The following is a 56,542-nucleotide window of genomic DNA, read 5'->3' on the forward strand; positions in this document are numbered from 1 at the left end:
ATCTGCGCCCGCTCCGCGGACGACAACCTCTGCCCCGGCATGACCCCTCATCCTGACGAGAATCCACCCCGTTGCAACAACCACTTGAGCCCAAGTGCCCGGAACACCGCGACTTCGTGAAACCGGAGTGGATCACGCCGCTCGGGTCAGAGGTCGGTGACGCGGATGCCCGCGTGCGCCTTGTAGCGCTTGTTGATGGCGATCAGGTTGGCGGTGAACGCCTCGATCTGGTGGGCGTTGCGCAACCGGCCGGCGTAGATGCCCCGCATCCCGGGGATCCGGGCGGCGAGCGCGCCGACGATGTCGACCAGCTCGCGGTCCTCGGTGCAGATCAGCACGTCCAGGTCAATCCGGTCGACCTCCGGGTCGGCCAGCAGCGGAGCGCTGACGTGGTTGAACGCCGCGCAGACCCGGGAGTCGGGCAGCAACGCGGCAGCCTGCTGCACGGCGCTGCCCTCGGCGACGGTCAGCGCGTACGGGCCCTGCTTGTCGAAGCCGAGCGGGTTGACGCAGTCGACGACGATCCGGCCGGCGAGCGGCTCGGCGAGGGCGGCGACGGTGGCGGCGTGCCCGTCCCACGGCACCGCGATGATCACCACGTCGCTGCGTCGGGCCACCTCGTCGTTGGCCGCACCGGTGACGCTGCCGCCGGCCGGCACCCCGGGCAGGGCGGCGATCTCGGCCGCGGACTCGGCGGCCCGCTCGGCCGACCGGGACCCGATCAGCACCGTCTGGCCGGCCCGCGCGAAGCGGTAGGCGAGGCCCCGCCCCTGGTCGCCGGTGCCGCCGATGATGCCGACCGTCAGCCCGGACACGTCGGGCAGCGTGCTCGCGTCGTATGCCATGGCCTCATCCTCGCAAACCGCTCGGTCCGTCAGCAGCGCCGAGCGTTGTGAGAATCCCCGCTGCCACCGGCGGGCGGGAACAGGGCCAGGGCCGGCGGCCCGTCAGGCCAGCTCGAACAGGACGGTGCGGGCCGCCGGGTCGGCCGTGACCAGGCGGACCCGGACCCGTTCGCCGAGCGGCAGTTGGCCGTGGCAGCGGGCGCGTACCGGCGGGGCGTCCAACGCGACCGTCCCACCGGGTGGTCGGGGCCGGGACTTGCCGTTGGGCGGGGCGTCGACGTCGAGGACGGCCGCGTCGAAGGTCTCGCCCACCCGGTGCTCCAGCACCGCCGCCTCGGCCAACTCGACGGCGCCACGAGCGGCCGCCGAGGCGACCCGGTCGGTGCTCGCCATCACCTCGGGCAGCCGGGGCAGCGCGGCGCGGGCCCAGTCGGGCACCGGCTGGCCCGCGTGCAGGGCCAGGCAGACCTCGGTCGCGTACCGGTCGGCCAGCCGCCGCAACGGAGCCGTCACGTGTGCGTACGCGGCCGCCACGCCACCATGTTCCGGCTGCTCCGGCAGCTCCCCGTCGAAGGCGGTGTACGCGGCACCGCGCATCAACTCGGCCGCCTGGTCGATGAACGCGGCGGCGCGCGGCTGGGCGGCGTCCAGACCGGCGATGACCTGACCCGGGCCCACGTCGTCCGGCCAGTGCACGCCCAGCGGCGCGGCGGCGGCCCGCAGCCGCTGCACCGCCTCCGGCTTGGGCGCCGGCATCGTCCGCAGCAGGCCGACCCGACCGGCCAGCATGATGTCGGCGGCGGCCATCCCGGTCAGCAGGGAGATCTGCGCGTTGTGCTCCTCCATCAGCGCCGGCGCGCGCAGCACCAGCCGCCAGCCCTCACCGTCGGGCTCCAGATCCTGCTCGGGCAGCGGCAGGTTGATGGCCCCACGCCGCAACCCACGGGCGGTCAGCCGGTCGCCGATCTCCGGCAGCAGCGCGATCGGGTCGGGTAGCCGCCCGGCCTCGGCCGCCGCCTGCACGCCGGTGTAGTCGAGTTTGGCCCGGCTGCGCACGAGGGCGCGTTCCAGCTCGACGGCCACGGTGCCGCCGTCGGCGTCCAGGTCGATGGTCCAGACCACCGCGGCCCGGTCGTCGTCGGGCAGCAGGCTCGCGGCACCCTCGCTGAGGGTGCGCGGGTGCAGCGGCACGTTCCCGTCGGGCAGGTAGATGGTCTGCCCCCGCCGCCAGGTCTCCGCCTCCAACGCCCCACCGGGGGTGACGTGCGCGGCGACGTCGGCGATCGCGTACCGCACCCGGTAGCCCCCACCCGGGCGGCGGGCGAGGTGCATCGCCTGGTCCAGGTCCCGCGAGGTGGCGGGGTCGACAGTGACGAACGGTATGTCGGTGCGGTCGACGGACGGCCGCGGCGGTGCCGCAGCCGCCTCGTCGGCCTCACGTTGGGCGTCGGCCGGGAACTCCTCGGACAGGCCGAGTTCGCGGCGCAACGCGCCGAAGTCGATGCGGGGCGCGAGTACGCGTCGGATGACCACGGGTCAATCCTGACAGCGCCACGGGTGATCCGCTTCCGGTGACCGGCCGAGAATTCCGCCCGGCGAGGGGTGGCCCGCGCTCAGCCGGTCGCCTTCCGAGCGGCGCTGCGCGTACCCCTCGGGGCGGTGGCTCGGGCGGCGACCGGGCGAGCCGGTGACTTGCGGGCGGTCACCTTGCGGGCCGGCGCCTTGGCCGCGACGGTCTTCTTCGCCGGGGCCTTCTTCGCGGCCGCCTTGCGGGCGGTGGTCGACGAGGTGCCCGTCACCTTCGCGGCCGGGGCCTTCTTGGCCGGAGCCTTACGCGCGCCGCCGCTGGGGCGGGTGGACGCGGCCTTCTTGGCCGGGGCCTTCTTGGCGGCGGCCTTCTTCGTCGCTGTCTTCTTGGCGGTGGACGCCTTGGTCGCGGTCTTCCGCGCCGGTGCCGTGGTCGCGGCCTTGCGCGCCGGGGCCTTCGCCGCGGCGGTGGTCTTCTTCGCGGCCGAGGCGGTGGTCTTCTTCGCCGCGCTCACGGTCTTCTTCGCCGTACCGGTGGTCTTCTTCGCGGCGGCGGTGGTCTTACGCGCCGTGGACGCCGGGGCCCGCTTGGCGGTGGCGGTCGTCTTGCGGGTGGCCGTCGAGGTCTTCGCCGGCGCCTTCTTGGCCGCGGCGGTGGTCGTGGTCGTGGCCTTCTTCGCGGGGGCCTTCTTGGCCGCCGTCGTGGTCTTCTTGGCCGGGGCGCGGCCCGCCCCGCCGGCGGCCTTGCGGGCCGGTGCCTTCGCGGCACCCGTGGTGGATTTGCGAACGGGGGTGGTCCGGCTCGCCGCCGTGTTCCGCTCCGCCGCGGCGGTCTTCTTCGCGGTGGTGCGTCGGGCGGCCGGGCGCTTGGTGGCCTGCTGTGCTTCGGCCATCGTGGTTCCCTCCTCGGGGGACGTGCTCTCGCGTGCGTCCTCGCGGAGCACGAAATACCTCGACGCGAGCCGTCCCGCGCCGCCTATCTGTCCTCCCCGGCCCAACGAGCGTCCTCGGCATCCCACGCCTCGTTCCGCTCCTGCACCCGTTGCAGGGCGTTCTCCGCGTCGGCTGCCGAGTCGTACGGGCCGAGAACGTGCTTCGCCGGACACACGTTGGCGTCCGTCTCGACCCGGTGATGCCGGGTGCACCAGTAGAACTGCCCACCACGTCCGCTGTCGCTCATGGGAATCACTGTGCACCGCGAACCGGCCGGCCGCCACCGGATCGCACAAGTCGCCGACGATCTCCACAGTAGATATGCATTGCGTTTGCCGGGGCGGAACGCGGAAATAGGGTCGGACGAACAGTCAGTTCCGGTGCAATCCAGGGCTGAGGCATGATCTGCGCTCGTGATCAATACGGTGACCGGCACGGGGGCGTGCCCGGGGTGTGCGGCGACGACGGCATCGGTACGGGACGCGGTGCCCTGGTGTCCCGGCTGCGAGTGGAATCTGGACGCCTATGACCCGGTACGACGCCAACGCGAGTTCGGGTGGAGTTGGGTAGACCGGTGGACCTACCGAACGGCGTTCCGGGCGACCAGGCGGCAGTTCACCCAACTTGTTGGGCGACCGTTGGGCACCAATGGATCCGGAGCCGCCCGGACGCTCACCGCGGCAGCCTCGTTGCTACTGATCGCCGCGGTGCTCGCGCTCGCGGTCGTCGGTGGCTGGCTGATCGTGGCGTTCCCGTTTCCCAACCTGGCGATCGTGCCGGGTGTGGCGATGGTCGGTCTGGCGATCGCGTTGCGGCCCCGGTTCGGTCGCCTCGACCCGGAACTGGAGGTGCTCACCCGCGACCAGGCGCCGGAGCTGTTCGGCCTGATCGACGAGGTGGCCACTGCTGTCGGGGCGCCGGCGCCGGACGTGGTGGGCGTGGACAACACCATCAACGCGTACGCAGGCACGGTCGGGTTGCGGCGGCGGAAGGTGCTCGGTCTCGGGCTTCCGCTGTGGGGTTCGCTTCCCGCCGGTGGCCGGGTGGCGCTGCTTGGTCACGAGCTCGGTCACTTCGTCAACGGTGACCCGCGCCGGGGCCTGTTCACCCAGCCCGCGTTCACCATGCTCGGCTCGGCCGCCGACCTGTTCCGGCCGGTGCGGACCAGCGTCGGGGCCGGGCTGGTGGAGATGCTGGGTGACGCGCTGGGCCGCGCGTTCCAGTGGGTGGTGTCGCGGGTGCTGTTCGTCGCGTACCTGCTTCTGGTGGCGGTGGCATTGCGGGACAGCCAGCGCGCCGAGTACCTCGCCGACGAACTGGCCGCCCGGGTGGCCGGCACGACCGCCGCGACCGACTTTCTCGACACCCTGCTCGCCACCGAGTCGCTGGCGCTGGCGGTGCGTCGGGAGAGCCGGGCGGGACACGGCCCGGACCGGTGGCGCTCCGCGCTGGCCGAGTCCCGTGCGGCAAAGACCGACCAGTTGCCGCTGCTGCGGCAACTGTCGGTCCGCGACGAGGCGTCGCTGTTCGCCGCTCACCCACCGACCGGACTGCGCCGCCAGATGCTCGCTGGGCGCGCATGGCAGGATCCCTCGGTGGTCCTCACCGAAGCCCGGATGGAGCGGATCGACGCCGAACTCGGCAAGGAGTACGACCGCTTCCGCCGTACCGTCAGCTGGTCGGGCTGACGCCGGACGCGGGCCCGCGGGCGGCGTTGGGCAGAGCGGTCGCGGCCTATGATCGCCGGATGGCGATTCCGGACTACATCGTGGGGATGCGCAAGCACGTCGGTCACGACCTGCTCTGGCTGCCGAGCGTCAGCGCGGTGGTCCGCAACGACGCCGGTGAACTGTTGCTCGGCCAGCGCGCCGATGACGGGCGCTGGTCGGTGGTCAGCGGTTTCGTCGAGCCGGGCGAGCAGCCGGCCACCGCGCTGGTCCGCGAGGTGCGCGAGGAGACGGGCCTGGACGTCGCGCCGGTGCGGATGTCCAGCGCCGTGTCGCACCCGCACACGTACCCGAATGGGGATCGCTGCGAATACCTGAACCTGGGGTTCCTGTGCCGGTTGGTGGCCGGCACTGCCCGGGTCAACGACGACGAGTCGCTGGCCGTGGGGTGGTTCCCGTTGGACCGGCTGCCCGAGCTGGACAAGCACGCCCTGCTGGTCATCGCGTACGCGCTGCGCGAGAACCCGTTGGCCGGTTACCTGGAGTCGGGTACGACGTGGGACGACGTACCCGACTGAGGTTCACACCGGGGTCGGCGCGAGGGCGACCGGCTCGGGGGGCGCCGATCGGGCCGCCCGGATGGCGTAAGCGAGCGCGTAGGGCGTGCAGGCCAGGTAGAACATCGGTTCCACCAACAGCTGGTCGGTGATCAGGAAGACCTCCCACGACGTGGGGCGGGGCAGGCCGAAGTTCCAGTCCGTCCAGCAGACGAAGAGCCACAACGGCGCGGAGATCCGGTCGACGCTGTCCGATGTCATCGCGTCGGCCGGTACGGTGCCGGGCCCCGGAATGGTCTGGACCACGGAGAGGATCACGGCCAGGTCGGCAGCGACGACCGCGCCGACGACGCCAACCGACCAGGCGACGCCAACCCGACCCCGGGCGGCGAGGCCCGCCGCAGCCCAGAGGGCCAGCGTCAGACCAGCCAACCAGAGCAGCAGACCGGGTACGAAGCTGCCGAAGATGCTGCCGTTGAGGACGGACATGAGCCCGAGTGCGGCCACACCGACGGGGAGCACAACGCCAAGCGCGATACGCAGCGGGCCCCGCAGCGCGGTGTGCCGGGCCGACCGTGCTGTGTACTTCGCCAACAGCACCGCGAGGCCGACGGTCAGCGTCGACCAGAGCGGCAACTGCACCGGGGTCGACCAGCTCACCCGCATCGACAGCAAGATGTAGACCTGACTCATTGCCAGGGCGCTGACGACCACGATGCCGGCGCAGGCGAGCGGGGCCAGTAGCAGGGCGGCGGCGGTACGCCGCGCCCGCCGATGCATCATGCTGCGGTCGACGAGCGGGGCACCGGCCCGGCTGACGGCCAGGCTCACCGCGAAGCCAACCATCGCCGTCCAGCGGCCGCCCTCAGCCAGCACGTGCAGTTCGGCGGCCCACTCACGGCGCAGGTCGTCGCGGACGTCGGTTGGCCAACGGCGCGCGGCCAACTCCAGCAACAGCTCGGCGATCCGGCGGGTCACCATGCCGGTGGGCGGGCCGGTCATCCGCATCAGGTCCAGCCCGTGGCGCTGCGCGTCTGCACCAGAGCGACCGGCGCGGTGGGCGCGGACCGGGCCGCCCGGATGGTGTACGAGAGCGCGTACGGCGTGCAGGCCAGGTAGAACATCGGTTCCACCAACAGCCGTTCGCTGATCAGGATGATCTCCCACTGGACCGGTCGGGGAAGGCCGAAGTCCCACTCCGTCCAAGAGACGAAGAGCCACAGCGGCGCGGAGATCCCGTCGACGGTGTCCGGTGACAACGGGGGGCCGCTGAAACCACCTGGCACCGTGCCGGCGATGGCGAGGATCACCGCGAGGTCGGCCGCGACAAGGGCGCCGACGACGCCCACCCACCAGGCCGCGCGGAGTCGACCCCGGGCGGCGAGGCTCGCCGCTGCCCAGACCGCCAGCGTCAGGCCCAGCAGCCACAGCAGGAGACCGGGTACGGCAGCCAACGGCCGGTCCGGATAGATGACGTAGACGAACGGAACCGCTGCCACCCCGACGGGGAGCACCACGCCGAGCGCGATGCGCAGCGGACCATCGAGTGCGGTGTGTCGGGCCCAACGCGCGGCGAACATCGCCAGCAGCAGCGCCATCCCGAGGGTGAGCGCCGTCCAGAGAGGCTTCTGCGTACGGTCGGACAAGGTCTCGGACATCAACCAACGCTGAATCGGGTACAGCGTGTACGCGCTGACGAGCACGATTCCGACGCAGGCGATCGGGGACAGCAGTAGTGCGGCGACGGTGCGGCCGGCCCGACCACGCATCAGGGTGCGGTCGACGATCGGGGCGCCGGCGCGGCTGACGGCCAGGCTCACCGCGAAGCCCACCATCTTCGTCCGGCGGCCGCTCTCGGCCAGGACGTGCAGCTCGGCGGCCCACTCACGGCGCAGGTCGTCGCGGACGTCGGCCGGCCAGCGGCGCGCGGCCAACTCCAACAGCAGTTCGGCGGCCCGGCGGGTCACCACGCCGGCGCTCCGGTGGGCTCGGTGCCGCCCCACGAGCGGCGACCGTCGGGGATCGCGGCCCGCAGGTCGGCGAGTGCCTGTCGGGCCTGCGTCACCCCTTCGGCGGTGAGCCGGTAGTAGCGGCGGGCCGGCCGGCCGGCCGCGACCGGGTCGATCGTCTCCCAGTCGGCGGCCAGCCAGCCGGCCCCCTGCAGCCGGTGCAGCACCGGGTAGAGGGTGCCGCTGGGCAGGCCGGTCAATCGCATCAGGTCGAGCCCGTAGCGCTGCTCGTCGGGCTCGGCGAGCAGCGCCGCGAGCACCTTCGCGACCGGAATCGTCATCCGCATCCCACCACTGTATCGGAACTCTACATAGGGGTGGGTACCCGTTCGACGGGAATCCACAGCTCGGCGTCCGCCTGGGTGCCGTCCGCGGACACCCGGACCCGGGAGATCTCCGGTCCGGGTCGGCTGCGGTACGGGTTGGACGGAAACCACTGGGTGAACACGTCACGCCACAGGTACTGCACCGCCTGCGGAAACGCACCGGAGGTGGTGAACACCGCCCACGACCCGGCCTGCACCGGCAGCGCGTCCAGGTCCTCCGGCGGCGCGGCGCTGGTCACCACACCGTGCCAGTAGTCCAGCTCGGTGCCCTCCTGCCGGCTGTCGGCGAGGTTGTCGCTGACGTTGACAATCCCCTTCGGCTCCTGATCGGAGAGCGCCTCGATCCGCCCGGTCATCTCCGTATCGATGCTCCGGATGAACGCGACGATCGCCGGGTTCATCCCCTCGTGCACCAGCGGGACCCGGGCCTTTCGCCCCACCAGCGCGAACGCGTCCTTGTCGACGATCCGGTACTCCATGCTGCCGCTCCCTTCGACGGTGAGTCGGAAGGACATCCGGGGCTGGGCCTGCAACGCTGCCCCCGTACGCCGGGCTTCTCCGGGCCCCACGCCGTGCACGGCGTGGAACGCACGGGCAAACGCCTCCGTGGAGCCGTAGCCGTAGCGCACCGCCACGTCGAGCAACGTCCGCTCCCCAGCCAGTACGTCCGCACCGGCGACGGTGAGCCGACGCCGACGGATGTACTCCGACAGCGGCATGCCGGCCAGGGCGGAGAACAGCCGCCGGAAGTGGTACTCCGACGTCAGCGCGATCCGCGCCAGCTCGGCCACCTCGATCTTCTGGTCGAGGTGCCGCTCGATGTACGCCAGGGCCTCGTTGAGCCGATCCAACACCCGGGCCTCCTTCCCTTTCGAGCACCGACGCTAGGCGGCGGGAGTGGTGGCCCACCCGACATCCGGTGCCCGCATCGGTCGGGTGGGCCGCACCTGTCGCCGCGACCAAGCGCCGCCTCGCGCGGGACACCGCGCACCGGCCCCGCGACTACAGCCTGGCGAAGAACGACGTCATCGACGAGATCTACACGCGCATCTTCGCCGCCTCGCCGAGGTTCACGTAAATCTTGGACAGTTTCCGTTAGCAGCTAACGGAAACTGTCCAAGATCTGCGGTAGCCGTGGATGCGAGCCAGCAGAACTGGGCCACGCGTCACCACCGACCGTGACTTCTCAGCGGGCCGGCTGCTGCATGATCCAGGTGGGCACGGGCTCGGACAGGGAGCCCACCACCTCCCAGCCGGCGCGACGGTACAGATCCACGTTGCCCGGGTTGCTGGTCTCCAGGATCGCCGGCAGGCCGTCGGCGGCGGCGCGACGCAGCCCGGCCCGCATGACGGCACGACCCCAACCGCGTCCGGCGCTGTCGGGGTGGGTGCCCAGGACACCGAGGTACCAGAACGGGTACGTCGGCAGGGCGGCGTGCACGACGTCGTCGTAGTTCTGAACCCGGGCCAGCACGTCGGCGGGGTATCGCGCTTCCTCCGGCGACCCGGGGTCGACGTGCCGCGCAACGGCCGGGGCGTCAACCGGCGCAACGGCCGGGGCGTCAACCGGCGGCTCCCAGATGGCGACGGACGCGCCGCCACCGATCGTCCAGATCGACGACCGGTGCACCCGCTTGTCGAAGAGGTGACCGAAGAAGGCGGCGGCGTACCGGGGATAGGTTTCCTCGTCGGGGAAAAGGCACCGCAGGACGGGGTCCTTGACGAACGCGGCGACCAACGTAGTGACCACCGCAGAGCGATCTGCCGGGGTGGCGATGGTGATCTCGGGCGTTGTCACAGCAGTCGACACTATCCGGGGCCGCGCGCCGGGTTGGGCGCGCGTCAGCCAAAGGTGAAGGCATACGCCTCGGCGCCGGGCTCGCCGAACGTGATCTCCAGGGTCCGCTCACCGACCGCGCCGTCCTGGCGGACGAGCTGGTAGAGCCGGCCGTCCTGGAGTACGCCGTTGCCGTCGGCGTCGACGTCGACGCCGTGGGACGGGCCGGGAGCCGCGCCGTCGAGCAGCACCCGGAACGGGATCGACCGGCCGGCCCCGGGGGCCAGCACGAGATGCGCGTCGCGGGCGTGGAACCGGAAGGCGATGCCGCCGCCGGCCTCGTCGAGCACGACGTTCTCCGACCCGATCGTCCACTCCCCCGCCAGGGCCCACTGGTTGAGGTCGAGGCTCGCCGGCACCTGGTAGGCGCGGCGTTCGTCGAGCGCGGGGCCGTTCGGCGACGCGAAGTGTTCGCCGCGGCTGAAACCGAGGTACGTCTCGGGCGTGCGCAGGTTGGTCCAGTCGGCCTCCGCCTCCGGGCCGAACCCCTTGACGGGTACGGGTGCGCGTTCGATGCCGAGCAGTTGCTGGAGCACCTGCTCGGACTGTTCGTAGCGTCCCTCGCCGAAGTGCTCGTCGCGGATCACGCCGCCGGTGTCGACGAAGTAGAGCGCCGGCCAGTAGTTGTTGGCGAAGGCGCGCCAGATCGCGTAGTCGTTGTCGACCGCCACCGGGTAGTCGATCGAGCGGGCCGCGACCGCCCGCCGCACCCAGTCGACCTCGTGCTCGAACGGGAACTCCGGGGTGTGCACCCCGACGACGACCAGCCCGTCATCGCGGTAGGCCTGCGACCAGGCACGCACGTACGGCTCCTGGCGCAGCCAGTTGATGCAGGTCAGCGTCCAGAAGTTGACCAGGACGACGCGCCCACCCAGGTCGGCGGGGTCGAGTGGCTCGGAGTTGAGCCACTCGACCGCCCCGCTGAGCGGGGGCAGGTGCACGGCCATCTAGCGAAGCGACCGGAAGGCGGTGCGAAGCTCTTCGGAAAAGATCTTCGGCTGCTCCCAGGCCGCGAAGTGTCCGCCCACGTCGAGCTTGTTGTAGTAGATGAGGTTGGAGTACGCCTGCTCGGCCCAGCTCTGCGGCGCCTCGTACAACTCGTCGGGGAAGACGCTCACGGCGACCGGGATTTTCACTCCCTTGGCGGCGAAGAACGACAGCTTGTTCTCCGCGTACAGACGGGCCGCGGAGATCGCGGTGTTCGTCAACCAGTAGAGCGAGATGTTGTCCAGGATGTCGTCGCGGGTGAGGCCCGCTGTGGCGCCGTCGAAGACCTGCGCGATCAGGGCCAGACTCTTCGCGTCGTGGTCGAGTAGGAAGGACGCCAGGCCGACCGGAGAATCCGCCAGCCCGGTCAGCGTCTGCGGACGTGTCGCCATCATGAGGGCGTACGCGACGTGCTTCCAGACGTAGTTGGCTTCCTCGGCGGCACGCATTTCGTCGTCGGAGAGGCCGGATGGCAGCGAGCCCATGGCGTTGTTCGCGCCGGTGGTGTCGCCCTGGAAAAGCAGGTCGATCTCGGGTGGGATCGCACCGGGCATGTTGGTGTGGATGCCGAGCAGTTCCGGGGGCGCCTGGATGCCCATCTGGTCCACGATGACCGCGCCCCAGTCGCCGCCCTGCGCGACGAACCGGTTGTAGCCGAGCCGCTTCATCAGCTCGGTCCAGGCGGTTGCGATCTTCTGGGGGTTCCACCCCGGCTCGGTCGGCTTGCCGGAGAAACCGTGGCCGGGCAGCGACGGGATCACCAGGTGGAAGGCGTCCGACGCGCTCCCGCCGTGCGCCGTGGGATCGGTGAGCGGCTCGATGATCTTCATCTGCTCGATGATCGACCCGGGCCACCCGTGGGTGACGATGAGCGGCATCGCGTCCTCGTGCTTCGAGCGCACGTGGATGAAGTGGATGTCCACCCCGTCGATGGTGGTCATGAACTGCGGTACGGCGTTCAGCCGCGCCTCGACCTTGCGCCAGTCGTACTCATTTTCCCAATAGCGGGCGACGGCCTGGATCGTCGCGAGTGGCACGCCCTGTGACTGGTCGTCCACCGTTTCCTTGTCCGGCCAGCGGGTGGCCTTGATGCGCCTCTTCAGGTCATCGAGGTCGGCCTGGGGAATGTCGACTGAGAACGGCCGAATCTCCGTGGTGCCCGGACGAGTCTTGGTTTTGACAGCCATGCGTGTTTCCTCTCCGTCTAGGTTTGCGCCTCGCGAGGAGAAATCATGGGTGAAAGGCTTCGCCCGGACTTATGTGCCAACGATGGGCACGCCGCCGCCATACTTCGGAGCCTAGAACGCCGCACCGGTTGCCCGTGGCGATACGAGCAGCCCTCTCATCCGTCAGCCCCGGGGGCCGCGACGGCGTGCTCGGCGGCGCGGCTGACCTGCTCCCAGCCGGCCCAGGTGTCCATCCGCCGCCGGGCGATGTCGAACGCCAGGTCGTACACCATGCTGCCGAGCAGGAGCCGCAGCGGCGGGTCGTCGCTGTCGACCAGGTGCAGCAGCGCCTCGGCGGCCAGCCGGGGTTCGCTGTCGATCGACCCTTCCGCCCACTGCCGTTCCAGCTCGCCGCGCAGTGGCGCGTAGGCGTCCATCGGGGTGGTGGCGCGGACGCTCGTGTAGAGGTCGGTCCAGTATCCGCCCGGCTGCACGATGCTGACCTTGATGTCGAAGGCCGCCGCCTCCATCGCCAGGGCCTCACTCATGCCCTCCAGGGCGAACTTGCTCGCGCTGTACAGGCCGGTGCTCGGGAAACCGCCGAGCGCGGCGATGCTGGAGACCTGCACGATGTGGCCGGACCGTTGGGCGCGCAGGTGCGGCAGCACGGCCTGACTGACCCAGAGCGCGCCGAAGAGATTGACCTCGAACTGGCCGCGCGCCTCGGCCTCGGTGAACTCTTCGATCATGCCCATGGACAGGGTGCCGGCGTTGTTGACGACGATGTCGAGCCGCCCGAAGTGCTCGACGGCGGTGTTCACGGCGGCGATGACCGCCGCCCGGTCGGTCACGTCGAGGGTCAGGGTCAGCAGCCGGTCGGCGTACCTCTCGTCGAAGTCGGCCTGGGCGATGGTCCGGGCTGCGGCGACCACCCGGTCGCCGCGATCGAGCGCGGCGTCGGCGAAGGCGCGGCCCAGGCCGCGGCTGGCGCCGGTGATGAACCAGGTACGCATGTGCGTCTCCCACCACTTCAAGACGAGACGGTCCGTCTCGTAATGCCAGAAGACTAGGCCCGTCGACCACCGCCGTCAAGACGAGACGGTTCGTCTCGTTCGCTGGTATGCTTCCGCCCATGACCCCGAACACGGCCCGCCGGAGAGAGACCTCCCGGCGCGCCATCCTCACCGCGGCCTTCGACCTGCTTCAGGAGATGGGGTACGCGAAGCTCAGCATCGAGGGCATCGCTGCGCGGGCCGGCGTGGGCAAACAGACCATCTACCGCTGGTGGCCCTCGAAGGGTGCGGTCATCTTCGACGCCTTCCTCATGCTCAGCGAGGCCACCGAGGGCGGCCCGCTGACGCTGCCGGACACCGGCGACCTGGCGGCGGACCTGACAGTGGTGCTGCACGCGACGGTCGAGGAGATGAACGATCCCCGGTACGAGCAGCCGATGCGCGCGCTGGCCACCGAGATCGCGCTCGACCCCGAGCTGGCGGCGGCGTACGCCGAACGGTTGGACGGGCCGTTGAAGGAGGCCAAGCGGCAACGCCTGCGCAGCGCCCAGGAGGCGGGCCAGATCGCCGACGACGTCGACCTCGGTGTGGCGGTGGACATGATCTGGGGGCCGGTGCTCAACCGCTGGCTGCAACGCAGCGGGCCGCTCACCGCCGAGTACGTCGACCTCGTCGTCAGCACCGCCCTCAACGGATTGCGCCCCCGCCGATCCGGCGAGTGACGATCGGTGGGACGGCTTTGCGCTGCCACAGCACGGTGCGGCAACATCAGGCGCCGTGACGGCACCAGGCACGGCCCCCGACGACGACACCCCCGCCAGCAACAACGGCACACCTCGGTTGAGTCGACGGGTCAGACACTGGTTGGCCGGCGCCGGAGTCACCGCCCTGGCCGCCGTCCTCGGCATCACCCTCGCCGTACGCGGCGGCGCCACCCCGGCCTGCGCCGCGCCGCCCACGGGCAACGCCGTCCACAAGGGAAAGGCCAGCTTCTACGACGCGGGCCGCTCGGGCGGCAACTGTTCCTTCCCGGGCCCGCCGGCGGACCGGCTCTACGTGGCCCTCGGCGCGTCCCAGTACGCCGGATCGGCAGCCTGCGGCAGCTACCTGGAGGTGAGCGGCCCGAAGGGCAAGGTCCGGGTCATGGTGATGGACCAGTGCGGCGGCTGCGGACCCACCAAGATCGACCTCTCCACCGAGGCGTTCACCAAGATCGCCGACCGGTCGCAGGGCATCGCATCCGTGACGTACCGGGCGGTGGTGAACCCGCCGCTCGACGGAGGCCTCACCTTCCGGATGAAGGGCGGCGCCTCGAAATACTGGTTCGCGGTGCAGGTCGGCAACCACGGCAACCCGCTCCGCTCGGTCGAGGCAAAGGGCCCAAGCGGCGGCTTCCGCAAGGCCGCCCGGCAGAGCGACAACCATTGGACCATCGACGGCGGGATCGGCCCCGGGCCGTACAGCATCAGGGTCACCGACGTGTACGGACGCCAGGCGACTGCCACCGGCATTCGCCTGGTCACCAAGCAGGTGCAACGCAGCACGGCCATCCTCGCCAGCGCCTCCCCCACGCCCAGCAGCTCACCCGCGGCCCCGCCGAGCCCCACCACCGCGCCCACACCGACACCGGCGGAGTCGGCCGCACCTACGGCGACAGTCGAAGCGCTCGCGGGTGCCGCCGCTCCACTCGACCGCCCCCGCTGCTGACCGAGCCGCGGCGGCGGTGGGCGGTAGCCACCGCCGCGCCTCGGTCCTCCGTACCCGCCGTACCTTCCGACGGTGATCCCGGGAACCTTCAAGGCGTCTGGCCACCCGACGTGTCGGCTGACCCAAGGTCAACATTCCCGGATGGAGTACTAGGCTCGGGGGGTGTCCGAGCACCGCAGCCTTCCGCTGTGGGCGGGACGCACTGCCGCGCTGCTGGGCATCGTGCTCGTCGCATTCACCCTGCGTCAGGCGGTGGCGACGATATCGCCGATCCTCGGCGACATCCGGGTGGACATCCCGATATCGAACATCGGCGTCGGGCTGCTCGGCACGTTGCCACCGATCCTGTTGGCGGCATCCGGGTTCATCGCGCCGCGCGTCGCCCGTGGCTTCGGCCTCGACGGCGGCATCGTGTTCGCGCTGCTGCTCATGACCCTCGGCCATCTCGTGCGCGCGTTTGCCCCGGGCTTCGCGGTGCTGCTCGTCGGCAGTGTCGTCGCGCTCGCCGGTACGGGCATCGGCAATGTGCTGCTGCCGCCGATCGTGCGGCGCTACTTCCCCGACCGGGTAGCGCTGCTGACCGCCGTCTACGTCTGCGTCGTGGGCGTGGGCACGGCCGTGCCCGCCGCGGTCGCCGCTCCGGTCGCCGAGCAGATCGGCTGGCGGTTCTTGCTCGGCATCTGGTCGGTGACCTCGGTGGTCGCGCTCGTTCCGTGGCTCGTCATCATCGCGCGGGAGCGCCGCCAGCGACGCTCGGATGCCGTCGCCGTCGAGTCCGCGCCTTCCGCCCTTGTCACGCGACTGTGGCGGTCACGCGTGGCCCTGTCGATCACCGTCGTGTTCTCGACCAGCACGATCTGCACCTACGCGGCTTTCGCCTGGCTGCCCGAGATCCTCGGCGACATCGCCGGTTCGACGCCGACCGAGGCCGGTGTGCTGCTCGCCGTCACCGGCATCATCAGCGTGCCCGGCGCATTCATCGCGCCCCTACTCGTCGCACGGCTGCGCAATGTCGGCTGGCTGATCGCCGCCGGTGTCGCGAGCTTCGTGTTCGGCTACCTCGGCCTGCTGCTCGCGCCCGCCACACTCACCCTGCTCTGGGTGCTGCTCATCGGCTCGGGGTCGATCCTGTTCCCGGTCTGCCTCGTGCTCATCAACGTTCGCACCCGAACCCACGGCGGCACCGTCGCGCTGAGCGGCTTCGCCCAGGGGGTCGCGTACGCGCTCGGCGCGCTCGGTCCGCTGCTCGTCGGGCTGCTGCACGACGTGAGCGGCGGGTGGACCCTGCCCCTGCTGTTCCTGCTCGCTGTCGCCCTCGTGGCGACCATCCCGGCGATCACGCTCGCAAGGCCCGCGTTCGTCGAGGACGAACTCGCCCGCTGACGCACCGCTGGATCACCCTGGCGATCCGCGCTCACGCCCTCCTCGCCGCTGACGAAAGAGAGAAGGGACACCCTCCAAGATCCGTTGACATGCGTTTCTACCGAGTGACAGCGTTGTCATCGACTCATTTCCTCCATATGAGACGAGGAGCGCATCTTGCTCTATCGGAACTCACCCCGTCGCAGCGCGACAGCAGCCGCCGCCGTCGGCATCCTCATCACGGGGCTGGCGCTCGCGCCGTCCGCGCCGGCCCAGGCCAACCACCGCCGGGCACAGGACGAAGCCGTACGGTCGGGCAACGCACGTTTCGAGGTGCTGTCCCCGACCCTGATCCGCACCGAGTACCAGAAGGACGGCAGGTTCACCGACGCCGCCACCTTCAACGTCATCGGGCGGGACGACTTCCCCCGTACGCGTTTCACCAAGCACGTCGACCACGGCTGGCTCACCATCGACACCGGCGCGATGACGTTGCGTTACCAAGTCGGCTCGGGCGCGTTCACCGCCGACAACCTCACCGTGCAGCTCAAGGCCGGCAAGCAGACCGTGCAGGGCCAGCCCTGGGCCGGCCACACCGCCCCGGCCTGCGCGTTCGGCGCGCTCTGCGAGGCCGAATCGTTGCAGTTGAACGGCCCCGGCGTGGCCACCGACCACCAGGGATTCACCGGACGCGGCTTCGCGGCCGGGTTCGCCTCGTCCGGCGACTCGGTCACGTTCGCGCTCGACGCTCCGGAAGGCGGCACGAAGCAGCTCGCCGTCCGCTACGCCAACAGCACCGGCGGCGACGGCCAGAACGTGGCCCGCACCCTCACGGTCCAGGTCGACGGCGACGCCGGCCACACGCTGACGCTGCCGCCCACCGCGAACTGGGACACCTGGGGCCTGGCCAACGTGCCGGTCGACCTCACCGCGGGCCGGCACGAGATCAGCGTCGTGCGGGGTCCCAACGACTCCGGCAACGTGAACGTCGACAGCCTCGCGGTGGTCAACCCGGGTGACGCGTTCCCGGCACCGACCCCGCCCCAGCCGCAGCCCCTACGGTTCGGCACGCTGGGCGAGGCCGAGACCGGCGCGCTGACCGGCGGCGCGAAGCCCGCGAACGACCACAACGGCGCTTCCGGTACGGGATTCCTGGCCGGCCTGGAGAGCACCTCGTCGGCCGACGCGCTCACCGTGACGGATGTTCCGTCCGCCGGTGACTACCAGGTGCAGATCCGGTACGCCAACGGCCAGGCCGGCGCCCAGCCGAGCCAGGCGCGCACCATGTCGGTCACGGCGGGAACGGCGGCGCCGGTCACGGCGACCCTTCCGCCGACCAGCGGGTGGGACTACTGGAACACCGTTTCCGTCCCGGTCCACCTCGACCGCGGCACCAACACCGTGACGCTGGGCTGCCCCACGGACGCCAGTTGCAACGTCAACGTGGACACGGTCGCCGTCACCAGCAAGGATTCCCCGATGCTCGCCCCGCACGCGCCGCTCGGCGGCTACCGCCGGGGCCTGGACGGCGTGACCGGTTCCGCCCTTACCGCTCCGGGCCTGCTCTACCAGGACGGCTGGTACCTGCTCGACGACTCGGCCTCGGCCCTGAGCAACACCAAGCCCCGGCCCGCCGCCGAACAGGATGGCTACGTCTTCGCGTACGGGCAGGACTTCACCCGTGGACTGAAGGACCTGTCGACCCTGACCGGGCCCACGAAGCTGCTGCCCAGGTGGGCGTACGGAGTGTGGTACTCCGAGTACTACGACCGCACCGCCACCGAGTTCCAGAACCTGGTGACCCGCGCCAAGGCCGAGGGCGTGCCGCTGGATGTGCTCGTCCTCGACACCGACGTCAAGGCACCGGACAAGTGGAACGGCTGGAGCATCGACCCCACCCGGATCCCCGACCCGAAGGCGTTCTTCGACTGGGCCAGGAAGCAGGGCCTGCACACCGGCATCAACATCCACCCGAGCATCCTCGGCTCCGACCCGAAGTTCGCCCAGGCGCAGGCCACCGCGAAGGGCAAGCTCCAGCGCGTCGGCTGCAACGGCGGTCCCGACTGCTACGCGTTCGACTTCGGCGACCCGGACCAGCTCAAGGCGTACATGCAGCTCCACGACGGGATGCTCCCGAAGGGCACCAAGGGCCCGGATCTCTGGTGGCTGGACTGGTGCTGCGACAACACGAAGTCCTCCCTCGCAGGGGTGACCGCGGACGCATGGATCAACCAGCAGTACGCCGACAAGACCGGCTTCGCCTTCTCCCGGGCGTACGGCTCGTTGCAGGCCGGCGGCTACAGCAGCCCGACCCCGGTGTCCACCGGACCGTGGGCCGACAAGCGCACCACGCTGCACTTCACCGGCGACACCACCTCCGACTGGTCAACGCTGCAGATGGAGGTCGGCTACACGCCGGGCGAGTCGGCCGCGACCGGGCTGGCCGCGGTCAGCCACGACATCGGCGGGCACACCGGCGGCCTCCAGGAGCCGGGCACCGAACCGGGCAGCACCAAACTGCCCGACGACCTCTACGCCCGGTGGGTGCAGTTCGGCACGTTCCAGCCGATCGACCGGCTGCACTCCAACCACAGCGACCGCCTGCCCTGGCAGTACGGCCCAGCGGCGAACGCGTCGGCCAAGAAGTTCCTGAACCTGCGGGAAAAGCTGCTGCCGTACACCTACGCCGCCGCCAAGGAGGCCACCCGCACGGGTACGCCCATCGTCCGCTCGATGTACCTGGCGTACCCGAATGAGCAGGCCGCCTACGCCACCGCCGGTTCCGAATACCTCTACGGCCCGGACTACCTGGTGGCACCCGTGACGACGCCCGGCACCACCGCCACGACGTCGGTGTGGTTCCCGCCGGGCAACAGCTGGACCGACATCTTCACCGGGAAGACGTACCGGGGCGGCACCACGCAGAACATCACCACCACGCTGGACACCATGCCGGTGTTCAAGAAGCACTGACGTTTCAGGGATCCGGTTGCCGGCCGGGTGGGGGCGACCCACCCGGCCGGTTCTTTTCCCGGCTACCGGTGTGGCCGGCGGGCCAGCGACAGCCAGCCGAGGAACCTGGCGTGCATCGCGGCCGGGTTCGGGCGCAGCCCCAGGCCGTACACGTCGTCGATCGCCTCCTGCATCGACGCGGCCAGGTAGAACGCCAGCGCGATCGAGTGGCCGTAGAACTCGGTCACGAGTGCGAGCTGAGCCGGGCCGCACGGCCAGGGCGCGGCGCAGTTGCGGCACAGCCACGCCGGGCGCATCGGCTGGTGCGGGCGAGGGCGGGCGGTCATCCGACCCGCACCGGACGCCGCCGGCGTTTGACTGGCCTGGTCGGTGTGACGGGCAGGGCTTGCAACCGCACGCCCGCACGCATCACGTACAACTCGCGCCGCGCCACGGCGTCGCCCGCCGCGTTCAGCTGGTAACCCTCAATCCAGACCCACCCGTGGTACGTGTGCCGCTCGGGCAGCTCGCGGATAACGCGCACGAAGATCGGGCGCAGGAACTGCACGCTCGCCGCAGTGGTCAGGTAGACCACGTCGCCGGCCGTCATCTTCCCGATCTTCTCGGGTTTGTCGTCGGGCACGATCTCCCCTTGGTGCCGTTGGGAAGGGGCCGCTCCCGTGAGTGCTCGCCCGACGGGAGCGGCCCCGCTACGAACGCGACCGCCGGATCTCGTGGGCCTGCCAGCCGCGCCGCTTGGTGACACTCTGCTGTGGAGACCACTACGCTCGGAAGGTGGTTCCAGCGTCCGGGGTGACCTGGCCTAACAGGGCCCCGACGTGTGGCACCTCGGGTAGTCGATCTTTGAGTTGAGGGGCGTTGAATGGCTGACGTACCAGGGCCGTTATCGGCGTTCATCGTTGGCGAGATCCGCCGCGCCCGAGGGGCCTCAGGCATGACGCAAGAGTCATTTGGCCGTGCTGCGGGCTTCAGTGCCTCACACGTCAGCGCCGTGGAGAGCGGCACGCGAGCGCTGACGATCGACTTCATCAAGGGTGCCGATCGAGGGCTGAACAACGGCGGGCTTTTTGAGCGCCTGGCGACGAAGTTCGGCGCACCGTCGTGGTTCCTGCCCTGGCTGGACGCGGAGCGCGAAGCGACACAGCTCCGCTACTTCGAGCCCAACCTGATCCCCGGCCTGCTCCAGGTGGAGCACTACGCCCGCACCGTCCTGCGAACAGTCGAAAGCCTCACCGATGACGAGGTTGAGCAACGCGTGCAAGGGCGCATGAGCCGGCAGGCGATCCTGACCGGCGAGCGCCGGCCACAGTTCGTCGCCGTGCTGGACGAAGCCGCCATACGGCGCACGGGTGATGGTCTGGGCGGGATCATGGCCCAGCAGGTGGCTCACCTGGTCGCGATGGCCGAACTTCCGCACGTTCACGTCCACGTCATTCCGATCGGCAGCGGCCTGCACATCGGGCTGTCCGGACCGTTCGCGCTGGCTCGGTCCAGCGAGGGCGTGTGGGTTGGCCACCTCGAAAACCAGCTTGGCGGGGACGTCATCGACAAGGACGATGATGTAGCTACGCTTCAGGCAAGGTGGGAGAGCGTCCGGAACGAGGCTCTACCGCGCCGGCAGTCCATCGACCTGCTGAAGGAAGTTGAGAGCCATCATGGACCTCAGTAACGCCCGGTGGCGCAAGTCCACCCGCAGCGGCGCGAGCGGCGGGAACTGCGTAGAGGTGGCTGACAATCTGTCCGGTGTTGTGGCCGTCCGTGACTCGAAGGACGCCGCCGGACCAGCATTGGCTTTCCCCCAGGCCGCCTGGGCCGCGTTCGTCGCCCAGGTCACCGAGCGGCCGTAGACAACGCCAGACGCAAGAGCGTCCGTCCCCGAGGCGGGCGGGCGGGCGTGGTGCATTGGGCTGGCATGCCCACTTTGGCGCACGGTCGAGATCCCCTATGCAGTTGCCGGACGCCTCGCGCGCATCAGCCGACCCGCCAACTGCGGTTTCCGTAGCGGCGGCAGCCGCCGCCTCGTCTTGGGCCCACACGACCGTCGAGACTCGGCGGTGGCTGCTGCAACGTCTACCGACAAACGACACCGACGCCGCAGTTCAGACCAGATCTCTTGCTGGCGTATCAGGCCGCCTCACATTGCCTGGCCGGCTGCCCAGGAGGTGGTGGTATCAGCCGAAGAGGGCCGCAGAGATGTCGGCGTAGAAGAGGGCCGGATCGCGGGACAGCGAGGCCTTGACCTTGGCGGTGGGACTGTCGGCAATCACTTCGAGCTTGCCCGCTTCCAGGCCGTTCAGGGCCACGGCGACCACCTCGTGGGGTGGGAATTTAGGGATGTCGTAGGCGGCCATCATGTCGGTGTCGGCAATAGCCAGGGCCAGGGCGGTGACCTGGGAAGAGCGACTACGATACGCAAGACTTCCTGGACGAAGAGATGGACTTGAAGAACGCGATAAGGCAAGATCTCGGCATTGACGCGCTGGGTAGTTGGAAGGCATCACAACGCCGAAAGAGGCGTTAGCACCCTCGGCCTGTCGTGCCGCTAGGCGCCTAAAGGATCAGGAAGTGGTTCCCTCAGATGAAGCTCCGCGTCGCTGGCCGCCCTACGAACAAGCTCGTCCACGCTTGTCCGGCCTTGAGTGCAAGGACAGCGCTCGCTATTCGTCGTCGAGATCCCGAGGGGGATTTCCGCTTGCGTATCTGATTGCCAAATCGAGGACATCCTCTCCGTCGGCGAGGTGCTCTTCGGCCAGTTTGCCAATCACCTCTCGCAAAATCTCCTCGCCGCCGTAGACGGTGACGAGGGCATCCCAGGACAGTCGCGCGGAGCGGCGCACATACCGGTTTCCTACCGATTGACCTCGTACCTCGTTTGTAGCTTGTCGGAGGAGAGCGAGCGCAACCTCAGGCGTCGTTGGTACCACGAGGGCATCTTCGTTCGGTAGAGAATGCGTTCGAACGATATAGAGCATCCGCAGGAGTTCGGGTTCCTGCGCTAACTCCTCTGCCGACGCCGATCGAACCTCCGTACGCCATGACCGCTCAAAGTCTTTTGCCGCCTGCTCGCTCACCAGTTTGTGCCCCGCGCCCTCGCGATACCCGACATCTGTGACTAGTTCGAGCTTGGCAGACAGATTATCGACCTTTGGGAGAATTTCCCGCACTAGAACTTCTACTGTTTCAGGATCGCCCGACGATTTAAGAAGGCGGGAGATCACTCGCCCTACAATCAGTCGGCCGCTTATCCCCAGCATCCCGGTCTCTTTCTCGGGGACTAACGGCATTAGATTTGACAGGACAACGATCGCAGAGCGTGCATGCGCCAGCGTGAATTCATTATCGTATGACGTGAGGTTTGCTATCACGTCTCGGAGTCGTTGAGGCGGCAGTTGGCGAAGGTATCCTTCGAATGCGCTCGCATCCGTCATCAAGGGCCAAGCACGCTCCGCGTCGAGGAACGCTTCAAAGCCCTCGCCAGCGACTCGCTCAAGGTATAGCCGGAGAATTTCCTCGTGAGCCACGCGCCGATTCTTGAGCCAGTCACCCTTCCAACTTGCCGTGAAGGAACCTCCGCCAATGTGCCGTTGGGCTGCGGGGAAGAGCCTGGAAATCATGTCCCTCACAACATCTTCACGCGCCCCATCGGCCGTGAGGAGCGCCTCGATCTGTTTGGGGGTGCTGCCACTTGAGCCCATGGAGATGGCTGAGTCTCTTGTCTCAGTCAGGGCATCAGCAGCCGGATGCAGCAACGAGAAGACATCGGGCATGAATACCCGAACAGCTTCAAGGCCAAGCACGTCAGCGAGCGCGACTTGTCCATCCAAGGCGCTCACAGTTCCGTGCACCGCAGCCGCATACCGCCGAACATCTCGCATGTTTCGGACTAGCGGGCGGACTATCTCCATGAAGATGTCAGCCCATGCCGATTCATCAAGCGGTCCAGTAAGCTCGATCTTATCGAGGGTTGCTTGGAGCGTGGCCAGCGTCTGGGAGAGCAATACTGATGTTGGAATTGCAGGCAGGTCGACCCCTACTTGTAGGATCTTCTCAAGGTAGTCGCGCCCCGGAATGCCTTCCTCGCTAAGCGCCGCTTCGACGCGTGCCCTGTCAAAGGCTACGAGGTATATGATGTTCGGAAAGTGCGCCGTCAGGCGTACAAGTTTGAAGATGTCGCGGATCTCGGTGCTGGATAGTCTGTCCACGTCATCAATGACCACAAGTAGCGGCTTATCAAGTATCTGCAAAGAGCGAACAAGCCGCTTCCTCCGACCATCACTGCCCTCATCACGATACTGAAGTGCCTTGCCAAGGATCTTTGTCGCTCCACGGCCACGCTCAATCCATGGTCCGGCGAACGGTAACCAGGCCAATCCTGAAAACGCTTCGCCGTACTCCTCAAGCCCTTTGCCGATGTCGGCAAGTCCGGGGCGTTGCTTTAACTGAGCCGAAAGCTCCACAAAAAAGGATTCAACTAGCTGCTGGGTTCCGCTGAACATCCATGGGTTGAAGTCAATAATCGCAGAGCAGGACTCTCGCAGGTGCTCGCGCGCCAAGTTGACAAAGGACGTCTTGCCGGACCCCCACGGCCCAAGCACACCTACCACTAGACCGCGACTTGAGTCAACTGCGAGGATTTGAGCCGCAAACGATTTTGCTGTTCTTGACCTCGCCAGGGTGTCCTCTTCAGACTTGGTGATCGGGTCGTCGCCCGCCACCATACTGGCCGGCGGAGAAGCTGGAGCAGGCTGAGGGCGTTCGGACTTGCGGCGGAAAATCATGCCACTCTCCAATGTTACGGAGCTCCGTCGAGTGCGACCGGCTGGAAGCCTTTAAGGTTACCGCCCCTATTGGCCTTTTGCTGTCCCGAGATCGGGCACATGGATGGTGACCGCGGATCAGGTTTGCCTGGCCTGGATAGGTGGGCAGAAGCTGTGCCCTCAGGCGGGTGTGAGAAGTTTCTGTACGAGATCAAGGCGGCCCGCTTCGCAGGCCGCTCGCGTCGCCGAACCGAGGCCGGGCCGTTGGCCCGCCGCCGCGCCTCTGGCCTTCGGCCGCCAGCGCGACGGTTGCAACCCGCCGGGCGACGCGGCACACGAAGAAGCCCCGGGCCGCTGTCGAAGCGGTTGACCGGGGCATTGGGGGACCCGGGACATCCAGGGCGGTCCCGAGGTAAGCGGACTGGTGTGCTGATTCTTAGAGATGCGGTGGTTCTAAGGGACGTCTCGTATCTCGACGATCGTGAGATGTCTGTCGCTGGTGCGGTGGTCCGACCGACGGTGGTCTTCGAGGTGAGCTTCCGCCGGTGACCGCCGTATCAGTACGGCCGCTGGATCCCTCGCTCCGAGAGCGTCGCTTCGTAGAAGCCGAGGAAGCGCTCTAACTCTCCGACTGCGTCGTCCAGCTCGTCGAGAACTGCGCGGTCAGCGGGGTCGCGGCGCAGTAGGCGCGCCGCGTCCGCCAGCTGCACCAGCAGGGCAGCGAACGTATCGCCCTGCAGATGGATGCCAGGAAAGGCCCTACCCGAAAGCTGCACGACGGCAAAGTTGGTACCACGGGACAGTACCTGCGCTTGGTCCTGGCTCATCTGAGCAGGATTCCAGCACCACAAGAAGATCGTCCACGGGAGGTCTCCTCACCCCGGTGACTGTCTGGTTAAGACGGTCGGTCAGGCTGCCTGGGTGCAGGTGATCACCGCAGCCCGCCCGGCTTGGATTCTCCCGTTCACCGGGCTGCAGCCCGCCCAGTTCCGCAAGCTAGTCCGACTGGTCGCCGAAGGCGGCGGGGACGCCATCGCTGACGGCCGGCCGGGCCGACAGTGGGCCCTCGACTTGCCCGACCGGGTGCTGCTGGTGGCCACCTACTGGCGCACGAACCTGACGATGCGCCAGATCGGCCCGCTGTTCGGGGTGTCGCACTCCGCAGCGCACCGGGTCATCGACACACTCGCGCCGTTGCTGGCCCTGGCGCCGGTGCGCAAACGGCCAGTCGAGCAGATCGCGATCGTTGACGGGACGCTGGTCCCGACCCGCGATCACCGGTTGGCCGCCCGGAGCAAGAACTACCGGTACTCAACGAACCTGCAGGTCGCCATCGACGCCTCCACCCGCTTGGTCATCGCTGTCGGCGACCCGCAGCCCGGCAACCGCAACGACACGATCGTCTACCGCACCTCGGGCATCGCCGAGAAGTTGGACGGGCGGCCGGTGATGGCCGACGGCGGCTATCGCGGCAACCCCGAGGTGATCATGCCGTACCGCAAGCCCTCTGACGGCAGCTTGCTGCCGGACTGGAAGGAAGCCCTCAACGTCGAGCACCGCACGGTCCGGGCAGGGGTCGAACACGCCCTGGCCAGGATGAAGAACTGGAAGATCCTGCGCGACTACCGCCGCGCCGCCCACACATTGGCCGACGCCGCTTCCGGTATCGCCAACCTCCACAACATCATCCTCGCCAGCTGACCACCGGCCCCGCCCCCGGCAACGCCTCCAACCAGTTACGAGACATCCCTTAGGAAGGTGGATGCCGGTTGCTGTCACGAGCGGACCAGGAGACGCCATCAAGTACGTCTAGCGCATCGGTCTTCAGGTGGATGAACTGCACCAGAGTCGATAACCCCTGCAAGAGGCTGGTCATAGTCCATATGGTCAGCAAGGCGGCATTGGATAATTACGCGATCCTCGACGGGTTCCACTGAGAGGGTCCGTCCACTCGGACGCGGCGACTAGGTCGCCAAACAACTCAGCGGACGGACGCCAACCATCAATTGCAGGAAGGGCTGCGCGCCTTTTCGCTGTCGAGGCAGGGGCGCCCCTTGTTGAACAACAGACCATCATCCGAAAAAACGGAGCAATCGGAGCGGTCATCAGGATCTACCGGCTACCGCAAGCCGAGCAGTAGACGTCGTCTGCCAACTTGACACGCCCACGAGCCAGCCCTGAATGACCACTGTCTCGCCATCCTCGGTTCGAGCAGTCCGAGGGGCCGAGCCGTGGCATCCACCAGATCGGCCATCACACCATGACGAAGTTGACGGCCAAGCACGTAGACGCCCGCTCCATGGATGATCAAGCCCACGATGACGGCATGGAATTCGGTCCATACCCGGTGTTCTAGCCATCGAAGGCTGGTGGTGCATGTGACAGGTGTGCTAATAGTCGAGGTCCGATGGGAGGGACCAGTGAGCGGTGGTGTGGAGTGAATGTTGACGCAGCAGGTCTGGCGGCGGCGGCAGTGCCTCATGTGTTGGCAGCGATCGGGGTGTACGGTGCAGCGGTAGCATCGAAGGCGGAGGAAGCATCCGCCACAGCGACGGTACAGCTCGGAAGTCGACTGATGCGGCGGCTACTGAGACGAGAGGAATCGGCGGCAGCGATTCAGCAGGCCGTGTCCGAAGTAGCGGAAGAAGGCGCTGACTTTGATCGGATAGCGGTGCTACGGGCCGAGGTCCGACGGGCATTGCAGGCCGATCCCCAGATGGCTGCCGATGTCGCAACCCTGCTAGCTTCGGCCGGCACGACCGTCACCGCGTTCGGTGCGAAATCGGTTGCGATGCGCGATAACACCGGGATTGTGCAGACCGGCGATAGCAGCACGGCGTGGCAAGGAAGGGACCTGCCGTGACTTCGCCCGGCAACGCTGCAGCGACCGGGGCCAAGTCGGCCGCGCTTCGCGACAATTCCGGAATCGTTCAAACCGGCGACCGTGCTCGGGTCATTCAGACCCAGGTAGCGGCCTTAGGTCGGCCCCAGGACGTGCCGGTGCCAGCACCAAAGCTGATTGGACTGCCTAAGCCGCCGGCGAGAAGCTTCGTTGGCCGCGAAGACGAACTAACCAAGCTAGCAACAGTAATGGTTACTGGTTCGGGGGTAGTGGCGCAGTCTCAGGCAGTTCACGGCTTGGGTGGTGTGGGCAAGAGTGAACTGGCCTTGCAATACGCTCTTCGTCATATTGCAGAATATTCATTAGTGTGGTGGATAACAGCGGACAGCCCGTCGTCTATTGAAGCGGGCCTAGCCGACTTGGCACATCGGTTGCATCCAGAATCAGAATACATAGCAATGAATCAGGAGTCCGCGCGCTGGGCGTTGGGCTGGCTTCAAGCGCACTCTGATTGGCTACTGATCCTAGACAACGTCGAGCACCGCGCTGACGTCGAGCCATTGCTCGGACAAGTCGCTGACGGCCACATCCTGATCACCACTCGGCGGGACGTTGGTTGGGAGGAAATCACGGACGGATGCTTGCGAGTCGAAGTCCTAGACCCTTCGGCCGCCGTTGAGTTACTATTAAAGCTTTCATCACAGAAAGATGAACAAACCGCGGCCGTTCTCGCTGGCGAGCTTGGGTGTCTACCACTGGCATTGCAACAAGCAGGGGCTTATCTGCGACAAACCCGCACGACGCTCGCGAGCTATCTACAGGACTTGCGTCGTGACCCAGCACAGACCCTTGGCAGCGTCGCCCCAGATAACGGCGCCGAACGAGCTGTTGCCAGAGTATGGTCGGTCACTCTCGCGCATATCGCAAGCTTGGCTCCTACGGCTGTTGCCGTCCTTAATGTACTCAGCTGGCTGGCTCCGGATGAACTGCCACGGAGTGTGATTCGCAACGGGGCCATCAACGGCTCGGAGATAGATCACGCTTTGGGAGTATTGGCCTCTTACAACATGATTACGTTGACGGAGAAGACGGTGGCCGTACACCGCCTAGTTCAAGCGATCATTCGCAATGCTGCCCTAACCAACAGCACGGCGACCGATATCCAAGCGATGGCCGTTGGCTTGCTAAGGTTTGCCATGCCGCGGGTGCAGGTCTCCGAAGCCGACATGCGCCAGCAGGGCACTGCGTTACTGCCCCACATTAGCGCTCTAGCCGAAAACCTTCCGCCCAATCACACATCAAAAGCAATGTTGTGGCTCCAAAGTGATGCGGCCGCGTTCCGACAGCGACAAGGTGATGCTAGGACAGCGGTTGTTGAATTCGAACAAGTAGTGAGCGACTTCGGGCGCGTATTCGGAGTGGATCACCCTGACACGTTGGCGACCCGCCACAGGCTAGCTCATGCTTATGAGTCAGCCGGGCGGATTGACGAAGCGCTCGCGGAACATGAGCGAGTGTTGGCCGACTATCGACGGGTGCTAGGTGAAGATCACCCAGAAACCCTTACAGCCCGCCACGGTATTGGTAGAGCATACCAAGCCGGTGGCCGTACAGACGAGGCTCTTGCCGCCTTGGAGCAACTGCTTGTTGATCGAAGACGCGTGCTCGGAAACGATCATCCCGACACGCTCGTCACCCGCCATAATATTGCGCGATCGCACCGAGCGGCAGGTCGGAACGACGAAGCCCTGGCGCAATTCGAAGAACTTTTGAGCGACTATCGTCGCGTATTCGGCCATCATGACCCCGTAACGTTCAGAATTCGCTCGAACATTGCGGATTCTCATAGGGCTTCAGGGCGGACGGATGTCGCCCTCCAGGAGCTACAAAGCATTCTTAAAGATCAAGAGCGAGTTCTAGGCGACGATCACCCTGACACACTGGCTACCCGCCACGGTATCGCGCATGGACTCGACGATATTGGACAAGCCGACGAAGCGGTCGCCGAGCATGAGCACGTATTGGCTAGCTATGAACGGGTGCTTGGCGAGGACCACCCTGGTACGCTCAATGCACGTCATTGCCTTGCACACGCCTACGAGGCTTTAGGGCGGATAGACGAAGCGATCACTAAACACGAGAACGTTTTGGCTGATCGAATTCGACTGCTCGGCAAGGACCACCCAAGCACTGCAACTGCTCGACGCTGTGTCGACCGCGCTTATGAAATCGCGAACAAGTCCAAGGCTGCCAGGGAAGGGAGACCCAGCAACCGCGGGATTGATTGAATGTCAATAGCTATCCGGCCTCTTCCCGCATTGCTGCCGAATTTCTCTGTTTAGTATCAAGGCACCGCGCTCCGCGCGGTGCGGGGCGGCAAGCCCGGCCGGCGGCAAGCCGCCGGGACACCCCCCACGAGAAGAGGAACCAGCCTCAGCGAGGCCGTGACGAAAGCCAGCGGGGCCGCTCTGGTCAGATGGTCGGGGCTTCCGCCTGCCGCGCCAGTCCAAGCCCGGGACTGGCTTGCCACTAGATGACCGGGTCGCGGCACCAGCTCCACCGCCAGGACGCGCCCAGCATCAACGACAGTCGGCGGCAGAGCCCCACCGGGCCCCTCAGACGACGGCAGAGCGCAGGCCGGATCCGAGGCCCGACTAAGCCAGCACTCAAGCCGTCTCCGGGCCGTGGCCAGGCCGTCAAACGATCGCCGCCACCCAACGATGACCAAGGTCAACCAACGGCACCCGACAAACGACAGCTCAGAGCCTTGATCGCGGCCCTGAGCTGGTGGGCGACGGACGAGTCGACCTGTACGCCGGATTCTGTGCGCGGCGCGTACCCCGAGGGGTTTGCGCCGGCGGCGGCCATCCATCTCGGCCTGCCGTTGCCGGCAGGCTCCAGCGGCCTACCCGCAGACATCGGGCGGGCAGCCCTCAAGCGTCTGCGCCGGGTCGTCATCTTGCGGTGACGGCCCTTGCTTGGCCTTGCTCCGGGTGGGGTTTACCGAGCCACCCCGGTCACCCGGGGTGCTGGTGGGCTCTTACCCCACCGTTTCACCCTTACCGTCCCCGTTGGGGTCGGCGGTCTGTTTTCTGTGGCACTTTCCCGCGGGTCGCCCCGGGTTGCCGTTAACAACCACCCTGCCCTGTGGAGTCCGGACGTTCCTCGGCGGCGGGCCGAAGCCCGCCGACGCGGCCGCCCGGTCGACTCGTCCGTCGCGCTCTCATCCTAACGACGAGGGTGCTGCCGGTATTGCCACCCCGCCTGGGCAAGATCGCGCAGCTCAAGAACGGTCCGGCGAATGCGTGCCGTGGGGCGGCGGCTAGCCTCGTGGGGCTATGGATCTCTCTCACGCCGCGCTGCTGCTCGCCGCCGGTCTCGCCGCTGGCACGGTCAACGCGGTGGCCGGTGGCGGTTCGCTGATCACCTTTCCGGCGATGATCGCGATCGGGTTGCCCCCGGTGCCGGCGAACGTCAGCAACTCCGTCGCCGTCTTCCCCGGGTACCTGGCCAGCGTGGCCGGCAGCCGACAGGACCTGCCGCGCCCCCGCGCGCTGGCCACGCTCGTGCCCACCACCATCGTGGGCACGATTCTCGGGGCGTTGCTGCTGCTGGCCACCCCGGCCCGCGCGTTCGAGCTGGTCGTACCGTTTCTGGTCCTCGGCGCGACAGCGGTCCTGGCCTTCCAGGACCCGCTGCGCCGGCTGGTCGGTCATCCCCGGGACCTGTCGCCACGCCGGCGGACGATCGCGGTGCAGACGATGGTCGCGCTCGGTGCGGTGTACGGCGGTTACTTCGGTGCGGCGCTCGGGGTGATGCTGGTGGCCGGGCTGGCTCTGGTGCTGGACGCGACCCTGGCCCGGGTGAGCGCGATCAAGAACCTGCTGTCGGCGGTGGTGGGCTTCACGACGCTGGTGGTTTTCGCCCTGTTCGGCCCCTTGAACTGGGCGGCGGTCGCGGTGGTCGCGCCGGCCACGCTGATTGGGGGGTACGCGGGCGCCCGGCTCGTCCGCCGGCTGCCGCCGGTGGTGCTCAAGACGGTGATCGTGGTGTTCGGTACGACGATCGGCCTCTACCTGCTCTGGCGCGCCCTGAACTGACGGGCGCTCGAGGCCAAGATCCGCGCAACTTCAGGGAAAGTCCTGCCTCCATCAGCGTTGAGGCAGCCCCGAAAGTGCGCGGATCTTGGAGACGAGCCTCGGTCAGTACGCCTCGCCTACCGGCTCCTCGGCGGTGTGCTCGGTGTCGGCGGCGGCGCGGTTCCAGCGGGACCAGAGGACCCGCTCGCCGTAGCCGGCGGCCATCACGTGCGCGAAGGCCAGGTAGACGAGCACGCCGACGGCGAGCACCCCGAAGCCGACCCAGAACGGCAGCGCCAGCGACTGCTCGGCGAGCTTGCCGGAGATGATCGGTGCCGGCGCGGCGGCACCCCAGCGGACCAGGTTGAACGCGCCGGTGGCGACGCGCCGGTCGCTGGAGCCGAGGCCGAGCGCCAGGTCGGTGAGGTTGGCGTTGGCCAGCCCCATGCAGAGCCCGGCGAGCACCAGCACCACGAGCGCCTCGGCGGTGCTGGTGGAGGTGGCGAAGAGGACCATGCAGACCAGCAGCCCGGCGATGGCCACGCCGACGGTCTGTACCGCGCCGATGCGGTGGGCCAGCCGGTGACCGATGACCATGATGCCGGCGGCCAGGCCGAGACCCCAGCCGGTGAAGGCGAGCCCCAGCGGGATGACGTCCAGGCCGAGGAAGAGCGGCGTGTAGCCGAGCACCACGAAGAACACGAAGTTGTACGCGGCGGTGACCCCACAGAGGGCGATGAACGCCGGCCGGCGGAAGGTGGCGAAGATCTGGCCGACGCGTACCGGGGCTTGCCGGTTGGTGGGCTCGCGGAGCTTGCGGGAGGCCACGCCGAGGGCGAGGACCATGAAGACGCCGCAGACGAAGAACGGCAGCCGCCAGCTGACCTCGCCGAGCAGGCCACCGATCAGCGGTCCGACGGCGAAGCCGAGGCCCAGGGCCGTCTCGAAGAGGCCCACCACCCACTCTCGGTCGATGGCCAGGTTGACCAGCACCACCATGGCGGTAGCGAAGAACATCGCGTTGCCCAGCCCCCAGACACCGCGCAGCACGGAGAGCTGCACGATGTTGTCGCTGAACGAGGCGAGGATCGCCGCGAGGCCGACCACGGAGACGCCGGTGATGAGCACCGGCTTGAAGCCGAACCGGCCGCTGGCCAGCGTCGCCGGGATCATGCCAAGGGCCATGACCGCGATGTACGCGGTGAACAGCAGCTCGACCTGCCAGGCGGTGACCCCGATCGCCTCGCCGATGGCGGGCAGGATCGGGTCGACGACGGCGATGCCGGCGATGGCGAGGAAGGCCACCAGTGTGGTGGCGTAGATGGCACTGCGGTTCGGTTCGGAACGCCGATCCACTCCGACTCCTCAGATAGCTGTATCGTACAGGTACTTATTCTGTATCATACAGCTATGAGCGACGACCATGACGAGAGCAGCACCCTCGGCCGGATCGAGACCGAGGTGGCCCTGCTGATGCGCTTCGGCGAGGCCACCCGGCGGGCCACCGGCACCGCCGAGCACCGGGTGCTGGACCGCGCGGCGTACGTCATCCTGCGCCACCTGGCCGACGCCGGCCCGCAGAACGTCTCGGCGCTCGCCGCCCGGCTCAACCTGGACGGCTCGACAGTCACCCGGCAGGTGTCCGCGCTTCAGCGGGACGGCCTGATCACCCGTACCCCGGATCCGTCCGACGGCCGCGGCACGGTCATCTCCCCCACCCCGGCTGGTCTCCAGCGGATGGCCGCCGTCCAGGCCGCCCGCACCCGGCTCTACGGCGACATGCTGGCCGACTGGAGCCCCGAAGACCGGGAAACCCTGGCGCGGTTGCTCGGCCGCCTCAACCAGGCCCTGATCAACCGCAACCGCCCCCGCTAACCCACCCAACCCCACCCACACACCCGCCCGCCCGCCCCGGTCGATCAAGGAGTTGTGGTGGGGAACGGATAGGTGCCAATAGCCATCATCCGGGCACCACAACTCCATGATCGACGCGGGAGGTCGGTGCGCGGCCCTCCCACCGCCAAGATCGCGCAACATCCTGGATGTAGTGGCCTCCCCGCCGCCCGACACCACTACAACAGGGATCGAGCACGACCTTGGGGGTCAATGACTCGCAGCGGGGCCCCTGGGCTCCCCGGGCGCCGGCCTCGCGGCGGGCGCCCGGGGAGCGGGAACAGAAGACCTGAACAGGGAGCGGTGTCAGGCGACCGGCTCGCGGGCCGAGTCGGCGTCGCGGTCGGCGCCCGGAGTGACCCGGGGGTCGCCCTCGTCGGCGAAGTAGTCGTCCGGCTCGGTGCCGTCGACTCCCTCGTCGACCTTGGCGGCCCGCAGCGCGAGCGTCACCAGCGCCGCCACGGCCAGGTTGACCGCCACCGCGACGATGCCGACGTAGATCGTCCGGGTGGTGTCGAACCCGAACTCCGACAGCGGGAACGCTGAGCCGCCGAAGTGCTTCCGGGTCGGGCTGGCCACCTGGTAGAGCATCCACATGCCCAACCCCATCCCGACCGCCCAGCCGGCGATCAGGCCGGTGCGGTGGAACCAGCGGGTGTAGAGGCCCAGCGCCACCGCCGGCAGCGTCTGCAGGATGATCACGCCACCGATGAGCTGGAGGTCGATGGAGAACTGCGGGTCGAGGAAGACGATGCAGGCCACCGCGCCGACCTTCACCACCAGTGAGGTGATCTTCGAGACGTTCGCCTCCTGGGCCGGGGAGGCGTCCCGCTTCAGGTACTCCTTGTAGATGTTGCGGGTGAACAGGTTCGCCGCCGCGATCGACATGATCGCCGCGGGCACCAGCGCTCCGATGCCGATCGCCGCGTACGCGACACCGGCGAACCAGTCCGGGAACTGCTGGTCGAAGAGCAACGGGACGATGGTGTTGTTGTCCACCGAGCCGGCCGAGTTGCCGGGCAGCGGCTTCACGCCGGCCGCGATGGCCATGTAGCCGAGCAGCGCGATCAACCCGAGCAGCAGGCTGTACGCGGGCAGCGCCGACATGTTGCGCTTGATCACGTCACGGTTCCTGCTGGCCAGCACACCGGTGATGCTGTGCGGGTAGAGGAACAGCGCCAACGCCGAGCCGAGCGCCAGCGTCACGTACTGAAGCTGGTTGTTGCCGTTGAGCAGGATGCCGTCGTTCGGGTTGGGCGAGGCGTCGAACTTCGCATCGGCGGCGGCGAAGATGTCACCCCAGCCGCCCAGCTTGTACGGCAGGTAGACGATCGCCACCAGGATGACGATGTAGATCAGGCTGTCCTTGACGAACGCGATAAGCGCGGGCGCGCGCAACCCCGACTGGTAGGTGTACGCGGCCAGGATGGCGAACGCGATGATGATCGGCAGGTGCCGGGCCAGCGCGTTGTCGCCGGTGACGCCCATCGTCTTGAGCACCGCCTCGATGCCGACCAACTGCAACGCGATGTACGGCATGGTGGCGACGATGCCGGTGATCGCGATCAGCAGCGCCAGCACCGGCGAGTCGAACCGGTTGCGGACGAAGTCGGCCGGCGTGACGAACCCGTGCCGGTGCGACACCGACCAGAGCCGCACCAGCACAAGGAAGACCAGCGGGTAGATGACGATGGTGTACGGCACGGCGAAGAACCCGGCCGCGCCGGCACCGAACATCAACGCCGGCACCGCCACGAAGGTGTACGCGGTGTAGAGGTCACCGCCGACCAGGAACCAGGTGATCCAGCCGCCGAAGCTGCGCCCGCCCAGCCCCCACTCGTCCAGGTGCGCCATGTCCTTCGGTGCCCGCCACCGGGCGGCCACGAAGCCCATCACGCTGACCAGGAGGAACAGCACTGAGAAGACGATGATCTCGGTGAGATGGTCGCGCCACATCAGCGGCCTCCCCGCTTCTTCGTCATCTGGTAGACCAACGTGGTGGTGCCGACGCCGAGCAGGATGAAGGCCAGTTGCAGCCAGTAGAAGCGCGGGAAGCCGAAGACCCGGGGCGAGTCGCCATTGAAGAACGCCGGGATCAGCGGCACCACGATGGGGATGAAGAGCAACCAGTTCCAGGGGCTGTGGTCCTTCGCCCTGGTTGGCGCCGTGGTCGGCGCCTCCGGTTCGGGTGCAGCCATCTGACACACCTCCGGGGAGTCGTGACTTCCGATGTAACGGCCGGAGGCTACGACTCTGTGATGGCGGTCACCTTGCCCGTCCGGAGGGTGCTGCGCCGAACGGCCGGCCGTCTGCGCCGAACGGCGTACCCGGCTCGCTTGATGGATGAGCAGGTGCGGCTGGCCCTCGACGGCGTGCGGCCCGGGTGCGGTTCGCACCCGGGCCTCACGTCGGCTGGTCGCTGGCTCACCCAGCCGGGGTCAGCGCTGCGCCGCCCAGAGCAGGGCCCGCCCGAGCTGCGGCTGGAGGCCCTTCGGGTGCAGGCGGAACGTCGGGTCGGTGCCGAACAGCACCACGCCGTTTCCGGCGGCGGAGACGCTCCGCACGATGCTGGCCTGGTTGGCCGCCGCGGCCTGCCCGTTGGCGCCGTCGGTGGCCCACCAGCCGGCGAGCAGCGGGTCGGCGGCGTACGACTGCTCGACCTCGACGCCCGCGCCCAGGCCGGTGAACCAGACGGGCTGGCTGATGAACGCGTGCGGGATGGCGGAGGTGGTGACCGGTCCCCCGTTGTTGACGATGTTGGCCACCCCGCTGGCGAGGCTCGGCGCGGCGGTGGCGGTCACGGTCAGCAGCGTCGTGGCGTTGCTGAAGGACGCCCCGGCGGTGCCCAGGCCGACCACGCCGCCGCCCCGGGCGAGGAAGCGGTCCAGCGCCGCCCGGTTCTCGGCGGTCAGGTTCGCCAGGTTGATGTTGTCGGCGACCAGCAGGACGTCCACGTCATCGGTCAACGTGCCGGTAAGCGTCGCGGCGGTCAGCGCCCGCGCCTCGAAGCCGAGGTCGGCGAGGGTGTCGCGCTCCTCGACCGAACCGAGATAGCCGACCACGACCCGGTCCAGCGGGGTGCCCCGCCAACCGGCCGGCGCTCGCTCGAAGCTGACCGCGTGGGCTCGGACCTCGGCACCGGCCAGCTTGCGGTTGGCTGTGGTGCCGGGGACGACCACCGACCCGTCCGCGAGCCGGTGGACCTCGACGCCCTTGGTGAGCAGCGAGTTCACCGCGAGCAGGTCGGCGGCGTCACGCAGATCCAGGCGCAGGTCGGACCGACCGGCGGGCAGTGTGCCCTCGGCCCGACCGTCGTAGGTCCGCTCCAGGCGTACCCGGGGCAGGGTGTCCCACACGGTGTCCACTGTGGCGCCCCAGGTGAGCCCCTGGCTCCAGGCGGCTGGGCCGGCGTAGAGGTCGTTGACCCGGTCGGTGATGTCCGCGCCCGGTTCGAGCAGCGAGTTGACCAGGCCGCGCTTGGGTTGGTGCAGGTCGACGACGTACGAGCCGGCCTGGTAGCGGTTTCCGCCGGCGGTGAACGCCTGCTTCGCCCGCCACACCCTGCCACCGCTGCTGATCAGCAGATCGACCAGGCGGGCCGCGGCCGGCTCGGAGCGCTGCCCGGTGCCACTGGGGATGACGTACGCCCGGGGGAAGGTGGTGTGGTAGTTGTCCTCCGGCCCCCAGCCCGGCACGTAGCCGTCGGGGATGTCGCGCAACGGCTCACCGGCCAGGCCCCGGCGGTAGACCTCGGCCTGGTCGTGCAGCACCTCGGCCCGGTGCTCCTGGATGTAGCGCAGCGAGGTGCGGATCGCCACCTCGTGCACGTCGGTGTTGATACCGGAGCGGCGTACCCGCTCGGCCGGGGTCAGCGTGCTGCCGCGCGGGTTGAGCGGCGCCTCGATGGTGTACGGGATGCTGCTCTGCAACATGGCGAAGGACGGCACGTAGATCGGCGGGAAGTCGTCCCACACGCCCGGTTCGTCGTCGCGGAACGGGATTCTGGCCCGCTGGGTCTCGGGGTACCCGAGCCCGCGTAGGTCCTCCTCGATCGCCAACGCGTTGGGCAGGCCGTGCTTGATGTACAGGTCGTACTCGTTGTTGACGTTGTGCGGCGGGGTGCTGGGGTGCAGCAGGGTCGGGTTGACGTACCCGTGCAGGTCCAACGTGATGATCGGCTTGGTGTCGATGATCAGGTCACGGATGAGGTTGGTCTCGGGCTGCGCGACGATGGTCAGGTCGCGGTTGAGGTCGTAGCCGGCCGAGTTGGCCCGGGTGCCGGCGACTCGACCGTCCGGGTTCGAGGTGATGTTGAAGACCAACCGGTTGCGTCGCAGCAGTTCGGCGACCTCCGGGCTGCGGTCGGTGGCGAACTCCTCGATGACCCGCAGCGCCGCGTCGGTGCCCTCCCACTCGTTGCCGTGGATGTTGGCGTTGACGAACAGCGGGGTCTTGTAGCCGGCGAGCAACCTACGGTCCCGCTGCGCTTGGGCGGGCTCGTCCTCGATGCGCCGCTTCCAGGTCTCCTGCTGGCGCGCCTCGGCGCGACTCTCCGGCGCGGTCACGGTGACGGCGTACAGGTCGTAGCCGCCGGCGGACTTGCCGGCGACCCGGGCGGAGACCCGGTCGCTCGCCCGCTGGATCGCGTTCAGCTTCGGCGCGATCTCGTCGTACGGAATCACACCGATCGGGATGGACGCGTCGGCCGGGTTGTCCGGCCAGATCGGGAGGGCGCTCTGCCGGGGGTAGCCCCGCACGTCGGAGAGGTCGACGGGGGTCGGCGGCACCGTGGGCAGCGAGGTGGCGGACGCCGGTCCGGTCAGGACCACGGTCCCGAGCAGGACGCTGCTCACCGCGGTCGCGGTGAGCCGGCGTAAACGTCGTGCGGACAGCATGAACGGATCTCCTGTCGGAGGGGTACGCGCAGGCGGACGCGCCGCGGGGCCGGAGACCAGCGGGGATGGGAAACGCCTACAGCGTGCGAGAGGGAGGGAGGAACCCGGCGTCAGATGGAGCGTCGACAGGCGGCGCTGGCGACGCGCAGGAGGTCGATGTGACCCCGCTTCGTCAGGTGAACGCTTCGCACGAACCGATCTTGGTTCGGGGTCCGACCACTGTCAACAGGTTCCCCACAGGTTCCGGCCCGCACGCCAAAACCCTCCCGACAGATGGGAATTAGTCGATCTTGGAGAGGTGGGCGGTGTCGTTGACGGTACGCACGGCCACGCCGCCGTCGGGCCACATGTCGAGCACCGAGATGCCGGCCGCGTCCAGGAAGAGCCGGTGCAGGAAGCCGTCACCGGCCGCGAGGGCGTCGCGCAGCACCAGCTTGATCGGCGAGACGTGCGAGACGACCACCACGGTCTCACCGGGGTACGCGGTGAGCAGCCCGCTGATGACGCGGTGCACGCGTTCGGCGACGTGGGTGAACGACTCCCCGCCCGGCGGCGCGATCCGAGGTGAGGCGAGCCAGGCGTCCATCTCCCCCGGCCACTGCTGGCGCACCTCGGCGAAGGTGCGCCCCTCCCACTGGCCGAAGTCGCACTCGATCAGGTCGTCGTCGGTGCGGACCGGCACGTCGCCGCCGAGCGCTTCGGCGATCGACGCCGCGGTGGCCGTACACCGGGACAGCGGTGAGCTGAGCACGGCCGCGACGGACGGGGCCAGTTCGGCCACCCGGGCGCCGGTGGCGCGGGCCTGGGCCCGGCCACGCTCGGAGAGCGGCACGTCGCCGCGCCCGGAGTAGCGCCGCTGTTCGGTGTACGGGGTCTCGCCGTGCCGGACCAGGATCAGCCGGGTGGCGGTGAAGCTCGGCCGTGGCTCCCAGGAGGCCGGCGCGGTCGCCGGGTCACTGCCGACGATCGGAACGGCCGCAGTCGTCGAGGGCTGGCCGGCGGCCGCAGTCGTCGCAGGGCGGGCGGGGGCCGCGGTCGCCGGGGGACGGCCCGCGGCGGCGTCCATGGCGGCGTTGGCGAGGGCGTCGGCGTGCCGGTTCTGTTCGCGCGGGATCCAGCTGAACCGGACCGCGGTGAACCGGCCCACCAGCGCGGCAGCCTGGGCGGCGAGGGGCCGCAGGCCGGGGTGCTTGATCTGCCACCGGCCGCACATCTGCTCGACCACCAGCTTGGAGTCCATCCGGACGTCCACCTCGGCGGCGCCCAGCTCGGCGGCGGCGGTCAACCCGGCGATCAGGCCCTGGTACTCGGCGACGTTGTTGGTGGCTGTGCCGAGCGACTCGGAGCGCTCGGCGAGCACCTCGCCGGTCTCCGGGTCGCGTACCACCGCGCCGTAGCCGGCGGGGCCGGGGTTGCCCCGGGACCCACCGTCGGCCTCGATGGAGACGACGCGCGGCGCCACGACCTACAGGCCCGACTCGTTGGTGCGGACCATGATCCGTCGGCAGTCCTCGCAGCGGACCACGTCGTCGGGGGCGGCCTTGCGGATCCGGGCCAGGTCAGCGCCGGACAGCTCCAGGCGGCACCCGCCGCAGCGGCCCGCGGTGAGCAGCGCGGCACCCAACCCGGTGTCCGCGCGGATCTTGTCGTAGAGGGTGACCAGCTCGCTCGGGAGGTCGGCGGCGAGCGGCTGCCGGGCGCCCCGCTTGAACTCCTCCTCCTTGGCGATCTCGGCCAGCGCCTCGTCGCGGCGCTGCTCGGTCGCGGCCCGCTTGTCCCGGGTCTCGGCCAGCCGCTGCTCGACGCCGTCCAGTACGCCCTGCGCGGTCTCCCGCTGCTCCATCAGCTCCAGCTCGGCGTCCTCCAGGTCGCCCTGGCGGCGCTTCAGCGAGACCAGTTCGTGCTGGAGCGCCTCCAACTCGCGGGCCGGGCCGGTGCCGGCGGCCAGCCGGTTCTCGTCCTTCTCCTTGCGGGCCCGGACCTGCTCGACGTCCTTCTCCAACCGGGCGATGTCCCGGTCCAGGTCGTCGACGGCCACCTGGGCGCGCACCCGCTCGTCCTCCATCGACGACAGCTCCCGGGCCAGCGACTCCAGCTCGGCCCGCTCGGCAAGCGTCCGCCTGCGGTGGGCGAGCTGGGCGAGGTTGGTGTCGATCGCCTGGAGGTCGAGCAGGCGGCGCTGCACCTGAGGGTCAGCCTTCACGGTCGGGCTCCTTGTCGTCCACAACGGGTGCGGCGGCGTGCACGGTCCACGGGTCGGTGTCCAGGTCGGACACCAGCGTCTCGACGTCCAGCGCCTCCCGGAGGAAGGCGGCCAGGTCGTCCAGCCACGGTCGTTCGGTCGCCCAGTGGGCGGCATCGATCAGGGCGGGACCGTCGGCGGCGAGGTGCTCGCCGGCCGGGTGGTGCCGCAGGTCGGCGGTGAGGAACGCGTCCACCCCGGCGGCGGTCGCGGCGCCGAGGAAGCTGTCCCCCGACCCGCCGCTGACGGCGAGGGTACGAACCATACGCCCGGGATCCCCCGCCGCGCGAACTCCCCAGGACGTGACGGGGAGCACCGCGGCGGCGTGCCGGGTCAGTTCGGCGAGGGTCATCGGCTCGGGCAGCTCGCCGATCCGGCCGAAACCCCTGTCGTCGCCGTGGGCGGGCGAGCCGGGCGCGGGCCGCTGTAGCGGGCGCAGGCCGGTGAGCCCGAACCGGGCGGCGAGGGCGTCGGAGACGCCCGGGGAGGCCACGTCGGCGTTGGTGTGCGCCGCGTAGAGCGCCACCCCGGCCCGGATCAACCGGTGGATGATCCGCCCCTTGAAGGTCGTCGCGGCGACCGACGACACCCCGCGCAGCAGCAGCGGGTGATGCGCGACGATCATGTCCGCGTCGGCGGCGAGGGCTTCGTCGACCGTCTCGGGCACCACGTCGACCACGCAGAGGACCCGGCGGACCGGGGCGGCCGGCTCGCCGAGCACCAGGCCGACCCGGTCCCACTCTTCCGCCCAGACCGGCGGAAAGCGCCGTTCCAGCTCGGCCACCACGTCGCTGACCGTGGGGGCGGATCCGCTTGTGCTCACGGCGGGCCAGCTTACCGGCGTGGAGGCCACCGGGCGGTGACACCCGGCCCGGCCGCGTCGGGCGGAGGATCCGCCGGACGCGCTAGGCGGCGCTCCAGGAGACGGTCTGCAGCGCCGCCAGCGGCATCGCCCAGGGGAAGGCGTGGGTGTGCTGCTCCCCCGTTCCGGGCGGGTGCAGAGCGATCACATCGTCGCCGAAGAGCACCGTGACACCCCACTCGGCCAACCGGGCCACCCCGGCCCGAAACGCCGGGTGGCAGGCCATCGCCGCGTTGGTGTACGGCACCGCCACGATGGGGACGCCCTTGCCCTGGGCCTCGACCAACAGCCCGAGCGCCAGGGTGTCGGTGATCCCGGCCGCCCACTTGTTGACCGTGTTGACGGTGGCCGGGCAGACGATCATGGCGTCGGCGGGCGGCAGCACGTCCGGGTCACCGGGATTCTTGTAGTGCGTCCGCACCGGGTGGCCGGTCTGCCGGATCAGGGCCGCCTGGTCGACGAACTTCGCGCCGTCCGGCGTGGCGACCACGCAGACGTCCCAACCGTCCTGTTGGGCGAGGTCGACCAGACGACCGACGTGCCGGGCCAGCGGCGAACCGCAGGCGATGACGTAGAGCACCTCGCGGTGCCCGCTGTTGCGCGCTGCACCGGCCATCAGACCGGCTCCGCGCTCATACCCCTACTCCCATGTGCTCAGCCAACTCCGCTACCGGAGAAGGCGGCGCACCACGTGTGCGACGGAGGATGTCGGACATCACCTCGTGCGCGATCGGCCGGCAGCGGATCTCCGAAGGGGCGAGCCGATCACCGAGCAGCAGCATCTCCCCGGCGTTCGCCACGTCACCTAACTGGGCGTACCCGCGGGCGATGTCGAGCAGGTGGTGGGCGCGGCGCTCGGGCAGCAGGGCGTTGAAGGAGGGCTCCGCGATGCGTAGCTGGTGCACCTCCACGGCCCGCCCCCCGTCGCCCAGCTCCACCGCGGCGGCGGCCCGGTGCAGTTCGACGTTTGTCGGGCCGAACGACGTCCAGTAGTGGTTGTAATCGCCGCCGAGCAGGGTGGCGGCCTCCTGCGCGCAGTTGATCAGGTCGTCGACGCTGGCCGAGTCACCGATGCGGGACGCGGCCATCGCGCCCTGGAGCAGCAGCATCCCGTAGACGGAGAGGCGGGCCGGGGAGACCTCGTTGCTCCCACCCGGTGCCAGCCGGTTGGCGATCTGGACGTTCAGCTCCAGTGCGGGGCGGGCCCGCCCCATCGCGACCAGCGCGTTGCACACCCGGGTGGTGGCGATCCCGGCCAGCAGCGGGTCGTCGGCCCGCTGGGCCACCGCCATCGACCGGTCGGCGGCCAACCAGGCGAGCTCGCACTCGCCCAGCTTGCGCAGCACCGAGGAGGCGATCTGGTAGACCTGCCCGAGCAGGTGGGCCGCCTCGGCGGCCTGGTCACCGCCGTACGCGGCGTCGGCCGCCTGGGCGTCGCGCAGCAGCTTGGGCAGGGCCCGGGTGAGCATGCCGTAGCGGCCGTACTGGTAGGTGAGCCAGGCGTGGTTGACGGCCTTGCGCATGTCGTCCATCGGCGGCGGGTACGGCGCCGCGTCGAAGTACGCGCTCATCGAGTCGTAGCGTTCCAGCGCCGCCCGGATCTCCTGCACCTCGACCTGGTCGATGCAGTTGAGGGCGTCGGCGCGCCGCTCCGGATCCTTGCCCATCAGCAGCTGCACGTCCATCTGCAGGATGTCGGCGATCTCGTAGAGGACGGAGAACTTGTCCAACCGGCGGACGCCGCGTTCGACCTTGTCCACCCAGCTCTTGGACTTGCCCAGCCGGTCCGCGAAGACCTGCTGCGACATCTTGCGACGCCCCCGCCAGTAGGCAACTCGCCGTCCTATGGGTAGCTCGTCCATCTCCCCATCCTCCCCTGCCACCGACGACCAATCGAGTCGGGGCGATGTCCGCGGGTGCGGCGACTGCCGTTCACTTTCAGGTTTTGCCTGGTCGCACAGGATGTACGTCAGCCGTACAGCTAGTCCTCGTACTTTTCGTGCAAGTTGCACGAGCCGTTCGTCAACCTCAACGATCGTGGGTTACGGCAGTGACGGTGCTCGACATGCGACCTGGCGAACGCCGGGCCCGACGAGAGGAGTTGGCACACATGTGGGGGAATGTCGGACCGCGCGTTGCCGAACTGTCGCCGCTGGAACGGGTCCGGCTGCGGCGGGTCGCCATCCGCTACGCCGTACACGGCTGGGAGGTCACCCCGGGTGCCTGTCTGGCCCGCAGCCGCTTCGTCTGCGGCCGGGCCGGCTGTCCCACAGTGGGCTGCCATCCCGCCCTGGAGAACTGGGAACTGGCCGCCAGCGCCGACCCGGCCCGGGTGGCGACCTGGTGGCGGAGCCGACCGCACGGAGTGCTGCTGCCCACCGGCCGGGCCTTCGACGTGCTGGAGGTGCCCGCCCACCTCGGCCGGCACGTGCTCGACGCGGTCCAGATCCACCCGGCCGGCACCGGCGTACGCGGACCGGTGCTGGTCACGCCCACCGGGCGGTGGATGTTCCTGGTCCGCCCCGGCGACCCGCTGCGGCCCGAGTTGGAGCACTGCTTCCACGTGGTCCGGCACGGGCCGGGCTCGTGGATCCCCGCGCCACCCACCCGGCTTCCCGAGGGCACGGTCCGCTGGGCGGTCGCCCCGGAGCAGGCGCGCTGGCAGCTTCCGGACTCGTACCTCGTGCAGAACACGTTGATCGGGGCGCTGCGCGCCGCCGGGGTGACGCTCGCCCCCGACCTGCTCCCCGGTCACCTGCCGCTGCCCCGACGAGGCATGTGAGACCGGCCGGTCGACGATTCGATCCGGTGCCCGACAGCGTCGCCGGGGCGCCGGTCCTCGTTGACAGGGGGACGGTGCGAACGCGCGCCACGAACGGGGGAACGATGTCCACCAACGACAGAGCCTCTCATCCCGGCGGCACCGAGCCGCCCCGGCGCAGCCACCCACGGCACCGTTGGGCCGGCACCCGACCGTCCGGCTCCCGCCCCGGCCGCCCACGCCCCACCGGCTCCCGCCCGGCCGGCACCCACCGCCCCCTGCGCTAGCCGGTCGCCGCGACCCCCACCCCGCTCTCGGCGATCTTGCACTTGCTGTCCCGACAATCTCCACGTAACGGGACAAAACAGCAACCGAAACTGCAAGATCGCGGGGAGCGAGAGGGCGCGAGGGGGAGCGAGAGGGCTCAAGGGGCTAGTCGGTCAGGGGGAGATTGACGGAGTGGTACTGGCGGGCGTTGTCGGTTATCGCCGCATGGGTGTGGTCATTGAGGCGGGCCAGCCAGTTGAGGCCGGGGGTGCCCATGGCTAGGGCGGCGGTGGCGTACGCGTCGGCCACCCCGAGGTCGGTGCCGACCACGGTCACCGAGCGCAGGCCACTGGCCGGGGCGCCCCGGCGCGGGTCCAGCACGTGCCGTCCCCGCTCGTACACGCCGGAGGTGGCCACGGCCAGGTCGGTGCCGCTGAGCACCAGGCAGGCCGCCATCGCGTCCCACGGGTGCCGGATGCCGATGCGCCACGGCTCCCCCGACGGCGACAGGCCCCGCACCCGTACGTCGCCGCCGGCGTTCACGCAGTGGTTGACGGCACCGGCGGCGACGAGGCGGTCCGAGGCGACCTGAGCTGCCCAGCCCTTGACGAAGCCGGACGGGTCGAGCCGACCGGTGGCGTACGCGTCGAAGAACCCGTCGGTGGCGCCCCACAGGTCGGCGCAGGCCTCCAGCACGTACCGCAGGTCCGCTGACGCCTCGGAGAGCAGCACCTCGCCCCGGTCGAAGCGGCACACCTCGCTGTCCGGCTTGTAGGTGCTGAACCGTGCGTCGACCTCGTGCATCCAGGCGAAGACCTCGTCCGCCAGCTCGCGCACTGTCGCCGGTGGCAGATCGTCGGCGAGGTCCAGGGTGATCGTCGTACCCATGATCTGTTCGACCCGGCACAGCCCGGGTCGGGTCAGCGTGGCCCGCACGTCAGAATGCCTGCTCGATGGCGGACCGCAGCGACTGCTTGTAGGAGTTGCTGGTCTCGGTGGCCCCGGAGACGGTGTTGAGGTTGGCGTTCTGCTTCCGCACCACCTCACTGGGGGTGCCGGGAGCGCCCGTGCCGTCATACGTGTCGCGGACATCGCCGCTGTGGATGTCGGATTCACCCCCGCTGGGCAGCGACAGCGCGACGGCCTCGACGATCCGGTTACCCGAGACGACGATCTGCACCTGCACGTACCCGTACTCGTTCTCGAAGCCATTGCCGGTGACCCGGCGGGTGGTCGACTGGGGTGCCTTGGTGGTGGTCCGCGGAGCGCTGGGGGCCTTCGTCGTCTTGGTGCCCGACGGGCGGGCGGTGGTCTTGCCGGGCTTGGGCGACGTCGACGGCTTGGCGCTTGCCGATGACGTCGGCGTGCCGCCGGCCGGGTCGGCGCCCGGCGCACCCGCGGCGGCGCCGGGGTCGGTGCCCGCCCCGGAGGGGTTGACCGGCTGGGCGGTCGGCAGGTTCTGGGCGACCTGGCTGGTGCCTGGCGAGCCCTTGAACACCACAAGCGCGGTGGTGCTGGCGGCCAGGCCGGTGATCGCGAGGAGCGCGCGACGCATGGGGATGCCCTTCCTACAGCTCGAACGTGGCCAGGTGGATCTGCCGTCGGGGCACGCCGGCCCGCCGCAGCGCCCGCACCGACTGTTCCACCAACCCGGACGGCCCGCACAGGTAGACGTCGCGCCGGGCCACGTCGGGCACCAGTTGGCGCAGCCCGTCCGGGCTCATCAGCTGGCGGGGGCCGGGGTCGTCGCGGGAGCCGATGACGTACCAGACGGAGGTGTCGCGCTCCTGGGCCAGCCAGTCCAACTCGCGGCTGAGGAGCACGTCGGCCGGGGTGCGGGCCCGGTAGATCAGCGCGGCGCCCGGAGGCAACTCCTCCAGCATGGCCCGGATCGGCGTGATGCCGCTGCCACCGGCGATCAGCAGCGCCCGCTCGCGGAGCCGGTGCGCGGCGGTGAAGGTGCCCGACGGTCCTTCGGCCCAGACCCGGGTGCCCGGTTCCAGGTTGCGTAGGTCGGCGGTGTGGGTGCCGACGACCTTGACGGTGACCCGCAGCCAGCGGCCGTTGGCGGCGGCGGAGACGGAGAACGGGTGCGACTGCCACCAGCAGCCGCGGGTGAGGAACCGCCAGCGGAAGTGTTGGCCACCGAGCATCGCCAGCCGGCCGAGCCGCTCCCCGGTGAGGTAGATGGAGATGGTGTCGGTGCTCTCGGCGACCACGTCGGCGACCCGCAGCTTGTAGCGCAGGTTGAACGCCAGCGGCGCGATCACGCGGCCCCAGAGCAGGGCGGCGACCACCAGCAGGTACAGCGCGATCCAGCCGGTGCGCACCGGACCGGGCTTGTACAGCTGCGCGCCGTGGGTGAACTGGTGGCCGTAGCCGAGCAGCAGGATCAGGTAGCTGGACAGGTGCAGCAGGTGCCACAGCTCGTAGGGCAACGCCCGTCGGATCGCCCGGACGCTGCTGAACCCGACAAGCATCATGATGCCGGTGGCGACGAACGCCGAGAGCATGTCCTCGTAGTCGCCGAGCAACGTGCCGACCTCGGCGAGGATCGACTGGTTACGCAGGTCGGCGTAGCCGACGAGGATCAACGACATGTGCGCCAGCACGGTGACCAGCAGGGTGGCACCGATGTCCCGGTGCCAGCGGGCCGTCTGCTCGCCGCCGATCCACCGTTCCAGCACCGGCAGTCGGCTCATCATCAGCACCTGCACCAGCAGCAGGTAGCCGGCGACCAGGCCGGTGATCCGGCCGGCCGCGGTGACGGTGGCCGCGGTGCTGCGCAGCGATCCGGCGGGGGTGCCCAGCCACCACGGCAGCACGCTGGCGAGCAGGCCGACCAGGAGCAGCACGCCCAGCAACCGTCGGCCGCCGGGTCCGCGCCGGGCCGGGATCTGCGGGGGTACGGGCGCAGCCGACCGGCCGCCGTGCCGGGACGAGGTCCCGGTACGACGGCCGGCGGCGTGGGTGTGCGAATGCGTCACGCGTACAGCTTCATCGGGGCGTACTTCTGGCGGGGGAAGACCTTGTCGACCTCCGCGTTGGTGAGCCCGAACCGGCCCTGCGCCACCGCGCCGTAGACGTTGAACATGTTGTTGTACTCCGGCACGTCACCGGAGTCCAGCTTGTCCAGGCCGTTCCAGGTGCCCAGCAGCGAGCCGGCCAGCTTCTTGCCGGAGAGCAGGGTGACCACGCCGCCGTGCCCGTGGTCGGTGCCGCCGGTGTTGGAGCCGACCCGGCGCCCGAACTCGCTGGACACCATGATCGTCACGTCGGCGGCCTTCGGGCCGAGGTCGGTGAAGAAGGCGGCCATGGCGCTGGCCAGCTCGTTCAGCCGGCGGTACAGCTGGCCGCCCTCGCGGGTGCCCTGGTTCTCGTGGGTGTCGTAGCCACCCATGCCGACGGTGGCGACCCGCACGTTGGCGCCGCCCTTGATCAGCTGGGCGAGTTGCTGGAACGCGCCGCCGACGCCCTCGTACTTGACGCCCTCGGCGGGCTGGTACGGCTTGGCGGCGAGCCGTTGGGCGGTGGCCAGCGCGCCCATGCCCTCCTGCACGGCCTCCTCGACCGGGTGGTTGATCCCGGTGAAGAGCCCCTTGATGGCCTTCTCGGTGGCGGCCCGGAACCGGTCGTCACCGTTGAGCCGCAGGGAGCCGACGCTGTTCAGCGAGATCGCGCCGTTGTTGCCGACCAGCGAGCGGGGCAGGGTGCTGCCGACGCCGACACTGCGGAACGCGGTGCCCTTGCCCAGGTTGTCGACCAGACCGTCGAGCCAACCCCGGCCGCCGGTCTCGTTGGGCAGCCCGCCCAGGTTGCAGGCGTCCGCGGCCTGGAAGTGGCTGCGGGACAGCCGCTCGTCCGAGACCGCCGGGATGAAGCCCAGCTGACCGGCGGTGAGCCACTTCTCCAACGGCTTGAACGCGCTGGTCAGCTTGAAGCCGCGGCCCAGGGCCAGCGAGTCGTTGCCGAGCAGCAGGTCGGGGCGGGCCTTGTTGAGCACCGGGTCGTTGTCCGGTGCGACGAGGCTCAGCCCGTCCAGCCCGCCGTAGAGGAAGACGTGGATCAGGGTGCCGGTCTTGGTCGCCGCGAACGACGCCGAGGTGGTGACGAACTGGGCGGTGGCCAGCGCGGTGGCGGTGGCCGCGGCACCGGCGACGAAGGTCCGCCGGGTGACGCCGCGACCGTCCTGCTGGGCCTCCTCCAGGTTCTCCAGGGTGCGGTACCTGTCGAACTCGGCGGCGTTCTCGGCGGCGACGATGTCCGCCTCGGCGCGCAGCAACGCCTCGGCCGGGTTGTCGGCCAGCCGTCGCACGTCGGGGCATTCGGGGTGCAGGGGGAAAGAGTTGTACACAGTCTTCTCCATCGGGTGCCTCACCGGAGGTGGTGCTGGGGGGAAGCGAGGATCGCCCGCGCGACGGCGGTGATGGCCCCGTTGAACGTGGCGTCGACCTTGGCGGTCGCCGTCACACCGGCCACGCCGAGGATGAGGTTCTTCTCCCGCGTGCTCAACTTCTGGCCCACGAGCCGCAGGGAGAGCGCGTCCACGTACGCCCCGGCGGTCGCCGGCGCCTTGGCGACCAACTTCTCCGGTGCCGTGTACGTGAAGGTGGTGCGGTAGCCGGCGAGGATCTCGCCCGCCTCGTTCCAGCCGTTGACCATGGTGCCGGCCGAGGTCCAGGCGACGTAGACGTCCGGGTAGCCGTCCGGGGTCGGGTGACCCATCGGGGACTGGCCCAGCTCGCGCATCTTGTCGTGGATCTGGCGCAGCCCCCGGGCGTACGCGGTGCGCTTGCTGTCGCCGTTGTTGTGCTTCGGCGACGCCTCGGGCGAGACGCCCAGGGTGCGGTACGTGGCGACCAGGTACTCCATCGGCCGGCGCACCTTCTGGCCCACACCGGCCCAGAACTCCGAGGAGCAGAACAGCGTCATCAGGACCGGCTTGATCATGCCCTTGTTGGTGGTGTACGTCTTGGCCAGCCGGTCCACCAGGGACTTCGGCGGGGTGTCCGAGACGAACCGGGTGGCCAGGCTCTGCGCCACGTACTTCGCGGTCGACGGGTGCGTCGCGATGTAGGTGATGTACGCGTCGATCGCCGCTTCGGCCTTCTTCGGGTCGGCCGAGTTGTTCGCGTGGGTGAAGCCGAGGATCTTCACCTTGCCGACGTAGTGCTGCTCGGGGCGGAAGACGTACTTGCCCTTGTCGTCGACGCCGCGGCCGGTCTGCAACATGGCGGCCTGCCGGACGTCCGGCTCCTTGTAGCCGCCGTCGACGCCGACCGAGTAGAGCTCGAGGTTCTCCCGGGCGAGGTTCTCGTTGATCGCGTCCTTGCGGGAGTCCTTCTGGTTCAGGTAGATCAGCAGCGCCGGGTGCTTGTTCGCGGCGACCAGCATCTCCGGGTAGCTGCCCAGCGCGTGCTTGCGCACGACGTCCTGGTCGAACGAGTTGCGGTACACCTCGCCGCCGTCGAAGTCCGCGGCGACGTGCAGGAAGTCGTTCCAGAAGTCGACCATCACCTCGAACAGCTGGCGCTTGGACCAGATCTGCCGGGCGATGGTGGCGTCGACCATCTCCCGCTCCGGCTGGGCGTCCTGCTCGTTGAGCTTGTCCCGCTGGTCGCGCAGTTGCTGCACGGAGAGCTTCTGGGTCGGCAGCTCGGCGAGCTTCAGCTCGCCCTTGGTCGGCTCCAGCTTGTCCGGGTCCAACTGCGCGCGGATCCAGGCGTCCATGCCCTCGCGCTTGATGTCGGCGATCACCGCGGGCGTCGCGCCGAAGGTGGCGCGCCGGGCCAGGTGCAGGATCGGGTCCTTGGACAGCACCGTCTTCACGGTCACCGTGGTCGCCGCCGCGGCCGCGGCCGGGCCGGAGAAGGTCCGGCCACCGGCCGGCGCGTTCTTCTTCAGCGCCTCACCGGCCCGGGAGCCCATGTAGCTCTCGTTCTGCTCGGTGTAGGTACGCACCGTGCTGGGCTGCTGGCCGCTGGGCCGCGCCGCGGTGCCGTCGGTCACCGTGCTGCCGGTCGCGTCGCCGGCCGCCGCCTCGTCGCCGAAGAGGCCACGGAACTGCGGGGTCATGGCGAGCGCCGCGCCACCGGCGACGACGGCGGCGGTGCCACCGAGGGCCACCATCGCCTTACGTCGGCCGACCTTGCGACCCGGCTCGTCGTCATCGTCGATGGTGGGCAGTCCGGTGCCGGCCGGGCGTGCCGGGGCCGGGCGGCCAAGGCCCTCCGGGCCGACCCACTGCGGGCCGCGCGAGGCGGGTGCCGGCTGTCCGGCGTGTGCGTACCCGTCGGTGTACTGCTGACGCGGGTCGGCCGGCGCGGCGTAGCCGTCCTGGTGGGGGTGGGGCGAGTCGTAGCCGTAGGGCGCCGGCGTGTTGGGGTCGCCGTAGCCGTCAGCGCTGTGGTGCTGGCGTCCGTCCCAACCGCGGTCGTCCCGCGGTCGACGTGGTGGCACATTCTGGTCGGCCATGTACCAATCCCGATTTCTGATGAGCGCCGGAAGCTGCTACCGGGCAGGTGCGGCAGGTGCGGCGACTGTTGCCTGAGGGGGTTGCTACGGCAAGGTAACCAAGGCCCCAGGGCCCTTCAAGGTGGCCGGAACACACCCGAGAGGGCACTTAAGACAGCGCTCAGCGCGACCTCCGCGGCGGGCGGTGGGGCGGACCAGCCGGCAGAGCTTCCCAGCAGGGCGTACGTGCGGCAGCCGAGCACGGATCGGACCACGGCGCCGTACGCGACAGTTTCGGCGTCGTTCACCACCAAAGGCAAACTTAAGGTTCAGGTAAGCCGGACATGAGACGGCCTCGCGTGGAGGAAAAGTAGCGACAGCGGGTGAGCGTGAGCCGTCACCGCAGCGGGTATGCCGCCGAACCGCTGAACGCGTGAGGGGAAGGCAGCGCCATGCTCAGCAAAGAGGATCAGCGCAGATTCGACCAGATCACCCGTCAGCTCCGGGAAAGTGACCCGGCCTTCTTCAACCGGCTGGACCACCGGGCCCGGGCCCGCAGGGGCCGCTACCTGATGTTGTTGACCATCGTGCTGTGGGCGTCGCTACCGGCGATAGCCGTGTTCGCCGGTCGACTGACCGGCGCGATCTGCGCGGTGGTGCTGGTGGCCAACGCGGCGATCATGTGGCGGTTCCGCCGCCGCTGGACGTGACTGCTCAACCGCTCGACGAGGCTGCTCAACCGGTGGGCGTGACAGCTCACCGGTCGGCCGGGCCGAACGCCCGGTACGCGCGGCGCAACCGTTCGAGCAGTCCCGGCCCACCGATGGCCGGGGCCGGCGCTCCGAGCTGGCGCAGCAGCAGGTCGGTGCCGGTCACCAGTCGGGGCGGTCGGTCCGGCAGCGGCACCGGCGCTGACCAGAACCGGTCCGCCGCCTCTGCCAGCGGCGTCGCCGACAGCCCGGCGAGCGCGCGGGCGGCGCCGACCGGCGCCACGACGTCCACTGTCGACACATCACCGTCCGGTTCGGACGGTGGGTCGATCGGCACGGTGGCACCGGTGGCCGCGGCGCGCCGGGCGCGGAGTTCGTCGAGCAACTCCGCGCGGGACCGACCGCGCCAGTGCAGCAGCTCGAACGGGTCCGCGTCGAACGCCTCGGCCAACAGGTAGAACGTCGCCGCGAGGTGCTTGCACGGCACCGCGAAGTCGGGGCAGTTGCAGCGCTGGGTCAACTCGTCCACGGCGGCCGGGAAGAGCGGCGCGCCGGCGACGGCGAACAGCTCCTCCAGCTCGTCGGGAAGGTCCCCGGCGAGCAGCCGGGCGCTGAAGAACGCCTGCCCGGCCAGCTCGGTCTCGACCCGGGACCAGAGCGCGGCCGGGAACGGCTTCAGCCCGATCGACACCTGGTAGGGCTGCGGCCGGGAGCCCTGCACCACCGCGCTCACCCGCCCGGGTGTGATGTCGAGCGTGAGCACCTGACCGGCCCGCGCGTACGACCGGCCCCGGGTCAACCGGGTGCCGAGCGCGAACGACTCCAGCACCTCCAGGAAACGCCGCGACCACCAGGACCGGCCGATCGCGCCCCGGGCGCTGCGCGCCCGCAGACCCCCGTCGACCTTACGGGGGCGCCCGTAGTCGGCGAACCGGTCGGTGCTCCGCTCGCTCACTCCACCACCGCCCCGGCCTCCAGGGCAAACAGGTCCCGCAACTGGCCGGTGGACAACTCGGTGATCCACTGCTCGCCGGTGCCGACGACCCGCTCGGCGAGGCTGCGCTTGTCGGCGATCAACGCGGCCACCTTCTCCTCGACCGTGCCGGCGCAGACGAACTTGCGCACTTGCACCCGTCGGCGCTGCCCGATCCGGAACGCCCGGTCGGTGGCCTGGTCCTCGACCGCCGGGTTCCACCACCGGTCCACGTGCACCACGTGGTTCGCGGCGGTCAGGGTGAGCCCGGTGCCGCCGGCCTTGAGGGACAGGACGAACAGCGGCGGACCCTCGGCCGACTGGAAGCGCTGCACCAGGGCGTCCCGTTCGGCCTTGCCGAGGCCACCGTGCAGGAACAGCACCTCCCGGCCGAACCGCGCCGACAGGTGACCGCGCAACATCGCGCCGAACTCGGCGTACTGGGTGAAGAGCAGCGCCCGCTCCCCCGCCGCCAGCACCTCCTCCAGGATCTCGGTGAGCCGGGCCAGCTTGCCGGAGCGGCCCTCCAGCGGTGAGCCGTCGCGCAGCAGTTGGGCGGGGTGGTTGCAGACCTGCTTGAGCCGGGTCATGGTGGCCAGCACCAGCCCCCGTCGCTCGATGCCGTCGCTGGTCTCGATCCGCGCGAGCATGTCGTCGACCACCACCCGGTACAGCGCGGCCTGCTCGGCGGTGAGGTTGCAGAGCACCTCCATCTCCAGCTTCTCGGGCAGGTCGGAGATGATCGACGAGTCGGTCTTGAGCCGGCGCAACACGAACGGGCCGGTGATCCGGCGCAGCCGCTCGGCGGCCTCGGCGTCGCCGTGCCGCTCGATCGGCTCGGCGAACCGCTTGCGGAACGTCGCGGCCGGCCCGAGCAGACCCGGGTTGGCGAACTGCATGATCGACCAGAGGTCGGCGAGGCGGTTCTCCACAGGCGTACCGGTCACCGCCACCCGTTGCCGGGCGGGCAGCGCGCGAACCGCCTCGGCCTGCCGGGTCGACGCGTTCTTGATCGCCTGCGCCTCGTCCACCACCACCCGGTGCCAGTCGATGCCGGCCAGGTCGGCGGCGTCGCGGGCGGCCACCGAGTAGGTGGTGAGGACCAGGTCCGCGTCGTGCGCGGCCGCGGTGAACTCCGCCCCCCGCGCCCGCTCAGCACCATGGTGTACGTGCACCCGCAGCTCGGGGGTGAACCGCGCCGCCTCCCGTTGCCAGTTGCCGACCAGCGACATCGGACAGACCAGCAGGGTCGGCCCGGCCTCCGGCGGGTCCCCGGCCAACAGCGCGAGCAGTTGCACCGTCTTGCCCAGCCCCATGTCGTCGGCGAGCACACCGCCCAGGCCGAGTGAGCGCAGGAACGCCAGCCAGGCCAGTCCCCGCTGCTGGTACGGCCGCAGCGTCCCCTGGAAGCCCGGTGGCGGGTCCAGTGGGGTGAGCCGCCGCTCGACCGCGCCGGCGAGCAGGTCGCCCAGCGCCCCGTCGGCGGTCACCTCCAGCACCGGCAGCGCGCCGGTGGCCTCGCCGTCGGCCAGGCCGAGGCGGAGCAGGTCGGCGACGGTCAACTCGCCCGCGGAACGGAGCAGGCGCAGACCGGCGGCAAGTCGCCCCGGGTCCAACTCCACCCACCGGCCGCGGAGCCGGACCAGCGGGGTCTTCATCTCGGCCAGTGCCGCCAACTCCTCGGCGGACAGCGGCTGGTCACCGAGCGCGATCTCCCAGCGGTAGTCGACCAGGGCGTCCAGACCGACACCGGCATCGGCGCCACCCACCGTGCCCGGGGCGGTGCGGCTGCGAGCCCGCAACCGGGCACCCAGGCGCGCCGACGGACGCTGCCACCAGGAGGGCAGCAGCACCCCGAAACCGGCCGCGTGCAGCACCGGCGCGCCCGCACTGAGGAACCGGTGGGCCCCCTCGACGTCGAGTTCCATCGCCTCGGGCGCGGCGGTACGCAGTGCGGCGTCCAGGTCCGGCCAGAGCCGACTGGCCCGGCCCAGCTCGGCGAGCAGCGTCTCCTGTGGACTGGTCGTACGGCCCGCCAGGCCGCCGAGCGTCCGCGGCGCGCGCCAGACCTCCCCGGCGTCGACGTGCAGACCGGGCTCGTCCGCGGCCTGCAACCCGAACTCCAGCCGCCAGCGTCCGCCACCGGCCGCCTCGACCGGCGCGCTGTCGGTGGGTGCCGGCGCGCTGTCGGCGGGTGCCGCTCGGGTGGCCAGGATCGGTTCGGTGACCTCGTCGGGGGCCGGTTCCACCAGGCGGAAGCTGGCCCGCACCGGGCCGCCGGCGGCGTCGCGCTGCCACGCGTCGAGTTCGGCGGAGAGGGTGGCCAGCCCGGCCGGGTCGATGGTGAAGTGCCGCTGCGGGCCGGCGAGCGCGGCCAACCAGGCCGGTGCCGGACCGCCCGGGCGTAGCCCCCGGGCCAGCGTGGTGGTCGCCAGGGCGGCCCGCGCGGCGGCGTCGGTCAACGCGTCGAGCGCATCCGCGACCAGCGCGGCGGCGCTCAACTCACGCCCGTCCGAAGCGAGGGTCGCCGCAGCGGAGGTGGCGGCGTTCCCGGTGGGCACCTGAGCAGCGGCGGCGGTAGCGGGCGGCAGGACGGCGGCTCGGGCGGCGGGTGGCAGGGCCAGCGCCAGCGACCGCGCCCAGGCGGCGTCGGTGCCGGTCAGCAGCGGACGCCACACCGCCTGCGCGGCACCGCCGGACGCCGCCGGCACGTCGGCAGGGGGTGTGTGGTCGTCCGTCGTCGTGCGTACGCCGGGGAGGACGCGGCCACGGGTCACCAGGTCGGCGGCGAAGTCGGCCAGCTCGGCGAGGTGCCGCAGGGTCGCCCCGGACACCGCCGGGACGTCGTCCAGGGCTTGCAGCAGCGACAGGGCGTCGTCCCGGGCGTACACCAGGATGGGGACCCGCCACCCGGCCAGGGTGAGCCGGCCGCGGGCCGCGGGTGCGACGGTGGTCCGGATCAGCTCGGGTGAGTCGGTCGGCGCGCCCGCCAGGGTGGGCAGGGTGAGCAGCGCGGTGTCCGGACGGGTCGGCTCGGCGGCGTCGGCGAGGACGGCGGCCAGGTCGGTGTGCCCGGCGGCGAAGGGGTGCGGACGTTCCCGGGCGGGTCGGCCCGAGCGCGGCGCGGGAACCGGTGTGGTGCTGTCCTCGGCCCAGACGGCGAGGCCGCCGGTCGAGCTGTCGCCGGGCAACCACAGCCCGTGGATGACCAGCACCTGCTCCCCCTCGTCGCCGCCCGCGCCCAGGATAGGCGGCCCCGCTGACCGGACCGACGCCCCCACCTGCGCGATAACGGTTCGTGTCGGCGTTCTGCGAGTGGTGCCCCTCTCGGCGCCACCGAACGTGCACGATCGCGTGGCGCTGGAGAGGCGTGAGCGGCAACGGTAGCGTCGGCGCCGTGGTCGATCTGCTGGTCCTTGGCGGGCTCGGGGTGGACGTGCGGGTTCGGGTGCCCGCGCTGCCGCTACCGGCTGCCGATTCCCACACCGTCGAGCCGATCGAGCTGCGGATCGGCAACACCGGCGCCGGGGTGGCGTTGGCCGCCCGGGCGCTCGGCCTGCGGGTGCTGGTGGTCGACACCCTCGGTGCGGATCCGGCCGGTGAGCTGGTCCGGGCGGCGCTGACCCGGGCCGACGTGCAGGCGCTGCTGGCCGAGCACCGGGGCGGCACCCGCCGATCGGTGAACCTGGTGGACCCGGGTGGGCGGCGCACGTCGCTGTACGACCCGCGCCCATGGCAGGGTGCTCCGCCGTTTCCCGCCACCGAGGTGGCCGCACTGGTCCGCGACGCCCGCCACGTACACCTTTCGATCATGGATTGGGCGGTGCCGTTGCTGCCCGCCGTGCGGGCTGCCATTCCGGCGGGCGTGGCGCTCTCCACCGACCTGCACGACTGGGACGGCGAGAACGCCTACCATCAGCCGTTCGTCGAGGTCGCCGACGTGGTTTTGCTGAGCGGGGTGCGGTTGGGCGACCGGGCCGCGTCGCTCGCCGGCACGCTGGCGCCCCGGACGGTGGTGGTGACCCGCGGCGCGGACGGCGCCGAGCTGTACCCGGGCGACGGCACGGCGGTGCCGCCCGCCGCACCGGGAAAGCCGGTGGTGGACAGCAACGGGGCGGGCGACGCCTTCGCGGCCGGCCTGATCGCCGGCCGGTTGCGCGGCGAGCCACTGGAGCGTGCCGCCCGGTACGCCGCGCGGGTCGCCGCCGCGGCCTGTACGCATGACGGGATGGAGTATCCGCCGGGTCTGCTGCCCACCGGTTGACGGTCTGCGCCGACCCGGGTCAGAACGCGCCGGACTCGCCGTCGGTCAACTCGCGCAGGATGTCGGCGTGGCCCGCGTGCCGGGCCGTCTCCTCGATCATGTGCACCAGAACCCAGCGCACCGACACCTCACCGAGCTGCGGGTGCGGCACCACGTGGTCGAGGTCGACGCTCGCGGCGACCTCCCGGGAACGGGCACAGGCCCGCTCGTACGCCTCGGTGAGCCCGGCGACGGTCTCCTGGTCGCCGAGCGTGAAGCTGGCGGCGGCGTCCTCCGCAGAGGTCAGGTAGACGTCGCCGGGCTCGGGGGCCAGCAGGGTCGGAAACCAGTTTCGTTCGACCAGGGTCAGGTGCTTGACCAGGCCGACGAGCGTGGTCGCCGAGGGCACCAGCCGGCGGCGGGCGTCGGCGTCGGAGAGACCGCGCAGTTTGCGCAGCAGCACGGCCCGGTGGAAGTCGAGGAACGAGGTCAGGACGGCGCGCTCGTCGCCGGTGCGGGCGAGCACCGGACCGAGCGTGGGATCGATCGTCTGCTCCATCCGCCGACCCTAGTCACCGGCCGGGTCCCCCGCTGCCCCGCTATCCGCTGCGGGCGGGCGCTACGCCGGGCAGGATGGGCGCATGGCTTCATCCGTG

The 56,542-nt window shown here is 69.7% G+C and carries 53 protein-coding genes and 1 other RNA gene (1 of these 54 cut by a window edge); 18 read left to right on the forward strand and 36 right to left on the reverse strand.

The features are described from left to right. Positions 1-146 precede the first annotated feature (146 nt). From npdG to ACFYL6_RS16085, 4 genes are all read right to left on the reverse strand, one after another. Positions 147-845 (reverse strand): NADPH-dependent F420 reductase, encoded by a 699-nt coding sequence (gene npdG / locus ACFYL6_RS16070; protein WP_091409546.1) that lies wholly within the window; start codon positions 843-845, stop codon positions 147-149. Positions 846-947: 102 nt separating this feature from the next. Beyond that, positions 948-2,378, reverse strand: coding sequence for an RNB domain-containing ribonuclease (locus ACFYL6_RS16075; protein WP_387171791.1), 1,431 nt, complete (start codon positions 2,376-2,378; stop codon positions 948-950). An 80-nt stretch (positions 2,379-2,458) separates the two neighbouring features. Further along, the gene (locus tag ACFYL6_RS16080; RefSeq protein ID WP_387171793.1) at positions 2,459-3,265 is read right to left on the reverse strand and encodes a histone; all 807 of its coding nucleotides are present in this window, start codon (positions 3,263-3,265) and stop codon (positions 2,459-2,461) included. A gap of 83 nt (positions 3,266-3,348) precedes the next feature. Further along, entirely contained in the window at positions 3,349-3,552 is a 204-nt protein-coding gene (locus ACFYL6_RS16085) for a hypothetical protein (protein ID WP_130403226.1), read from the reverse strand. A 166-nt stretch (positions 3,553-3,718) separates the two neighbouring features. On the opposite strand from ACFYL6_RS16085, the gene ACFYL6_RS16090 reads away from it, so the two are divergent. Together ACFYL6_RS16090 and ACFYL6_RS16095 are read left to right on the forward strand one after the other, a co-directional pair. Next, entirely contained in the window at positions 3,719-4,993 is a 1,275-nt protein-coding gene (locus ACFYL6_RS16090; RefSeq protein ID WP_387171795.1) for a M48 family metallopeptidase, read from the forward strand. A 59-nt stretch (positions 4,994-5,052) separates the two neighbouring features. After that, entirely contained in the window at positions 5,053-5,550 is a 498-nt protein-coding gene (locus tag ACFYL6_RS16095) for an NUDIX domain-containing protein (RefSeq protein WP_387171797.1), read from the forward strand. 3 nt (positions 5,551-5,553) lie between these two features. On the opposite strand, the gene ACFYL6_RS16100 is transcribed toward ACFYL6_RS16095, so the two are convergent. From ACFYL6_RS16100 to ACFYL6_RS16115, 4 genes are read right to left on the reverse strand one after another with little or no spacing between them, the layout of a single operon-like run. Then, positions 5,554-6,537 (reverse strand): hypothetical protein, encoded by a 984-nt coding sequence (locus ACFYL6_RS16100; protein ID WP_387171799.1) that lies wholly within the window; start codon positions 6,535-6,537, stop codon positions 5,554-5,556. After that, the gene (locus tag ACFYL6_RS16105; RefSeq protein ID WP_387171801.1) at positions 6,537-7,499 is read right to left on the reverse strand and encodes a hypothetical protein; all 963 of its coding nucleotides are present in this window, start codon (positions 7,497-7,499) and stop codon (positions 6,537-6,539) included. The genes ACFYL6_RS16100 and ACFYL6_RS16105 overlap by 1 nt, the downstream gene beginning before the upstream one ends. Beyond that, on the reverse strand, positions 7,493-7,825 hold the full coding sequence (locus tag ACFYL6_RS16110) for a PadR family transcriptional regulator (RefSeq protein ID WP_238680534.1): 333 nt from the start codon (positions 7,823-7,825) through the stop codon (positions 7,493-7,495). The genes ACFYL6_RS16105 and ACFYL6_RS16110 overlap by 7 nt, the downstream gene beginning before the upstream one ends. A 20-nt stretch (positions 7,826-7,845) precedes the next feature. Further along, entirely contained in the window at positions 7,846-8,718 is an 873-nt protein-coding gene (locus tag ACFYL6_RS16115) for a GyrI-like domain-containing protein (protein WP_387171803.1), read from the reverse strand. A 65-nt stretch (positions 8,719-8,783) separates the two neighbouring features. On the opposite strand from ACFYL6_RS16115, the gene ACFYL6_RS16120 reads away from it, so the two are divergent. Next, a complete protein-coding gene (locus ACFYL6_RS16120) occupies positions 8,784-8,942 on the forward strand; it encodes a hypothetical protein (protein ID WP_387171805.1) in 159 nt (52 codons plus the stop codon). Positions 8,943-9,050: 108 nt separating this feature from the next. Here ACFYL6_RS16120 and ACFYL6_RS16125 read toward each other — a convergent pair whose 3' ends face one another. From ACFYL6_RS16125 to ACFYL6_RS16140, 4 genes are all read right to left on the reverse strand, one after another. Next, entirely contained in the window at positions 9,051-9,662 is a 612-nt protein-coding gene (locus ACFYL6_RS16125) for a GNAT family N-acetyltransferase (RefSeq protein ID WP_387171807.1), read from the reverse strand. 44 nt (positions 9,663-9,706) lie between these two features. Continuing rightward, positions 9,707-10,648: a redoxin family protein gene (locus ACFYL6_RS16130; protein WP_387171809.1), complete on the reverse strand. Its 942-nt coding sequence runs from the start codon at positions 10,646-10,648 to the stop codon at positions 9,707-9,709. Continuing rightward, positions 10,649-11,875 (reverse strand): epoxide hydrolase family protein, encoded by a 1,227-nt coding sequence (locus ACFYL6_RS16135; RefSeq protein ID WP_387171811.1) that lies wholly within the window; start codon positions 11,873-11,875, stop codon positions 10,649-10,651. It abuts the gene before it with no gap. 155 nt (positions 11,876-12,030) lie between these two features. Then, positions 12,031-12,867 (reverse strand): SDR family oxidoreductase, encoded by an 837-nt coding sequence (locus ACFYL6_RS16140; RefSeq protein WP_387171813.1) that lies wholly within the window; start codon positions 12,865-12,867, stop codon positions 12,031-12,033. Between the two features lie 119 nt (positions 12,868-12,986). On the opposite strand from ACFYL6_RS16140, the gene ACFYL6_RS16145 reads away from it, so the two are divergent. The 4 genes from ACFYL6_RS16145 to ACFYL6_RS16160 all read left to right on the forward strand — a co-directional run bounded on the left by ACFYL6_RS16145 (position 12,987) and on the right by ACFYL6_RS16160 (position 18,909). Beyond that, positions 12,987-13,589 carry a TetR/AcrR family transcriptional regulator gene (locus tag ACFYL6_RS16145; RefSeq protein ID WP_387171815.1) on the forward strand — a complete coding sequence of 201 codons (603 nt, stop codon included), beginning with the start codon at positions 12,987-12,989 and terminating at the stop codon, positions 13,587-13,589. A 55-nt stretch (positions 13,590-13,644) separates the two neighbouring features. Further along, positions 13,645-14,574: an expansin EXLX1 family cellulose-binding protein gene (locus ACFYL6_RS16150; protein WP_387171816.1), complete on the forward strand. Its 930-nt coding sequence runs from the start codon at positions 13,645-13,647 to the stop codon at positions 14,572-14,574. 162 nt (positions 14,575-14,736) lie between these two features. Continuing rightward, entirely contained in the window at positions 14,737-15,957 is a 1,221-nt protein-coding gene (locus ACFYL6_RS16155; protein ID WP_387171818.1) for a CynX/NimT family MFS transporter, read from the forward strand. A gap of 156 nt (positions 15,958-16,113) precedes the next feature. Further along, positions 16,114-18,909 (forward strand): TIM-barrel domain-containing protein, encoded by a 2,796-nt coding sequence (locus ACFYL6_RS16160; protein WP_387171819.1) that lies wholly within the window; start codon positions 16,114-16,116, stop codon positions 18,907-18,909. 62 nt (positions 18,910-18,971) lie between these two features. Here ACFYL6_RS16160 and ACFYL6_RS16165 read toward each other — a convergent pair whose 3' ends face one another. Both ACFYL6_RS16165 and ACFYL6_RS16170 read right to left on the reverse strand, forming a co-directional pair. After that, positions 18,972-19,235, reverse strand: coding sequence for a hypothetical protein (locus ACFYL6_RS16165; protein WP_387171821.1), 264 nt, complete (start codon positions 19,233-19,235; stop codon positions 18,972-18,974). Then, positions 19,232-19,498 (reverse strand): hypothetical protein, encoded by a 267-nt coding sequence (locus ACFYL6_RS16170; RefSeq protein WP_387172239.1) that lies wholly within the window; start codon positions 19,496-19,498, stop codon positions 19,232-19,234. Before ACFYL6_RS16170 ends, ACFYL6_RS16165 begins: the two co-directional genes overlap by 4 nt. 273 nt (positions 19,499-19,771) lie before the next feature. Between ACFYL6_RS16170 and ACFYL6_RS16175 the strand changes: the two genes are divergently transcribed. Then, on the forward strand, positions 19,772-20,578 hold the full coding sequence (locus ACFYL6_RS16175; RefSeq protein WP_151496849.1) for a helix-turn-helix transcriptional regulator: 807 nt from the start codon (positions 19,772-19,774) through the stop codon (positions 20,576-20,578). Further along, the gene (locus ACFYL6_RS16180) at positions 20,565-20,756 is read left to right on the forward strand and encodes a DUF397 domain-containing protein (protein ID WP_387171824.1); all 192 of its coding nucleotides are present in this window, start codon (positions 20,565-20,567) and stop codon (positions 20,754-20,756) included. Before ACFYL6_RS16175 ends, ACFYL6_RS16180 begins: the two co-directional genes overlap by 14 nt. A 324-nt stretch (positions 20,757-21,080) precedes the next feature. Here the strand turns inward: ACFYL6_RS16180 and ACFYL6_RS16185 are convergent, their stop codons facing one another. The 3 genes from ACFYL6_RS16185 to ACFYL6_RS16195 all read right to left on the reverse strand — a co-directional run bounded on the left by ACFYL6_RS16185 (position 21,081) and on the right by ACFYL6_RS16195 (position 24,493). After that, positions 21,081-21,260, reverse strand: a complete 180-nt coding sequence (locus ACFYL6_RS16185; RefSeq protein ID WP_387171826.1) for a hypothetical protein — start codon at positions 21,258-21,260, stop codon at positions 21,081-21,083. Positions 21,261-21,566: 306 nt separating this feature from the next. Next, complete coding sequence (locus tag ACFYL6_RS16190) at positions 21,567-23,687, reverse strand: P-loop NTPase fold protein (protein WP_387171828.1); 2,121 nt, start codon at positions 23,685-23,687, stop codon at positions 21,567-21,569. 536 nt (positions 23,688-24,223) lie between these two features. Continuing rightward, on the reverse strand, positions 24,224-24,493 hold the full coding sequence (locus tag ACFYL6_RS16195; RefSeq protein WP_387171830.1) for a DUF6959 family protein: 270 nt from the start codon (positions 24,491-24,493) through the stop codon (positions 24,224-24,226). 94 nt (positions 24,494-24,587) lie between these two features. Here ACFYL6_RS16195 and ACFYL6_RS16200 point away from each other — a divergent pair, with 94 nt between their 5' ends. The 3 genes from ACFYL6_RS16200 to fxsT all read left to right on the forward strand — a co-directional run bounded on the left by ACFYL6_RS16200 (position 24,588) and on the right by fxsT (position 28,796). Then, positions 24,588-25,367, forward strand: coding sequence for a transposase family protein (locus ACFYL6_RS16200; protein WP_387171832.1), 780 nt, complete (start codon positions 24,588-24,590; stop codon positions 25,365-25,367). A gap of 736 nt (positions 25,368-26,103) precedes the next feature. Then, positions 26,104-26,529, forward strand: coding sequence for a hypothetical protein (locus ACFYL6_RS16205; protein WP_387171834.1), 426 nt, complete (start codon positions 26,104-26,106; stop codon positions 26,527-26,529). After that, positions 26,526-28,796 (forward strand): FxSxx-COOH system tetratricopeptide repeat protein, encoded by a 2,271-nt coding sequence (gene fxsT / locus ACFYL6_RS16210; RefSeq protein WP_387171836.1) that lies wholly within the window; start codon positions 26,526-26,528, stop codon positions 28,794-28,796. Before ACFYL6_RS16205 ends, fxsT begins: the two co-directional genes overlap by 4 nt. Before the next feature lie 507 nt (positions 28,797-29,303). On the opposite strand, the gene rnpB is transcribed toward fxsT, so the two are convergent. After that, positions 29,304-29,719, reverse strand: an RNA gene (gene rnpB, locus ACFYL6_RS16215) — RNase P RNA component class A. Positions 29,720-29,846: 127 nt separating this feature from the next. On the opposite strand from rnpB, the gene ACFYL6_RS16220 reads away from it, so the two are divergent. Next, the gene (locus ACFYL6_RS16220; protein ID WP_112582620.1) at positions 29,847-30,608 is read left to right on the forward strand and encodes a sulfite exporter TauE/SafE family protein; all 762 of its coding nucleotides are present in this window, start codon (positions 29,847-29,849) and stop codon (positions 30,606-30,608) included. A 102-nt stretch (positions 30,609-30,710) separates the two neighbouring features. Here the strand turns inward: ACFYL6_RS16220 and ACFYL6_RS16225 are convergent, their stop codons facing one another. Beyond that, positions 30,711-31,943 carry an MFS transporter gene (locus ACFYL6_RS16225; RefSeq protein WP_387171838.1) on the reverse strand — a complete coding sequence of 411 codons (1,233 nt, stop codon included), beginning with the start codon at positions 31,941-31,943 and terminating at the stop codon, positions 30,711-30,713. A gap of 54 nt (positions 31,944-31,997) precedes the next feature. Here ACFYL6_RS16225 and ACFYL6_RS16230 point away from each other — a divergent pair, with 54 nt between their 5' ends. Continuing rightward, complete coding sequence (locus ACFYL6_RS16230; protein ID WP_387171840.1) at positions 31,998-32,462, forward strand: MarR family winged helix-turn-helix transcriptional regulator; 465 nt, start codon at positions 31,998-32,000, stop codon at positions 32,460-32,462. A gap of 324 nt (positions 32,463-32,786) precedes the next feature. Here ACFYL6_RS16230 and mctP read toward each other — a convergent pair whose 3' ends face one another. From mctP to ACFYL6_RS16275, 9 genes are all read right to left on the reverse strand, one after another. After that, positions 32,787-34,436: a monocarboxylate uptake permease MctP gene (gene mctP / locus ACFYL6_RS16235; RefSeq protein WP_387171842.1), complete on the reverse strand. Its 1,650-nt coding sequence runs from the start codon at positions 34,434-34,436 to the stop codon at positions 32,787-32,789. After that, a complete protein-coding gene (locus ACFYL6_RS16240; RefSeq protein WP_238661636.1) occupies positions 34,436-34,678 on the reverse strand; it encodes a DUF3311 domain-containing protein in 243 nt (80 codons plus the stop codon). The genes mctP and ACFYL6_RS16240 overlap by 1 nt, the downstream gene beginning before the upstream one ends. A gap of 240 nt (positions 34,679-34,918) precedes the next feature. Then, positions 34,919-37,375, reverse strand: coding sequence for a M14 family zinc carboxypeptidase (locus ACFYL6_RS16245; protein WP_387171844.1), 2,457 nt, complete (start codon positions 37,373-37,375; stop codon positions 34,919-34,921). 110 nt (positions 37,376-37,485) lie between these two features. Beyond that, positions 37,486-37,722, reverse strand: a complete 237-nt coding sequence (locus tag ACFYL6_RS16250) for a putative leader peptide (protein WP_387171846.1) — start codon at positions 37,720-37,722, stop codon at positions 37,486-37,488. Next, a complete protein-coding gene (locus ACFYL6_RS16255; protein ID WP_387171848.1) occupies positions 37,656-38,837 on the reverse strand; it encodes a bifunctional RNase H/acid phosphatase in 1,182 nt (393 codons plus the stop codon). The genes ACFYL6_RS16250 and ACFYL6_RS16255 overlap by 67 nt, the downstream gene beginning before the upstream one ends. 3 nt (positions 38,838-38,840) lie before the next feature. Continuing rightward, positions 38,841-39,578, reverse strand: a complete 738-nt coding sequence (locus ACFYL6_RS16260) for a zinc ribbon domain-containing protein (RefSeq protein WP_387171849.1) — start codon at positions 39,576-39,578, stop codon at positions 38,841-38,843. Beyond that, complete coding sequence (locus ACFYL6_RS16265; protein WP_387172241.1) at positions 39,568-40,404, reverse strand: Nif3-like dinuclear metal center hexameric protein; 837 nt, start codon at positions 40,402-40,404, stop codon at positions 39,568-39,570. Before ACFYL6_RS16265 ends, ACFYL6_RS16260 begins: the two co-directional genes overlap by 11 nt. A gap of 118 nt (positions 40,405-40,522) precedes the next feature. Continuing rightward, positions 40,523-41,095 carry a flavoprotein gene (locus ACFYL6_RS16270; RefSeq protein WP_387171851.1) on the reverse strand — a complete coding sequence of 191 codons (573 nt, stop codon included), beginning with the start codon at positions 41,093-41,095 and terminating at the stop codon, positions 40,523-40,525. 16 nt (positions 41,096-41,111) lie between these two features. Continuing rightward, positions 41,112-42,341 (reverse strand): helix-turn-helix domain-containing protein, encoded by a 1,230-nt coding sequence (locus ACFYL6_RS16275; protein ID WP_387171853.1) that lies wholly within the window; start codon positions 42,339-42,341, stop codon positions 41,112-41,114. 248 nt (positions 42,342-42,589) lie between these two features. Between ACFYL6_RS16275 and ACFYL6_RS16280 the strand changes: the two genes are divergently transcribed. Further along, positions 42,590-43,261, forward strand: coding sequence for a bifunctional DNA primase/polymerase (locus ACFYL6_RS16280; RefSeq protein ID WP_354972126.1), 672 nt, complete (start codon positions 42,590-42,592; stop codon positions 43,259-43,261). Between the two features lie 411 nt (positions 43,262-43,672). Here the strand turns inward: ACFYL6_RS16280 and ACFYL6_RS16285 are convergent, their stop codons facing one another. Genes ACFYL6_RS16285 through ACFYL6_RS16305 form a run of 5 tightly spaced genes read right to left on the reverse strand, consistent with a single transcriptional unit; the run spans position 43,673 to position 49,981 of the window. Continuing rightward, complete coding sequence (locus ACFYL6_RS16285; RefSeq protein WP_387172243.1) at positions 43,673-44,395, reverse strand: FAD:protein FMN transferase; 723 nt, start codon at positions 44,393-44,395, stop codon at positions 43,673-43,675. Between the two features lie 49 nt (positions 44,396-44,444). Continuing rightward, positions 44,445-45,062, reverse strand: a complete 618-nt coding sequence (locus tag ACFYL6_RS16290) for an FMN-binding protein (protein WP_387171855.1) — start codon at positions 45,060-45,062, stop codon at positions 44,445-44,447. Between the two features lie 13 nt (positions 45,063-45,075). Then, a complete protein-coding gene (locus tag ACFYL6_RS16295) occupies positions 45,076-46,494 on the reverse strand; it encodes a ferric reductase-like transmembrane domain-containing protein (protein ID WP_387171857.1) in 1,419 nt (472 codons plus the stop codon). Beyond that, a complete protein-coding gene (locus ACFYL6_RS16300; RefSeq protein WP_387171859.1) occupies positions 46,491-47,873 on the reverse strand; it encodes a DUF1501 domain-containing protein in 1,383 nt (460 codons plus the stop codon). The genes ACFYL6_RS16295 and ACFYL6_RS16300 overlap by 4 nt, the downstream gene beginning before the upstream one ends. 8 nt (positions 47,874-47,881) lie before the next feature. Continuing rightward, positions 47,882-49,981, reverse strand: coding sequence for a DUF1800 domain-containing protein (locus ACFYL6_RS16305; protein WP_387171861.1), 2,100 nt, complete (start codon positions 49,979-49,981; stop codon positions 47,882-47,884). A 431-nt stretch (positions 49,982-50,412) separates the two neighbouring features. On the opposite strand from ACFYL6_RS16305, the gene ACFYL6_RS16310 reads away from it, so the two are divergent. Next, positions 50,413-50,670: a DUF3040 domain-containing protein gene (locus tag ACFYL6_RS16310; RefSeq protein ID WP_091409372.1), complete on the forward strand. Its 258-nt coding sequence runs from the start codon at positions 50,413-50,415 to the stop codon at positions 50,668-50,670. Between the two features lie 46 nt (positions 50,671-50,716). Here the strand turns inward: ACFYL6_RS16310 and ACFYL6_RS16315 are convergent, their stop codons facing one another. Together ACFYL6_RS16315 and ACFYL6_RS16320 are read right to left on the reverse strand one after the other, a co-directional pair. Then, complete coding sequence (locus ACFYL6_RS16315) at positions 50,717-51,625, reverse strand: SWIM zinc finger family protein (protein ID WP_387171863.1); 909 nt, start codon at positions 51,623-51,625, stop codon at positions 50,717-50,719. Further along, positions 51,622-54,858 carry an SNF2-related protein gene (locus tag ACFYL6_RS16320; protein ID WP_387171865.1) on the reverse strand — a complete coding sequence of 1,079 codons (3,237 nt, stop codon included), beginning with the start codon at positions 54,856-54,858 and terminating at the stop codon, positions 51,622-51,624. The genes ACFYL6_RS16315 and ACFYL6_RS16320 overlap by 4 nt, the downstream gene beginning before the upstream one ends. A 155-nt stretch (positions 54,859-55,013) precedes the next feature. Here ACFYL6_RS16320 and ACFYL6_RS16325 point away from each other — a divergent pair, with 155 nt between their 5' ends. Further along, positions 55,014-55,907, forward strand: a complete 894-nt coding sequence (locus tag ACFYL6_RS16325; RefSeq protein ID WP_387171867.1) for a carbohydrate kinase family protein — start codon at positions 55,014-55,016, stop codon at positions 55,905-55,907. A gap of 19 nt (positions 55,908-55,926) precedes the next feature. Here ACFYL6_RS16325 and ACFYL6_RS16330 read toward each other — a convergent pair whose 3' ends face one another. After that, complete coding sequence (locus ACFYL6_RS16330; protein ID WP_387171869.1) at positions 55,927-56,445, reverse strand: DinB family protein; 519 nt, start codon at positions 56,443-56,445, stop codon at positions 55,927-55,929. Between the two features lie 82 nt (positions 56,446-56,527). Here ACFYL6_RS16330 and ACFYL6_RS16335 point away from each other — a divergent pair, with 82 nt between their 5' ends. Beyond that, positions 56,528-56,542, forward strand: partial view of a hypothetical protein gene (locus ACFYL6_RS16335; RefSeq protein ID WP_238657264.1) — the start only. Its footprint extends 192 nt past the window's final position; only the first 15 of its 207 coding nucleotides appear in the window; its start codon is at positions 56,528-56,530; its stop codon lies beyond the right edge, outside the window.

Source organism: Micromonospora sp. NPDC007208 (genome assembly GCF_042869175.1).
Taxonomy (GTDB): domain Bacteria; phylum Actinomycetota; class Actinomycetes; order Mycobacteriales; family Micromonosporaceae; genus Micromonospora; species Micromonospora foliorum.

Excerpts from the sequence above, each read along its gene's own strand:
- npdG (WP_091409546.1), bottom strand. The coding sequence starts at position 845 with ATGGCATACGACGCGAGCACGCTGCCCGACGTGTCCGGGCTGACGGTC.
- ACFYL6_RS16080 (WP_387171793.1), bottom strand. The coding sequence starts at position 3,265 with ATGGCCGAAGCACAGCAGGCCACCAAGCGCCCGGCCGCCCGACGCACC.
- ACFYL6_RS16085 (WP_130403226.1), bottom strand. The coding sequence starts at position 3,552 with ATGAGCGACAGCGGACGTGGTGGGCAGTTCTACTGGTGCACCCGGCAT.
- ACFYL6_RS16095 (WP_387171797.1), top strand. The coding sequence starts at position 5,053 with ATGGCGATTCCGGACTACATCGTGGGGATGCGCAAGCACGTCGGTCAC.
- ACFYL6_RS16100 (WP_387171799.1), bottom strand. The coding sequence starts at position 6,537 with ATGCGGATGACCGGCCCGCCCACCGGCATGGTGACCCGCCGGATCGCC.
- ACFYL6_RS16110 (WP_238680534.1), bottom strand. The coding sequence starts at position 7,825 with ATGCGGATGACGATTCCGGTCGCGAAGGTGCTCGCGGCGCTGCTCGCC.
- ACFYL6_RS16130 (WP_387171809.1), bottom strand. The coding sequence starts at position 10,648 with ATGGCCGTGCACCTGCCCCCGCTCAGCGGGGCGGTCGAGTGGCTCAAC.
- ACFYL6_RS16135 (WP_387171811.1), bottom strand. The coding sequence starts at position 11,875 with ATGGCTGTCAAAACCAAGACTCGTCCGGGCACCACGGAGATTCGGCCG.
- ACFYL6_RS16140 (WP_387171813.1), bottom strand. The coding sequence starts at position 12,867 with ATGCGTACCTGGTTCATCACCGGCGCCAGCCGCGGCCTGGGCCGCGCC.
- ACFYL6_RS16145 (WP_387171815.1), top strand. The coding sequence starts at position 12,987 with ATGACCCCGAACACGGCCCGCCGGAGAGAGACCTCCCGGCGCGCCATC.
- ACFYL6_RS16165 (WP_387171821.1), bottom strand. The coding sequence starts at position 19,235 with ATGACCGCCCGCCCTCGCCCGCACCAGCCGATGCGCCCGGCGTGGCTG.
- ACFYL6_RS16170 (WP_387172239.1), bottom strand. The coding sequence starts at position 19,498 with ATGACGGCCGGCGACGTGGTCTACCTGACCACTGCGGCGAGCGTGCAG.
- ACFYL6_RS16175 (WP_151496849.1), top strand. The coding sequence starts at position 19,772 with ATGGCTGACGTACCAGGGCCGTTATCGGCGTTCATCGTTGGCGAGATC.
- ACFYL6_RS16180 (WP_387171824.1), top strand. The coding sequence starts at position 20,565 with ATGGACCTCAGTAACGCCCGGTGGCGCAAGTCCACCCGCAGCGGCGCG.
- ACFYL6_RS16185 (WP_387171826.1), bottom strand. The coding sequence starts at position 21,260 with ATGGCCGCCTACGACATCCCTAAATTCCCACCCCACGAGGTGGTCGCC.
- ACFYL6_RS16190 (WP_387171828.1), bottom strand. The coding sequence starts at position 23,687 with ATGATTTTCCGCCGCAAGTCCGAACGCCCTCAGCCTGCTCCAGCTTCT.
- ACFYL6_RS16195 (WP_387171830.1), bottom strand. The coding sequence starts at position 24,493 with ATGAGCCAGGACCAAGCGCAGGTACTGTCCCGTGGTACCAACTTTGCC.
- ACFYL6_RS16220 (WP_112582620.1), top strand. The coding sequence starts at position 29,847 with ATGGATCTCTCTCACGCCGCGCTGCTGCTCGCCGCCGGTCTCGCCGCT.
- ACFYL6_RS16230 (WP_387171840.1), top strand. The coding sequence starts at position 31,998 with ATGAGCGACGACCATGACGAGAGCAGCACCCTCGGCCGGATCGAGACC.
- mctP (WP_387171842.1), bottom strand. The coding sequence starts at position 34,436 with ATGTGGCGCGACCATCTCACCGAGATCATCGTCTTCTCAGTGCTGTTC.
- ACFYL6_RS16240 (WP_238661636.1), bottom strand. The coding sequence starts at position 34,678 with ATGGCTGCACCCGAACCGGAGGCGCCGACCACGGCGCCAACCAGGGCG.
- ACFYL6_RS16245 (WP_387171844.1), bottom strand. The coding sequence starts at position 37,375 with ATGCTGTCCGCACGACGTTTACGCCGGCTCACCGCGACCGCGGTGAGC.
- ACFYL6_RS16270 (WP_387171851.1), bottom strand. The coding sequence starts at position 41,095 with ATGGCCGGTGCAGCGCGCAACAGCGGGCACCGCGAGGTGCTCTACGTC.
- ACFYL6_RS16275 (WP_387171853.1), bottom strand. The coding sequence starts at position 42,341 with ATGGACGAGCTACCCATAGGACGGCGAGTTGCCTACTGGCGGGGGCGT.
- ACFYL6_RS16280 (WP_354972126.1), top strand. The coding sequence starts at position 42,590 with ATGTGGGGGAATGTCGGACCGCGCGTTGCCGAACTGTCGCCGCTGGAA.
- ACFYL6_RS16285 (WP_387172243.1), bottom strand. The coding sequence starts at position 44,395 with ATGGGTACGACGATCACCCTGGACCTCGCCGACGATCTGCCACCGGCG.
- ACFYL6_RS16290 (WP_387171855.1), bottom strand. The coding sequence starts at position 45,062 with ATGCGTCGCGCGCTCCTCGCGATCACCGGCCTGGCCGCCAGCACCACC.
- ACFYL6_RS16300 (WP_387171859.1), bottom strand. The coding sequence starts at position 47,873 with ATGGAGAAGACTGTGTACAACTCTTTCCCCCTGCACCCCGAATGCCCC.
- ACFYL6_RS16305 (WP_387171861.1), bottom strand. The coding sequence starts at position 49,981 with ATGGCCGACCAGAATGTGCCACCACGTCGACCGCGGGACGACCGCGGT.
- ACFYL6_RS16310 (WP_091409372.1), top strand. The coding sequence starts at position 50,413 with ATGCTCAGCAAAGAGGATCAGCGCAGATTCGACCAGATCACCCGTCAG.
- ACFYL6_RS16330 (WP_387171869.1), bottom strand. The coding sequence starts at position 56,445 with ATGGAGCAGACGATCGATCCCACGCTCGGTCCGGTGCTCGCCCGCACC.